The organism is Paraburkholderia sp. J7 (assembly GCF_905220155.1).
Lineage (GTDB): Bacteria > Pseudomonadota > Gammaproteobacteria > Burkholderiales > Burkholderiaceae > Paraburkholderia.
In genome coordinates this window covers 513840-571510 of sequence record NZ_CAJMYZ010000001.1, presented here as the reverse complement: position 1 = coordinate 571510, position 57671 = coordinate 513840, and the positions used below count along the sequence as shown (strand labels likewise).

Annotated in this window: 39 protein-coding genes, 1 tRNA gene and 2 riboswitches (2 of these 42 cut by a window edge); of the genes, 20 read left to right on the top strand and 20 right to left on the bottom strand. The window is 63.6% G+C overall.

Going from position 1 to position 57671, the window contains the following annotated elements:
* Positions 1 to 907: the 3' portion of a glycosyltransferase family 4 protein gene (locus U5A58_RS02520; RefSeq protein ID WP_321915363.1), read on the top strand. 158 nt of this gene lie to the left of the window's left edge; the window shows 907 of its 1065 coding nt (coding positions 159-1065); its start codon lies beyond the left edge, outside the window; the stop codon is at positions 905 to 907.
* A 196-nt stretch (positions 908 to 1103) separates the two neighbouring features.
* Here U5A58_RS02520 and U5A58_RS02515 read toward each other — a convergent pair whose 3' ends face one another.
* A complete protein-coding gene (locus U5A58_RS02515; RefSeq protein WP_321915364.1) occupies positions 1104 to 1400 on the bottom strand; it encodes an H-NS histone family protein in 297 nt (98 codons plus the stop codon).
* A 286-nt stretch (positions 1401 to 1686) separates the two neighbouring features.
* On the opposite strand from U5A58_RS02515, the gene aqpZ reads away from it, so the two are divergent.
* Positions 1687 to 2433, top strand: a complete 747-nt coding sequence (aqpZ, locus tag U5A58_RS02510) for an aquaporin Z (protein ID WP_321960155.1) — start codon at positions 1687 to 1689, stop codon at positions 2431 to 2433.
* 214 nt (positions 2434 to 2647) lie between these two features.
* Complete coding sequence (locus tag U5A58_RS02505; RefSeq protein ID WP_321960154.1) at positions 2648 to 3382, top strand: histidine phosphatase family protein; 735 nt, start codon at positions 2648 to 2650, stop codon at positions 3380 to 3382.
* An 82-nt stretch (positions 3383 to 3464) separates the two neighbouring features.
* Here U5A58_RS02505 and U5A58_RS02500 read toward each other — a convergent pair whose 3' ends face one another.
* A complete protein-coding gene (locus U5A58_RS02500) occupies positions 3465 to 4286 on the bottom strand; it encodes a Cof-type HAD-IIB family hydrolase (protein WP_321915367.1) in 822 nt (273 codons plus the stop codon).
* Positions 4287 to 4379: 93 nt separating this feature from the next.
* On the bottom strand, positions 4380 to 5276 hold the full coding sequence (locus U5A58_RS02495; RefSeq protein WP_321960153.1) for a BadF/BadG/BcrA/BcrD ATPase family protein: 897 nt from the start codon (positions 5274 to 5276) through the stop codon (positions 4380 to 4382).
* 179 nt (positions 5277 to 5455) lie between these two features.
* On the opposite strand from U5A58_RS02495, the gene U5A58_RS02490 reads away from it, so the two are divergent.
* Both U5A58_RS02490 and U5A58_RS02485 read left to right on the top strand, forming a co-directional pair.
* Entirely contained in the window at positions 5456 to 6052 is a 597-nt protein-coding gene (locus U5A58_RS02490; protein ID WP_321915369.1) for a DNA-3-methyladenine glycosylase I, read from the top strand.
* 311 nt (positions 6053 to 6363) lie between these two features.
* Positions 6364 to 6822: a hypothetical protein gene (locus tag U5A58_RS02485; RefSeq protein ID WP_321960152.1), complete on the top strand. Its 459-nt coding sequence runs from the start codon at positions 6364 to 6366 to the stop codon at positions 6820 to 6822.
* Positions 6823 to 6946: 124 nt separating this feature from the next.
* On the opposite strand, the gene rpsU is transcribed toward U5A58_RS02485, so the two are convergent.
* Both rpsU and U5A58_RS02475 read right to left on the bottom strand, forming a co-directional pair.
* Positions 6947 to 7159 (bottom strand): 30S ribosomal protein S21, encoded by a 213-nt coding sequence (gene rpsU / locus U5A58_RS02480; RefSeq protein ID WP_004198205.1) that lies wholly within the window; start codon positions 7157 to 7159, stop codon positions 6947 to 6949.
* Positions 7160 to 7540: 381 nt separating this feature from the next.
* On the bottom strand, positions 7541 to 8482 hold the full coding sequence (locus U5A58_RS02475) for an aldo/keto reductase (RefSeq protein WP_321937054.1): 942 nt from the start codon (positions 8480 to 8482) through the stop codon (positions 7541 to 7543).
* A 374-nt stretch (positions 8483 to 8856) separates the two neighbouring features.
* Between U5A58_RS02475 and U5A58_RS02470 the strand changes: the two genes are divergently transcribed.
* The 4 genes from U5A58_RS02470 (at position 8857) to U5A58_RS02455 (ending at position 15771) form a co-directional block, all read left to right on the top strand.
* Positions 8857 to 10200 carry a flagellin gene (locus tag U5A58_RS02470; protein WP_321960151.1) on the top strand — a complete coding sequence of 448 codons (1344 nt, stop codon included), beginning with the start codon at positions 8857 to 8859 and terminating at the stop codon, positions 10198 to 10200.
* Positions 10201 to 10374: 174 nt separating this feature from the next.
* Complete coding sequence (gene fliD, locus U5A58_RS02465; RefSeq protein ID WP_321960150.1) at positions 10375 to 11958, top strand: flagellar filament capping protein FliD; 1584 nt, start codon at positions 10375 to 10377, stop codon at positions 11956 to 11958.
* Positions 11959 to 11977: 19 nt separating this feature from the next.
* Positions 11978 to 12277, top strand: a complete 300-nt coding sequence (gene fliT, locus U5A58_RS02460) for a flagellar protein FliT (protein ID WP_321960149.1) — start codon at positions 11978 to 11980, stop codon at positions 12275 to 12277.
* A 335-nt stretch (positions 12278 to 12612) separates the two neighbouring features.
* On the top strand, positions 12613 to 15771 hold the full coding sequence (locus U5A58_RS02455) for a tetratricopeptide repeat protein (protein WP_321960148.1): 3159 nt from the start codon (positions 12613 to 12615) through the stop codon (positions 15769 to 15771).
* A gap of 715 nt (positions 15772 to 16486) precedes the next feature.
* Here U5A58_RS02455 and U5A58_RS02450 read toward each other — a convergent pair.
* Together U5A58_RS02450 and U5A58_RS02445 are read right to left on the bottom strand one after the other, a co-directional pair.
* Positions 16487 to 18292: an acetylglucosamine transferase gene (locus U5A58_RS02450; protein WP_321960147.1), complete on the bottom strand. Its 1806-nt coding sequence runs from the start codon at positions 18290 to 18292 to the stop codon at positions 16487 to 16489.
* A 184-nt stretch (positions 18293 to 18476) separates the two neighbouring features.
* A complete protein-coding gene (locus U5A58_RS02445; RefSeq protein WP_321960146.1) occupies positions 18477 to 21002 on the bottom strand; it encodes a hypothetical protein in 2526 nt (841 codons plus the stop codon).
* A gap of 746 nt (positions 21003 to 21748) precedes the next feature.
* Between U5A58_RS02445 and U5A58_RS02440 the strand changes: the two genes are divergently transcribed.
* Positions 21749 to 22552, top strand: a complete 804-nt coding sequence (locus U5A58_RS02440; RefSeq protein ID WP_321960145.1) for a glycosyltransferase family A protein — start codon at positions 21749 to 21751, stop codon at positions 22550 to 22552.
* A 106-nt stretch (positions 22553 to 22658) separates the two neighbouring features.
* Here U5A58_RS02440 and U5A58_RS02435 read toward each other — a convergent pair whose 3' ends face one another.
* Positions 22659 to 23624: a glycosyltransferase family 2 protein gene (locus U5A58_RS02435; protein WP_321960144.1), complete on the bottom strand. Its 966-nt coding sequence runs from the start codon at positions 23622 to 23624 to the stop codon at positions 22659 to 22661.
* Between the two features lie 458 nt (positions 23625 to 24082).
* Positions 24083 to 24158, bottom strand: a tRNA-Arg gene (locus U5A58_RS02430).
* A gap of 318 nt (positions 24159 to 24476) precedes the next feature.
* Here U5A58_RS02430 and U5A58_RS02425 point away from each other — a divergent pair.
* Complete coding sequence (locus U5A58_RS02425; protein WP_321934503.1) at positions 24477 to 25400, top strand: c-type cytochrome; 924 nt, start codon at positions 24477 to 24479, stop codon at positions 25398 to 25400.
* Between the two features lie 91 nt (positions 25401 to 25491).
* Here the strand turns inward: U5A58_RS02425 and U5A58_RS02420 are convergent, their stop codons facing one another.
* Together U5A58_RS02420 and U5A58_RS02415 are read right to left on the bottom strand one after the other, a co-directional pair.
* Positions 25492 to 26073: a hypothetical protein gene (locus U5A58_RS02420; RefSeq protein WP_321960143.1), complete on the bottom strand. Its 582-nt coding sequence runs from the start codon at positions 26071 to 26073 to the stop codon at positions 25492 to 25494.
* A gap of 84 nt (positions 26074 to 26157) precedes the next feature.
* Positions 26158 to 28248 carry a UvrD-helicase domain-containing protein gene (locus tag U5A58_RS02415; protein ID WP_321960142.1) on the bottom strand — a complete coding sequence of 697 codons (2091 nt, stop codon included), beginning with the start codon at positions 28246 to 28248 and terminating at the stop codon, positions 26158 to 26160.
* 308 nt (positions 28249 to 28556) lie between these two features.
* Here U5A58_RS02415 and U5A58_RS02410 point away from each other — a divergent pair, with 308 nt between their 5' ends.
* The 8 genes from U5A58_RS02410 to U5A58_RS02375 all read left to right on the top strand — a co-directional run bounded on the left by U5A58_RS02410 (position 28557) and on the right by U5A58_RS02375 (position 39978).
* Complete coding sequence (locus U5A58_RS02410; protein WP_321960141.1) at positions 28557 to 29606, top strand: oxidoreductase; 1050 nt, start codon at positions 28557 to 28559, stop codon at positions 29604 to 29606.
* Between the two features lie 177 nt (positions 29607 to 29783).
* A complete protein-coding gene (locus tag U5A58_RS02405) occupies positions 29784 to 30161 on the top strand; it encodes a hypothetical protein (RefSeq protein WP_321960140.1) in 378 nt (125 codons plus the stop codon).
* 222 nt (positions 30162 to 30383) lie between these two features.
* A riboswitch (glycine riboswitch) is annotated at positions 30384 to 30494 on the top strand.
* A gap of 58 nt (positions 30495 to 30552) precedes the next feature.
* A riboswitch (glycine riboswitch) is annotated at positions 30553 to 30689 on the top strand.
* An 89-nt stretch (positions 30690 to 30778) separates the two neighbouring features.
* Positions 30779 to 31897, top strand: a complete 1119-nt coding sequence (gcvT, locus tag U5A58_RS02400) for a glycine cleavage system aminomethyltransferase GcvT (protein ID WP_321960139.1) — start codon at positions 30779 to 30781, stop codon at positions 31895 to 31897.
* Positions 31898 to 31972: 75 nt separating this feature from the next.
* Positions 31973 to 32353 carry a glycine cleavage system protein GcvH gene (gene gcvH, locus U5A58_RS02395; RefSeq protein ID WP_321907153.1) on the top strand — a complete coding sequence of 127 codons (381 nt, stop codon included), beginning with the start codon at positions 31973 to 31975 and terminating at the stop codon, positions 32351 to 32353.
* A 72-nt stretch (positions 32354 to 32425) separates the two neighbouring features.
* The gene (gcvP, locus tag U5A58_RS02390) at positions 32426 to 35389 is read left to right on the top strand and encodes an aminomethyl-transferring glycine dehydrogenase (protein WP_321960138.1); all 2964 of its coding nucleotides are present in this window, start codon (positions 32426 to 32428) and stop codon (positions 35387 to 35389) included.
* A gap of 313 nt (positions 35390 to 35702) precedes the next feature.
* A complete protein-coding gene (locus U5A58_RS02385) occupies positions 35703 to 36704 on the top strand; it encodes an alginate lyase family protein (RefSeq protein WP_321960238.1) in 1002 nt (333 codons plus the stop codon).
* Between the two features lie 92 nt (positions 36705 to 36796).
* Positions 36797 to 38185, top strand: a complete 1389-nt coding sequence (locus tag U5A58_RS02380; RefSeq protein ID WP_321960137.1) for an L-serine ammonia-lyase — start codon at positions 36797 to 36799, stop codon at positions 38183 to 38185.
* 74 nt (positions 38186 to 38259) lie between these two features.
* The gene (locus U5A58_RS02375; protein WP_321960136.1) at positions 38260 to 39978 is read left to right on the top strand and encodes a thiamine pyrophosphate-binding protein; all 1719 of its coding nucleotides are present in this window, start codon (positions 38260 to 38262) and stop codon (positions 39976 to 39978) included.
* Between the two features lie 124 nt (positions 39979 to 40102).
* Here U5A58_RS02375 and U5A58_RS02370 read toward each other — a convergent pair whose 3' ends face one another.
* The 4 genes from U5A58_RS02370 to hemE all read right to left on the bottom strand — a co-directional run bounded on the left by U5A58_RS02370 (position 40103) and on the right by hemE (position 49571).
* Positions 40103 to 41251 carry a branched-chain amino acid ABC transporter substrate-binding protein gene (locus U5A58_RS02370; protein WP_158758924.1) on the bottom strand — a complete coding sequence of 383 codons (1149 nt, stop codon included), beginning with the start codon at positions 41249 to 41251 and terminating at the stop codon, positions 40103 to 40105.
* 95 nt (positions 41252 to 41346) lie between these two features.
* Positions 41347 to 45294, bottom strand: a complete 3948-nt coding sequence (putA, locus tag U5A58_RS02365) for a trifunctional transcriptional regulator/proline dehydrogenase/L-glutamate gamma-semialdehyde dehydrogenase (protein WP_321960135.1) — start codon at positions 45292 to 45294, stop codon at positions 41347 to 41349.
* A 513-nt stretch (positions 45295 to 45807) separates the two neighbouring features.
* Entirely contained in the window at positions 45808 to 48063 is a 2256-nt protein-coding gene (locus U5A58_RS02360; protein WP_321960134.1) for a primosomal protein N', read from the bottom strand.
* Between the two features lie 416 nt (positions 48064 to 48479).
* Positions 48480 to 49571 (bottom strand): uroporphyrinogen decarboxylase, encoded by a 1092-nt coding sequence (gene hemE, locus U5A58_RS02355; RefSeq protein ID WP_321907166.1) that lies wholly within the window; start codon positions 49569 to 49571, stop codon positions 48480 to 48482.
* 227 nt (positions 49572 to 49798) lie between these two features.
* On the opposite strand from hemE, the gene U5A58_RS02350 reads away from it, so the two are divergent.
* Positions 49799 to 50620, top strand: coding sequence for a transporter substrate-binding domain-containing protein (locus U5A58_RS02350; protein ID WP_321960133.1), 822 nt, complete (start codon positions 49799 to 49801; stop codon positions 50618 to 50620).
* A 745-nt stretch (positions 50621 to 51365) separates the two neighbouring features.
* Here the strand turns inward: U5A58_RS02350 and U5A58_RS02345 are convergent.
* The 5 genes from U5A58_RS02345 to atpA all read right to left on the bottom strand — a co-directional run.
* On the bottom strand, positions 51366 to 53126 hold the full coding sequence (locus U5A58_RS02345; RefSeq protein ID WP_321960132.1) for an AMP-binding protein: 1761 nt from the start codon (positions 53124 to 53126) through the stop codon (positions 51366 to 51368).
* A gap of 338 nt (positions 53127 to 53464) precedes the next feature.
* On the bottom strand, positions 53465 to 53890 hold the full coding sequence (locus tag U5A58_RS02340; protein WP_158758930.1) for a F0F1 ATP synthase subunit epsilon: 426 nt from the start codon (positions 53888 to 53890) through the stop codon (positions 53465 to 53467).
* A 77-nt stretch (positions 53891 to 53967) separates the two neighbouring features.
* Positions 53968 to 55362 carry a F0F1 ATP synthase subunit beta gene (gene atpD / locus U5A58_RS02335; RefSeq protein WP_321907171.1) on the bottom strand — a complete coding sequence of 465 codons (1395 nt, stop codon included), beginning with the start codon at positions 55360 to 55362 and terminating at the stop codon, positions 53968 to 53970.
* Positions 55363 to 55442: 80 nt separating this feature from the next.
* Positions 55443 to 56324 (bottom strand): F0F1 ATP synthase subunit gamma, encoded by an 882-nt coding sequence (gene atpG / locus U5A58_RS02330; RefSeq protein WP_233883441.1) that lies wholly within the window; start codon positions 56322 to 56324, stop codon positions 55443 to 55445.
* 84 nt (positions 56325 to 56408) lie between these two features.
* On the bottom strand, positions 56409 to 57671 hold the 3' portion of the coding sequence (atpA, locus tag U5A58_RS02325) for a F0F1 ATP synthase subunit alpha (protein WP_069264448.1). 279 nt of this gene lie beyond the right edge of the window; only the last 1263 of its 1542 coding nucleotides appear in the window; the start codon falls outside the window, past its right edge; it ends in the stop codon at positions 56409 to 56411.

Here is a 57671-nt window from a genome sequence, read left to right as displayed (position 1 = left end):
CGAGGCCGCGTGGCCGCGCGCACTGCGCCTCGACTCGACGATCCGCGACGCGCTGGCGCCGCACATGGTGCTGCTCGAGCGCGTGCGCCGCGTCGCGCACGAGTTCGACGTGCTGCACTTTCACCTCGACTACCTGCCCTTCCCGCTCTTCACGACCATGGACACGCCGTTTGTCACGACGCTCCATGGCCGCCTCGACCTGCCGGAGCTGCAGCCGGTTTTCGAGCAGTTCCCGAACGCCCCCGTGATCTCGATTTCGGACTCGCAGCGCCAGCCGTTGCCGCAGGCCGCATGGCAGAACACGATCTATCACGGACTGCCAAAGAACCTGCTCACGCCGCAGGCCGACCGCAAGCCCGAGTACCTGGCCTTCCTCGGCCGGATCTGCCCGGAAAAGCGCGTGGACACGGCAATCAAGATCGCCGCGCTCTCCGGCCTGCCGCTGAAGATCGCCGCCAAGGTCGACAAGGTCGACCAGGAGTACTTCAAGACCGAGATCGAGCCGCTGCTCTCGCAGGCCCATGTCGAATTCATCGGCGAGATCAACGAAGAGCAGAAGCCCGAGTTCCTTTCGGGTGCGAAGGCGCTGCTGTTCCCGATCGACTGGTCCGAGCCGTTCGGCCTCGTGATGATCGAAGCCATGGCGTGCGGCACGCCGGTGATCGCCTTCAATCGCGGTTCGGTGCCGGAAGTGATCGACCCGGGCGTGACGGGCTATGTCGTCGAGGACGTGCAAGGCGCCGTGGCAGCGCTTCAGAATATTGATTCGCTTTCGCGCGAAGCGATTCGCAACCAGTTCGAACGCCGCTTCACGTCGCACATCATGGCCGGCAATTACGTCGACACTTATACGTCGCTCATCGAAGCCGCACAGCGCCCGGTACTGCGACGTGTCGCCGCCGGCTGAGTGCGAAGCATTCCAGATTTCGTGATAAATCCAGACAAATGCAGGGCGTGAATCGTTTGCGAGTCGTCAAATAACGTCATTACACGCCGATTACGGATGACGCACAAAAAAGAGCCGCATGGATCATGCGGCTCTTTTATTGCATTTGCGGTTGTGGCGATATGGCGGCCCGGTCGTTCCTCGCCCGCCACGTGCCTCACGCGATCAGGTAGCGTTCGCGGTTCTTGCCTGCGATCCACTTGGGCGGCTTGCCGCGCCCGCTCCACGTCGCGCCGGACTTGGGGTCCTGATAACGCGCCGGCAGCGGCGCCTTTTTCGGCGGACGGCCGCGGCGCGCGGCCTCGGCAAAGCCGAGGTCCTGGGCCGAAAGGCCGTACTCGGCGATCTTTTCCCTGATCGTGGCGATGACGTCCGCGATCTCCGCGCGCCGCGCCTCTTCGGCCTGAGTCTGAAGCTTTGCGATCTGCGCCTTGAGTTCTGAGTATTGCGACATTTCTATTCCCCCTTCATTGCTCATGAAACCGGCTCGATCGGAGATTAGACGTAAATAACGGAATTCGCAATCGCTATTAATACTGCTTTATCACTCCATTTCCCATTTAACGATCGACCACTTCTGGCGCAATTGCGCACACATCGATCGCAATAATTCGATCAATTACGTCAAAATTGACAATCCTTGACAGCACCGAAAAAAGCGACTGCCTAGAATCTGGCATTTCCCGGTGCCGGTACTTTACGCGGCCCCTTCAAAAATCGACTTTTCGAGGTGTCACGCAATGCACTTATCCAAGCGACTCATTGCCGAACTGATTGGCACGTTCTGGCTCGTTCTGGGCGGCTGCGGCAGCGCCGTGCTCGCGGCCAACTTCGCCGGCCCGCTTCACGGGCTCGGCATCGGCTTCGTGGGTGTCTCGCTCGCGTTCGGCCTGACCGTCCTCACCATGGCCTTCGCCATTGGCCATATTTCGGGCTGCCATCTGAATCCCGCCGTGAGCGTGGGGCTGACCGTGGCGGGCCGCTTCCCGGCGCGCGACCTCGTGCCCTATATCGCCGCACAGGTGGTGGGCGCGGTGATCGGCGCGTTCGTGCTCGCGCTCATCGCCACGGGCAAGCCCGGCTTCGACCTCGTCGCGAGCGGCTTCGCGACCAACGGCTATGGCGAGCACTCGCCGGGTCATTACGCCATGGGTGCCGCGTTCGTGTGCGAGGTCGTCATGACGGCGTTCTTCCTCTTCGTCATTCTCGGCGCAACCGACAAGCGCGCGCCTGCAGGCTTCGCACCGATCGCCATCGGCCTGTGCCTCACGCTCATTCACCTGATCTCGATTCCCGTCACCAATACCTCGGTGAATCCGGCACGCTCGACCGGTCCCGCGCTCTTCGTGGGCGGCGAGGCCATCTCGCAGCTTTGGCTGTTCTGGGTCGCGCCGATCGTCGGCGCGGCGATCGCGGGTATCGTGTACCCGGCGGTGGCAGGGCGCCGCGAAGCGGTAGCGGCCGTCGCCGTGCGCGAAACGGCCTGACGCGTTCTTACACGCCTGCGCGGCTCGGAGCACGCCGAATCGCGCCACTTTGATCGTGCAGCAAGACAAACGGGCGCTTCGGCGCCCGTTTGTCTTGCTGGCCCGGGCGCTGCAGGTGCGCGCCCGGTGTGCGGCTGAGCAGGCCGACCGCGGCCGCGCTGCTAGAATCGGACGACTTTCCCACTGTCTTGTCACCTGGAGCATCACGCCCAGCATGAAGCGCTCATGCCCCTGGCCAATCCGGCTCGCCCCGACGCTCGCCGCAGGCCTGAGCGCACTGGTATGCGCCTGCGCGCCGCTGCCGCAGGCAAGCGGGACCGCCAACGGCGGCGAGGCTACACAAACGAACGCGAGCAGCGCGCCCGCCACGCGCAGCCCGCAGGACGCGCGCAACGTCGAGACGCTCATCTTCGTGAGGCATGGCGAAAAGCCGCCAGAGGGATTCGGCCAGCTCAACTGCAAAGGGCTGAACCGCGCGCTCGCGCTGCCGGCGGTGATCGCAGCCAAGTACGGCAAACCCGACGCCATCTACGCGCCCGACCCCGGCGAGCAGAAGGAAGACAACGGCCATTCCTACTATTATGTGCGTCCGCTCGCGACCATCGAGCCGACCGCGATTCAGTTCGGCATGCCGATCCAGACGCCGTACGGCTTTTCGAAGATCGACGCCCTGCAGACAACGCTCGTCGATCCGCGCTGGCGCGGCCGCACCGTGCTCGTCGCCTGGGAACACCGGGAAATCGAGACGCTCGTGCGCCGCGTCGTCGCCACGCATGGCGGCAGCGCGAGCGACGTACCGCGCTGGGAGAGTGCGGACTTCGACAGCATCTATGTCGTGCGCATCGACTGGAGCGGCGGCGCCGCACGCGCGCGTTTCTCGCACGAACGCGAAGGGCTGGACGGTCGCGCAGACGATTGCCCGTGCGCGCAACTGCCCGCCGCGCAATAACTGTCTGGATTCAATCGCGAGGGCCGTAAAGGCGCGACTGGCGCCGCGCCTTTACGCCATCTAACGCTTACGCCCGTGTGAATTACGACGCGAGTTCGTCGTTGAGCGCGAACAGCTTGCGCAGATGATGCGCGACACCGGCCTCGAAGTTATTGCCGATGCGCGGTACCGAAGGCAGCCGCTTGATGAGATCGGGATTGGCGTTGTTCATCATGAACGGATGACCCGCCGTTTCGAGCAGATCGATATCGTTCATGTTGTCGCCGAACGCGACGCAGCCCGCGGCGTCCATGCCGAGCCGCTCGAGCACGACGCGCAGCGCGCGTCCCTTCGAAACACCGGCCACCATCACTTCGAGACAATCAGGCAGGGAATAGGTGACGTAGAGCGCATCGCCGAATTCGCGCGCGAGATTCTGCGCCACGTGTGCGAGATCCGCCGGATCGCCGATATAAAGCGCCTTGGCAATGCCCGCGCCCGCGTAGTCGCGCAGATCCGCCACGCGGTACTCGAAGCCCGAGTCCTGGTGATACGCGAGTAGCTCAGGCGCATCGCGGTCGATGAGCCAGGCGTCGTCGGTATAGATACTCACGATCACGCGGCCATGCTCGCCCACGGTGTCGGCGGCAACGAGGCGCTCGACCATCGGGGCGCTCAGATTGCTCGCGTGAATGAGCGTGTCGTCGGGCGCGTGCACGCGCGCGCCGTTCGCGGTGATGAGATACGGCCGGATGCCGAGCACGTCGCGAATGCCGGCGACGTCGCAGTAATGGCGGCCGGTCGCGATCACGAACGGGAGCCCCTGCGCCTCGAGGGCGCCCAGCGTGGCAACCGTGAACGGATCGACCTGATGGTCGCTATTGAGCAGCGTTCCGTCGAGATCGGTTGCAATGACCTTGTACATGGTGAGCAGGCGGCTAGCGGAAAACGTTCAATCGTAGCATCTGTGGCCAGGCGCCGCCCTTGGCCTACGTTCCCGCCCCTTGCAACGCGCCGTTCAGTTGCCTGCGGCGGCGTGCGCGAGCCGCTGGGCTTCGAGTTGCGCAAGCCGAAGCGCGCCGGTCGTTGAGTCGGCGAGCGGGGCGCGCAGGCGCTCGCGCACAGCTTGCGGCACCCACTCGCGCAGCGGCTGCCCGAGGCCGCCCGAGAGCGCCGCAGGCAGGCTGCCCGACGGGTCGAGAGCGGTAATGAGCTTCGCGATCTCCACGCCGGCTTCGCCGAGAAGCCTCGCGACGAACGGATGTTCACGGTGCGCGAGAACGACCGGCGCGAGGCTCGCGTAGGCAGTCTGGTTGGCTGCGCACTGCCACACGATGAGGCTGTCGCGATCGGTCGCCCGCGCGTGTGCGAGCAGGGCCCGCGCGAAATCGTCCATGGGCCCCCGCGCGTCGAGCGCCTGCTGGGCCCAGACGATCGCGCGCAGGCCGAACCACGCACCGCTCGCTTCGTCGCCCGAGGGAAAGCCGAAACCGCCCGCAATGCGGCACTGGCCGTCCTCATCGAGCACCGCTGCAATGCTGCCCGTGCCCAGGGCAACCACGACGCCCGGCGCGCCGCCGTGCGCGCCCAGCAGCGTCGTGTAGGCGTCGCTTTCCACCGCGAGTCCGGCCACCGGCGGCGCGGTCGTGCGAAACGGCGCCAGCCAGTCGGGGTTGTTCACGCCTGCGAGCCCGCAGCCGAGCACGCATTGCGACCAGTCGAACGCAAGCCCTGCCTGCGCGAATGCAGCGCGGCACCCTTCCTCGATCGATTGCCAGGCGCGTTCGATACCGAGTCCGAGCCCCGACGGCCCCGCGGCGGCCCGCGCGAGTTCGACGCCATTCGTGTCGCCAAGCGCGATGCGCGTGCCCGTGCCGCCGCCATCCACGCCAATCAGCCAGGTGTATTTCTGCATGATGTCCGCCGCGCCTCGCGCGCCTGTGTGCTCGGCTCGAGAGCCAAAAATTTCGTCGTGCCGCAGAGACTAACGGCTTCCCTCGGTTCGCACAATCGGCCATCCGGCCAGGGTGGCGGCACGGCACCGTTCCGCTATGCTTGCGTGGCCTGAACGACGTCTCGCAAGGAGAACTTACCGTGACACACCGCTGCAACTGGGTATCGGCCGGCGCGTCGCCGCAGTATGTGCAATACCACGACGAAGAGTGGGGCGTGCCGTCGCGGGACGACCAGCATCTGTTCGAAATGATCGTGCTCGAGGGCGCGCAGGCCGGACTCTCGTGGTCCACGATCCTCAACAAGCGCGAAGGCTATCGCCGCGCCTTCGCCAACTTCGACATCGAGAAGGTTGCGCGCTTCACGCCCAGGCACGTCGAAACGCTCATGCAGGACGCCTCGATCGTGCGCAACCGCGCCAAGATCGAAGCCGCCATCGCCAATGCCCGCGCCGTGCAGCAAATCCAGGCCGAACACGGATCGCTCGCGAAGTTCGTCTGGTCGTTCGTGAACGACACGCCTGTCCAGAACGACCTGGCATCGTATCGGGACGCACCGGCCTCCACCGAAGTCTCGGACGCCCTTAGCAAGGCACTCAAAAAGTACGGCTGCAAATTCGTTGGCACGACGATCTGTTACGCGTTCATGCAGGCAGTCGGCATGGTCAACGACCACGAGCGAGATTGCATGCGCCGCGAGGCTTGCGCAGCACTTGGCAAGAAGAAGCGCCGTGCCTGAACGCAACGAAGCACGGGCGCAAGCACGTCACGCAGTGCGCACCCCGGGAATGTGCCGCGCGGGCCCCGCTTCGCCAATTATTGTTGGACACGGTTTTGCCAGATGCCAGAACGATTGAGTGCAACACCGGCTCGGGGAATTTCTCATCGCTATAGTGCGCAGCCCCACGGTTTTCCGCTGGCATGCCGTTATAACGGGAAGTGAATGCAGGCGCGTCAGGGGAACGGGTAGTGATGTCGGCCGGAAGGCCGGCGGCGCCGCATTAGAAGGGAATTAACCTGTGCCCGGCGCCTGGGCCGCAGGGGGCTGAAATGAAAAACGTCCACTTCCTGACCCATCAGGAGATCTTCGACCGCGCGGTGGCCCATCTCTTTGGCCAGGGGCGTGCGGCCCTTCTTCCACGCGGCGGCGGCGCCTACCGGGGCGGTGGCTGTGGGGGCGGCTACGGCAGCGCACACAGCTACGGCGGCTGCCCGGTCGGCAGCTTCATCCGGCCACGCGACTATATGAGCGCCATGGAAGGCATACCCGTGCGCTTCATTGGCCGCGAAACGAGCGAAGTGCCGCTCTATATGGACGTGGGCGTCGCCGCGTTGAAAAAAGCGCTGCTGCGGGCCCATATCAACATCTACGATCCCGCTACGATCAATCTGCTCAGTTGCCTGCAGAACGTGCACGACGTGTTTGGCGTGTGGGAATGGCGCGAGCGCCTTTGCTCGATTGCCGCGCAGTTCGGTCTCTCGCCCGGGCACCTCAAGGACGCCGCGTAGCGCCACCCGGCACGCACGATCGACACATAATCGACGCCAAATCGGACGCCCAAACGCAAACGGCGGCGCAGCTTCTTGCGAAGCATGCGCCGCCGTCTGGCGGAACACCGAAAAGCGAAAAAGCTTAGTGGAGCTTCTTCGGCAGCATCTGGCTGCGCAGGCGCTTGTGCAGGCGCTTAACAGCAGCTGCCTTCTTGCGCTTGCGAACGGCCGTCGGCTTTTCGTAAGCTTGACGCTCACGCAGCTCGGCGATCAGGCCGTTCTTTTCGATTGCACGGCGGAAGCGGCGAATCGCCACTTCGAACGGCTCGTTTTCCTTCAGAAGAATCGTCGTCATGTATTTCCTAACTCAAATCGCTTAATACGGTTCAAAGGCGTGAGCGTCAAAGCCGCTCACGCGCCGGCCCTCCGGTCGTTCGCCACGCTGGGGCTAAACGAGAGGCAAGGCGGCCACGGAGGCCGGAAAAGAGAAGTAGGGGGTTCACAGCGGAACGCGATCAGGTCGACCTTGCTGCAACACACCTGACCGCCGGTTTGCGGCCGCCAACAGTAACGAACACGGCAACAAAACAGGCAAAGATCTCAATTCACTCTCAATGATATCAGGAAACAATCCGCCCGACCAGGGTTTCTTGATTCTAGTCAGTCACTTGCGCAGCGAGCCGCAGCCGCCGCGCAAGTCCTGTCAATCAGGACACCTGGATAAATGCCCTGCTGGTCAGGCGCTCGCGTCATTGAGCGCCTGGATGTCCGCCGGATCGAGCTTCAGCCGCACGGCGGCGGCCAGGCTCTCCAGCTGATCCAGCGAGGTCGCGCTCGCGATCGGCGCGGTAATGCTCGGGCGCGCGATCAGCCACGCCAGCGCAACGGCCGCGAGCGTGCTGCCGTGACGCTCGGCCACGTAGTCGAGCGCCGCGAGGATCCGGATGCCACGGTGATCGAGATACTTCTCGACGCGCGAGCCGCGCGTGCTCTTCGCAAGATCCTCGCGCGAACGGTACTTGCCCGAGAGAAAACCACTTGCAAGGCTGTAATAGGGTACGACCGCGAGCTTCTGCGCCATCGCCACCGGTTCGAGATCGGCCTCGTAGTGGGCGCGGTCGTACAGGTTGTATTCGGGCTGGATGATCTGGTACGCGGGCAGGCCCGACTTCTTCGACACCGCGAGCGCTTCCTCGATGCGTGCGCCCGTATAGTTCGACGCGCCGATCACGCGCACCTTGCCGGCCTCGATGAGGCGCTGGTACGCGCCGAGCGTTTCCTCGAACGGGACCTTCTGGTCGTCCTCGTGCGAGAAGTACACGTCGATGTAATCGGTCTGAAGGCGGCGCAGCGAATCCTCCACGGCGGCCGTGATGTTCGCGGCGGAAAGACCCGGGCGGCGCGCATCTTTTGCGACCTTCGTCGCGATCACCACCTTGTCGCGCTTGCCGCTCTTGGCCATCCACTTGCCGATGATCGTCTCCGATTCACCGCCCTGGTTGCCGGGCACCCACGCGGAGTACACGTCGGCGGTATCGATGAAGTTCAGGCCGGCGTCGGTGAAGGCGTCGAGGATCGAGAACGAGGTGGCTTCATCAGCGGTCCAGCCGAAGACGTTGCCGCCGAACATGAGCGGGGCGACCTGCAATGAAGAAGTGCCGATCCTGCGTAGTTCCATGGGGCCTCCAGAAAAAGGGCGAAAGGGAAAGCGTTGAGGATACGCCGCCTCGCCAGGCGCTGCAGCCGGCACGGGCGCACGGCCAGGATCGCGCCGCCGGCGGCGTTCGCGCTAAACCACGCGCAATACCTGCCGTAAACACGCTTGCAAACGGCATTACGCAGTCGTAGGTGCGGGGCGGAGTGGCAAGCGTGCAGCGGCACAACAGCATTTTGTATGCGCCGCGCAAATGAGGTCTCGATTGTCGATGCTTCCCCTCAAGTTTTTTTTACCCACGCCGACAACCTTCACTGAGGCGGCCAGCAATGAGAGATTGCTTCCGCCGCGGCCATAGTGGCTTGTAACGGGCTTCCAGCCCGCTTAGGAGAATTTCCATGCTCGGAATTAACAGCAACATCAACTCGCTCGTCGCGCAACAAAACCTGACGGGCTCGGGCAGCGCGCTGTCGCAAGCAATCACGCGCCTGTCGTCGGGTAAGCGCATCAACAGCGCAGCTGACGATGCCGCAGGCCTCGCGATCTCGAACATCATGCAGACCCAGATCAACGGTCTGAATCAAGGCGTGTCGAACGCGAACGACGGTACGTCGATGACGCAAACGGCATCGAGCGGTCTGGCATCGCTCACGAGCAGCCTGCAGCGTATCCGCGAACTGGCCACGGAAGCATCGAACGGCTCGATGACCTCGGACGACCGCGCAGCACTGCAGCAGGAAGTGAACCAGCAGATCTCGGAAGTGAACCGTGTCGCGTCGCAAACGACGTACAACGGCATGAACCTGCTCGACGGTTCGCTGGGCAACGTGTCGTTCCAGGTCGGCGCAAACGTCGGTCAGACGATCAGCCTGAACCTGTCGCAAGACATGTCGGCTGCCAATCTGGGCACGGGCCTCGTGCAAGCTGGCAACACGCTCGGCACCTACAGCAACCTGGCCCTCGCTTCGGACGGCTCGCAAGCTTCGACGGGTACCGAAATCACCTCGGTCACGGCGTCGATGGACACGGCCGGTAACGTCAAGTACACGGACCAGAACGGCAACGACATCACATCCAACACCGCGCTCGTCACCGCTTCCGGCCTGACCACGACCGGTCTGACCGCTGGCGGCAGCATCAGCACGTCGGGTCTGGAACTGGCGACGGACGGTAACGCGTACACGGAAGCATCGATCACCTCGATCAACGTGATTTCCGACGGCAACGGCGGCTTCACGTACACCGACCAGAACAACGAAGCGCTCAGCAGCAGCGTTGTCACGACGCTCGGCCTCAGCGGTGCTACGGGTGCGGTGACTTCGGGCGCTGAATCCGCTGCCCAGACGCTCGCCGCCGTCTCGTTCACCGACGCAAACGGCAATTCGGAAGCTTCGGTCACGGCACAGATCAACACGCTCAACACGCCGAACAGCGTTGCGAACATCGATATTACGACTCAGAGTGGCGCGAACATGGCGATGGAGTCGATCGACAACGCACTGACCTCGCTGAACAACCTGCAAGCAACGATCGGTGCAGCACAGAACCGCTTCACGGCTATCGGCACGACGCAGCAAGCTCAATCGACCGACCTTGCGACCGCTCAATCGTCGATCCAGGACGCCAACTTCGCAGAAGAAACGGCTAACCTGAGCAAGGCGCAGGTTCTGCAGCAAGCGGGTATCTCGGTGCTGGCGCAAGCGAACTCGCAGCCGCAGCAGATCCTGAAGCTCCTCCAGTAACGAGCTTCCCGCAGCAGGCATCGGGCACGCAGCGCACCGCGCGCCCGCTGCAAACCAATCGGGAGGCTCGCCTCCCGATTGGCGTTTCCAGCACTAAGCCGCCTTTTACGCTTGCCAGTTCGTTAGTTAAGTTAAACCGTTTTAACCGGCCTAGCCGACGCACGGAGTCTATTCATGTCCACCGTAACCGGATCCACCACTGCCGCGATCTCGAGCGCAGTCGCGACCACGACCGCCGCCGCCCAAGCCTCTGTGGCGTCTGCCGCCCAGTCGATCATCAGCGGCTCGACCGGTTCGACGATGGACACGGGTTCGCTCGTCACTGCACTCGTCAACGCCAAAACCGCTGGCCAGGCCGCGACCATCGCCGCCGAACAGACCGCGGACAACACGCTGATCTCGGCTTACGGCACGATCTCCGCGGCACTGGCCGCGTTGCAGTCGGCTGTACTGCCACTCAGCGACGACGCCACGCTCAACACGTTCTCGACCACCCTGAGCGGCACCGGCGTCACGGCTTCGGCCGGCACCGGCGCCGTGACCGGTTCGTACTCGCTCAACGTGTCGCAGATCGCCCAGTCGCAAGTGCTCACCTCGGCGGGCTATACCGCGACCACGAACCTGGCTTCCGGCTCGTCTTCGATGACCCTGACGGTCAACGGCAAGAGCACCACGATTTCCCTGGACGGCACGAACAGCACGATCTCCGGCATCGCATCGGCGATCAATTCGGCCAACAACAACCCCGGCGTGACCGCAACCGTGGTGACCGGCTCGGACGGCGCCCACCTCGTGCTGCAATCGACTTCGACCGGCGCCTCGAACGGCATCAGCATCACGGTCAACGACTCGAATTCGAGCGATGCGCTGAACGCGCTCGCCGTGACGACTACCGCTGGCACGGCAGCGACCAGCACGAGCGGCCTTAGCGTCACCTCGACCAGTGGCGGCACGACCACGACGACCAACCCCACCCAGTCGACCATCTCGAGTTCGGGCTGGACCCAGACGCAGGCGGCGCAGGACGCCTACCTCACGCTCGGCGGCGTCCTCGTGACCAGCTCGTCGAACACCGTGACGACGGCGCTGTCCGGCGTGACGCTGAACCTGACGGCGGCTGCGGTTTCGAGCGGCACGCAGACATTCACGATTGCGCAGGACACCGATGCGGAGTCCTCGTCGATCAACAACTTCGTCACGCTCTACAACACGCTCGTCACGACGATGAACGCGATGACGGCGTTCAGCTCGACCTCGACCTCGCAAGGCGTGCTGCTCGGCGACGCCACCCTGAGCACCATCCAGAACACGCTGGCCAGCATCGTGGCGAGCGGCGTGGGCAAGGGCTCTTCGGCGAACACGCTCGGCACGCTCGGCATCGAGTTGCAGGCAGACGGCACGCTGTCGATCGACAGTACGACGCTCAATAACGCGCTGCAGAGCAACCAGTCGGCCGTGGCTTCGCTGTTCAATCCGACCAACGGCATCGCCGCGCAACTGGACGATCGCATTACGAGCTACACCTCCGCAGGCGGCCTCATCCAGAACCGCACGGATGGGATCAACGCCGACCTGACGAGCCTCACCAACCAGCAAACGCAGCTGACGTCGTGGCAATCGCAGCTCACCAGCATGTACACTGCGCAATTCACTGCGCTCGACACGCTGATGGCAACGATGAACAACAACGCGAATTACCTCACGCAACTGTTCGGTGGCACCAATAGCGCGGGTGCGCTCGCCACCGCCGCAAGCTGAGCACGGCTCGGAGTCCGTCATGCAGACCATTGCCCCCATCGAGCGTATCTGGCAAATCACGAAAGACCTCGAACTCGCGGCCGCCGTTGGCGAGTGGGAGCGGGCGGCACAGCTCGCGGACGAGCGCTCGCCTCTGTTGACGGCGCTCGTTGCGCCGCAGCCGCCGGCGATCATGGCGCGGCTTCAGGCTATCCGCGAGATCGACAACCGTATCGTCGAGACCGCGCAGGCTTCGCGGCAGGCGCTCGGGGCCGAGTATCAGGCCAGCATGCAGGCAAGCCGCAACGCCAGTCAGTATTTGAGCATCGCGAGGACTTGACTCGGGATTGCCCGTTCATTTCGCGCTTTGTACCGCATTCGCCTACCCAAACCCGCCTTGCGCGGGTTTTTTCTTGCCTTCGCTTCCTGCCCTCTTTTCGCAGCGGGCGACTGGATTTGCCCTGCGGCGGCAATGCGCGCAGACCACATGCTGCCAAATTGACGGCCGTTTTGACGTTAGCTCGGGCCATCGGAGCGACGGGCCGCCCCTCATAATCTGCGGGTCCCGACTTCCATTCGCGCACGCGCGCCTTCGTCATGACCGCTTTCCCCACATCAGACGACATCGTCACGCTCGCACCCGCGTCGCCGCGGACTCGCGACCTCGCGCTCGTCATGCAAACCGCGATCGAGCATCACCGAAAACAGGAATATGACGAAGCCACCGCGCTCTATGCGTCCGTCCTGGACTCGGAAAGCGATCATCCAGACGCGCACTACAACTTCGGCGTGCTGCTCATGCAGACGGGGAAGCCCAACGATGCGGTACAGCATTTCGAAGCCGTGCTCGGGCAAGCACCGAAAAACGGGCAAGTCTGGATTTATTACATCAACGCCCTCGTCGCCAGCCAGCAGACTGAAGCGGCACGGCTCGCACTCGAACTTGCACGGGGACAAGGGCTGTCCGACGCGATAGTAAAGACGCTGCGCGCGCGAATCGATGGCGTAGAGGAACCGGAGCCTGAAGCCAAACCGGAGCAAGCGGCAGCAATCGCTCCCCAGCCGGCCGCTGGCGACGACGCGGCGCCCCCCGCGAGCCCAGAGGCGGGCACGCGCACCAAACTCAATTTGCGCCGTGCCAGCCTCAAGGAGATGCGTCAGTTTCAGCACCTCTTCAACAACGGGAAAGTCGAGGCGGCACTGAAGGTCGCCCGCCGTTTGACGGAGCGATATCCCGCGCATGGGGAATGCTGGTTCGAGCTAGGTCGTACCCTCCATCGCCTGGGCTACCAGACGGAGGCCATCGAGGCTGCTCAAAACGCCGCCCGCCTGTTGCCCGACCATATCAGCGTCCATGTGCAGTTGACAAACTGGATGTACACGGCTCGCCGGTATCGCGAAGTCGAGGCACATTGCCTTCAGGCACTCGAAAGATTTCCCGAAAACGCTCAACTCCGCCGCAATCTGGGTATCGCCTTGCAGGAGTCGGGCCGATATGCGGACGCTATCGTCCATATCCGCCGTGCTGTCGAACTGGCTCCGAACAGCGCTCACGAGTGCGACGCACTGGCCAACGCGCTGCTCAAACAGGGATTGTTCGAGGAAGCCGATACTGCCTTTCGCCGCGCACTCGAACTGGAACCGATGCAGTCCATCACGCACAGCAATATGCTGTTCTGCCGGATGCATAAGTACGATCTCGATGCAGACGTCGCCTTCGCGGAACTCCGTGAATTCGCCGCACGCCACGAGGTGGAGTTCCGCGCCCACCCGCCCCGTCACACCAACGATCGCAACCCATCGCGATGCCTGAAGATCGGGTTCGTATCGGGCGATCTGGTCAACCACCCAGTCGCATACTTCTTCCTGTCAATACTGGAGCATCTGGCGCACGACCCTGGCCTGTCGGTGCATATCTATTCGAACTACGCGGTGACGGACTCGTTCACCGAGCGGGTTCGCGTCCATGCAAAAACGTGGAGCGAGGTTTCGGGAATGACCAACGATGCGGTTGCGCAGAGGATCCGCGACGACGGTATCGACATCCTCGTTGATCTGACCGGCCATACGGGCCGCAATCGCCTCGTCGCCTTCGCGCGCAAGCCCGCGCCAGTTCAGGCGAGCTGGATCGGCAATCCGTGCACGACGGGTCTCGACTCCGTTGACTATTACCTGACGGATCGCTTTGTCACGCCGCTCAAACAGTTCGAAAACCTGTTTTCGGAGAAACTTGTTTTCCTGCCCGCGCTCGCGCCGTTCAAGCCGCACCCGAAAGCCCCGAAGGTCAATGAGCTGCCCGCGCTCAAAAACGGCTTCATCACATTCGGCAGCTTCAGCCGCATCATCAAGATCGGGCCGGAAGTGGTCGCGCTCTGGGCGCGCGTGCTACGCGAGATACCGAATTCGCAGATGGTGATCGGTGCAATTACGTCGCAAGAACAGATGGCCAAGCTCACGGGGCTGCTCGTGAGCGAAGGCATCGACGTGAGCCGGATCAAATTCCTGATTCGCGGTAGCGTCGAGCACTACCTGCGCCAGCACCATCTCGTTGACGTGTGCCTCGATACCTTCCCCTTCGGTAATTCGACTACGACCATGCAGGCCTTGTGGATGGGAGTGCCCACCATGACGCTGCCCGGCGTGTCGATGGCAAGCCGCAGCAGCACGGGGTGGCTCTCGCACCTCGGGCTGGACTCGGCTTTCGTTGCGCAGGACAAGGACGACTTCGTGCGCAAGTGCATTGCTCTCGCCGCCGACCCGCACGCGCTCGCGGTCGTGCGACGCGAACTGCGCGAATATTGTCGGCAGTCGGTTCTGATCGACGCGCACGCAATCGCGGATTCCGCAGCACGCGCGTTTCGCATCATGTGGCAGCGCTGGTGCGATGGGCTCAAGCCCGAGCATTTCGAGGTGCTGGCGCAGCTCAGCGAGGCACCCGCAGCGGGCCTGGACCTGGAACAGGAGCAGCCCGATGCGGCAGCTAGCCTCGGCACCATCGCGAATCATATCTACCAGATCCATTACTCGGACGAGACCCGTGAGCAACTCGAACCGGGCTTCATTCCGCTCGACAACACCGGACTGCGGCCGGACTGGCGTGAATACTGGCCTATCCGGCGATTCCTGCTTGAAGAGCCGCTGGACCCCAACGCGCGCTATGGTTTTATGTCGCCAAGATTCGCGGCAAAAACCGGCTTGACTTCTGGCGACGTGCTCCCGTTCCTCAGCGAAGTGCCGGACGATGTTGACGTCGTGACTTTTTCGCCGTTTTGGGATCAAGCCGCGTTCACCCTCAATGTCTTCGAACACGCGTCACTCGTTCATCCGAGCATTGCCTCCGTTATCGACGAAGTCGCCAATATCGTTTCGCCAGGTGTACAGGTCGGCGACGTGATCATGAGTTCGGTAGAGACCGTCTTCTGTAATTACTTTGTCGCAAAACCCGCGTTCTGGGCGCGGTGGCTGGAACTGTGCGAGCAGATCTTCAAGATCGCCGAAGCGGGCGATACGCCGCTTGCCCAGCGGTTGAACGGCAACGTGGATTACGAGCGAGTCGACGTCGGGGCGGCACCGGCAAAGGTGTTCATCATCGAGCGCATTGCTTCACTGATTCTCTCGACAGAGCCGGGATGGAAAGTGCACCAGTACGACCCTGTCAAAGTGCACATGTCGAACGCATTCGTTGCCCGCTATCGCGACGAACTGCTCGCACTCGACGCACTGAAGCACATGGCGCGGACAACGGGCTTTTCTCACTACCTCTCGGCTTATCGCGAAAGGCGGACACAGCTTGAGATTTGCGTGCGTGGTCGACGGCTTGCTCCGAAAGCCTGAAACCGAGATGAACCAGGCAGCGAAAGTCCGTTCTTCTCCATCTTGGTCACGACGGGCACACCGATTTCCCCAAGACTAACAACGGCCTTGCAGTCGTCGTCGAGCAATCGATGCAGCTCAAACCGTTCGCGTGGGCAGTGTACGTGCCAGCAATCAGCGTCGTGATCGTGACAAAATGCCGCCGTGGGAGCACAACGGCTTCTGGGTATTTGGGCCGCCGAATTTGAACGCCAAATGGAAAAGCATGTACCGATTCGGGGTTCGCGCGTGTACGAAGTGCCGGAGGGCCCCCGACCGGCGTGGTTCGTCCGAGGCTGTAGATGACTTCAACGCGGCGCTCGACTATCTCTGCGGCTATCGCCGCCGTCGCGCGCCGAACCTCGCCTTGAAGGAAAAGTGTTCGGATTTTCAGCGGCGGAATACGACCTTGAGCTTTCCCGACAGTGCGCTGTGACACGTCGGCCAGCGTTGCTGATCGAGCACACTTGAGCGAGAGAACGTAAATCGAGGAGCAACAGGCTAGCTCAATGACTTTCTGAGGGCAAAGCCAAGAAAAGTGGGGGCAAATGGAGCCCCCGTTTTTATTTCAGCGCGAAGAAGTTCGCTTGCCGGGCTGGCGAAATAGAAACGTTGACCGGCGCTGCCCCATCGGTAGCCCGCGTCGCGTGCGCCGGCGTGGCGATTCAGGTCCGGTCAATTGCAACCGGCGCAGGTCCTAAGCGAGCGCCCCAACCAGGCCCTTGAACTTCTGCTCGAGCGCTGCCGTAAAGCGAGGCGTATCGAACAGCACGCCGTTTGCCTTGACCTCCTTGAGTACCACACGCATCTGCTGTAGCTGCTGCGGCTCCTCTGCCAAGGCCACGGCCTTATCTTCGTATGCCTGCAAATTGGCGGCGATCAATTCCGGCAAACCCGCCGCCGTCAACAGGGCGCCTGCCATACGCGAACCGAATGCACGTCCCGGTACGGTCAAGACCGGCAATTCGGACCACAGCGCGTCGTTAGCGGTCGTACCCGCGTTGAATGGGAACGTATCGAGGAACAAATCGGCCACTGAAAGCCGCGCAAGAAAATCCGACTGCTGCGCACGCGAGGCGAATACGAGCCGGCTTGCATCGACACCGCGCTCCGTTGCCTCACGACGCAAGTTCGCCTCGGCCCATTCGTTGTCGGCTAGCAACCAGAGCACGCTGTCCGGCACACGTTTCAGGATGTTCATCCACGTGTCGAACATCGCCGGGTTGATCTTGTAGTTGTTATTGAACGAGCAGAACACGGTGCCGTGCTCCGGAAGCCCACAAGCGGCGCGCGAGGGAGGCGCGCCGATGACACGCTGGCGATCGCTGACCTGATAAACGTCAGGCATATACAGCATGCGCTCGCTGTAATGGGACGCCAACGCTGGCGGAATCAGATATTCGTCGGCAATGACGTAATCAATAAACGGGTACGCGGTTGTCGCCGGCAGCCCGAGATAGGTGATCTGGATAGGCGCAGGACGCGCAGCCAGGACGGTCGGGCGAGCGCCCGCGGTTTGCCCCTGAAGATCGACGAGAATGTCGATTTCGTGCGCGCGAATCAGTTCGGCGGCCTGAGCGTCGTTGAGCCCATTGATGCGATGAAACTGATCGAATGCCTGAATGACGCGCTGCCTCAACGCCGATCCATCCTCGGGGGACCAGCAATACCCGTAGATTTCGAAATCGTCGCGATTGTGAAGCTCGAACAGCTCCACCATCAGCATTGAAACAGGGTGCTGACTATAGTCGGAAGACAGGTAGCCGATACGCAACTTCTTGTGCCCATACGCCCGGCCATTCGTCAGCGTGGGCACCGCGACATTCACTTTTCCGTCGACATATCGACGCGCCGCAAGCAGTTGTTCTGCTGGATCGTCGCTTTGCGAAATCATCGCCAGCGCGGATGTCGCCGAGCGCAGTTTGTCGACATTCACCGCATGCCATGGTGCATAAACCGGCCAGATGCACGTCTTGGCACGCAGAAATACCCAGTGCTGCATGACATCAGGCTGATCCGGCTGAATAGCCAGACTCTGCCCGAGCCAGTCGAGTGCCTCGGAAAACCTTCTCTGCAGCTCTGACAATCGCCCGAGGTTGTTCAGGGCTTGAATACGTTGCGGGCGAGCGGCCGCGTCGTGATCCGAGATCGTGCGCGCAACCCACATCCATTCTGCCAACGCCGCGTCGGGATTTCCCTCGCGCTCATACAACAATGCGAGACTCAGACGCGGATGCGCGAACGACGGTGCGAGTTCAATCGACTGCTTGAGTGCCGCTTTCTCGTCGGCAGCACGTCCGAGCCGGTTGTAAGTGACAGCAAGATTGAACCACACCAGATGCTTGAGCGGGTAGTGGGGATGGTCGAGCCACGCCTTGTAAATCACCATCGCAAGCTCAGGCAAACCAGCCGAATCAAGCTGATCTGCGTAGCCAATTAGGTCCGTGATTGGCAGCTGTCCGCGACTGGAAAGCAAGACTTTTGATGCGTATTCGTTTTCCACGGAAAGGTCTGTCGTTGATTGATGCGCGCGGCGCCCAAACTCGGCCCGGAAAATATAAGGCGCCCATTCTCGAGGCCGACGCAAAGAATGGGCAGGGGTGTGACTCTGCCGCCATCATGTTTCGATGGCAACAAAGTCACTCTGGACGACGTATGCCCGAAGGCATCCGGTTAGCTTGACGCAATCAAGGCAGAAGAACGTTGATTGTATCCGTCGTCAGTGCTTGAACCTGGGTCGTCGTCATCTTGGCGAGGTCTGCCGTGTTCAACAGCGTGGCAGTCGAAGCGGACAGGCTGTTCAGCTGGCTCGTGGTCAGACTTGCAACCTGCGAAGTCGACAACGTCACGCTATTGCCCGCCAGCGCAGCCAGCGAGTCAGTGCTGAGCGTGCCGACCTGGCTTGCCGTCAGGCCTGCGGCACCTGCCGTGCCCAAGGCCACGAGGCTATCGGTCGTAAGCGACGTCACCTGCGCCGTCGTCATCTTCGCCACCTCCGCTGCCGTCAGGCCTGCGGCTTGTGCCGTGCTCAGGTTCGCCACTTCGTCCGTCGTGAGACCTGCGACCTGCGACGACGTGAGCGAGCTCAGCGCGTTCACGCCGGCCGAGCCAATCGCGCCAATCTGCGCCGACGTCAGGCCCGTAGCGGCCGTGCCCATCGCCACCAGGTTAGCGGTCGTAAGCGCCGACGCCTGTGCCGTCGTCATCTTCGCCACTTCCGCTGCCGTCAGGCCAGCGGCTTGTGCCGTGCTCAGGTTCGACACTTCATCCGTCGTGAGACCTGCGACCTGCAACGACGTGAGCGAGCTCAATGCGTTCACGCCGGCCGAGCCGATCACGCCAATCTGCGCCGACGTCAGGCCCGTAGCGGCCGTACCCATGGCAACGAGGCTATCGGTCGTTAGCGCCGACGCCTGTGCCGTCGTCATCTTCGACACTTCCGCTGCCGTCAGGCCAGCGGCTTGTGCCGTGCTCAGGTTCGTCACCTCGTCAGTCGTGAGACCTGCGACCTGCGCCGACGTCAGCGAGCTCAGTGCGTTCACGCCGGCCGAGCCAATCACGCCAATCTGCGCCGACGTGAGGCCCGTAGCAGCCGAACCCATCGCCACCAGGTTGGCGGTCGACAGCGACGACACTTGTGCCGTCGTCATCTTCGATACTTCCGCCGACGTCAGGCCAGCGGCTTGTGCCGAGCTCAGGTTCGTCGCTTCATCCGTTGTGAGACCTGCGACCTGCGACGACGTGAGCGAGCTCAGCGCGTTCACGCCAGCCGAGCCGATCGCGCCAATCTGCGCCGACGTCAGGCCCGTAGCGGCCGTGCCCATCGCCACCAGGTTAGCGGTCGAGAGCGCCGACGCTTGCGCCGTCGTCATCTTCGACACTTCCGCTGCCGTCAGGCCAGCCGCCTGCGCCGTGCTCAGGTTCGTCACTTCATCCGTCGTGAGACCTGCAACCTGCGCCGACGTCAGCGAGCTCAGTGCGTTCACGCCAGCCGAGCCGATCACGCCAATTTGCGCCGACGTGAGGCCCGTAGCAGCCGAACCCATCGCCACCAGGTTATCGGTCGACAGCGACGACACCTGTGCCGTCGTCATCTTCGACACTTCCGTCGACGTCAGGCCGGCCGCCTGCGCGGTCGTGAGGTTCGTCACTTCATCCGTTGTGAGACCTGCGACCTGCGCCGACGTCAGCGAGCTCAGCGCGTTCACGCCAGCCGAGCCGATCGCGCCAATCTGCGCCGAAGTCAGGCCCGAAGCGGCCGTGCCCATCGCCACCAGGTTAGCGGTCGAGAGCGCCGACGCTTGCGCCGTCGTCATCTTCGCCACTTCCGCTGCCGTCAGACCAGCCGCCTGCGCGCTGGTGAGGTTCGACACTTCGTCCGTCGTCAGGCCTGCGACCTGTGCCGACGTCAGCGTGGTGGTCAGCACGCTCACGCCAGCCGAGCCAATCGCGCCGATCTGGCCGGACGTCAGGCCCGTAGCAGCCGAGCCCATCGCCACGAGGCTATCGGTCGTGAGCGCCGATGCTTGCGCCGTCGTCATCTTCGATACTTCCGCCGACGTCAAACCAGCCGCCTGCGCGGTGGTGAGATTCGCCACTTCATCCGTCGTGAGACCTGCGACCTGCGCCGACGTCAGCGTGGTGGTCAACGCGCTCACGCCAGCCGAGCCAATCGCGCCAATCTGGGCGGACGTCAGGCCAGTAGCAGCCGCGCCCATTGCAACGAGGTTATCGGTCGACAGCAACGACACTTGCATGGTCGTCATCTTCGACACTTCTGCCGACGTGAGGCCAGACGCTTGCGCCGTGCTCAGGTTCGCCACTTCATCCGTTGTGAGACCCGCAACCTGTGCCGATGTCAGCGAGCTCAGCGCGTTTACGCCGGCCGAGCCGATCGCTCCGATCTGAACGGCCGACAGCACCGCTTGAGCCATGGTGTTCAGATTGCTCACGTTTGCTGCAAGCGCCGAAAGCTGCGCGGTCGTCATGCTCTTGACCTGGCTGGTCGTCAGCACGCCGATGTCATTGCTGCTGAGGTTGACGATGCCAGCCGAGCCGATCGCAGCGATCTGCGACGCCGACAGGCTCACGACATCCGCAGTATTCAGGCCGGCAGCAAGGCCGTTGGCAGAACTAGTGAGCGCCTGCAGCGCTGCGGTACTGATGCCAACGATCGACGATGCCTGAATGGCACCAACCTGATTGCTGTTCATTGCCGCTATGTCGGCCGTGTTCAACGCTGCAACGTCGGCTGACGTCATGGACTGAAATTGCGACGTCGAAAGAGCCCCTATTTGCGTCGCACTCAGCGCGGAATAGATAGATGTCATCCATTTTCCTTACGTTTCGCTGGAAGTAAGATCCGCCAAGGTAGCGCCCCCCGCCACCTCGACGAACACCACGATCATTCCCTTAGTCCATACCCCCACCGAATCGGCCCGTTCCTTCCGCCAGGCCGCCATTAAACGCTACGGATACGGCTAGATGATCTCTTATGGATATCGGCCTGCGCTGCCTTAACTTTAAATACGCAATTACGCCGCTGGACTCCCGGAATAAAGAGCTTTGATCTGTGTCCACGTCACGCGATTGGTGTTACGGCGGGCAATCGTTTTCGGTCGAGCGGGCTCACTGTGTTGGCAATCTATCCAGCCTCGCGGTTGCAGCCGCAGGTCACGCCGGAAGCTCGACCCGTTCGGCTGTTGCGCGTTTGCCACGCTCTGCAGGTTGTCCACAAAAACCAACCATTCGGACGCCGTTTTGGCATTTCAAGCGTCGCGCCGAAATGATGCCTGTTTGCCCCGTTTCTTATCCGATCAGGCACTTACCGTAGTCCGTATGATCTAGTTTGGCCTGTCCATAAGCTCACAATAAGCTAATGCCGCAAACGTTTTACTGCCATTCGCCCTAACACGGCACGCATTTTCGAAGGAAAATCTGCTGAGGAATACTGCAAATAATGAAAAGGTCTCCATTCTTCTCCGTCGTCATTCCCACGCACAAGCGCGCATCCTTGCTTCGCCGCGCGCTTGAATCGGTCAAGGCGCAACTCTCTCCCGTTGCCTTCGAAGTCCTGGTGGTCTCCGATGCCAGCGACGCCGCAACCGACGTCGTTTGCCACGACTTGCTGGACGACACCGATCTCTATTTGAGGCGCAACGGCGAGGCTGGGCCGTCGGAAAGCCGCAACCTCGCACTTGACCAGGCCAAAGGTCGCTATGTGCTGTTTCTCGATGACGACGATGCCTGGCACCCCGGCTTGCTGGCGCAGTTGCACGCCCATCCGCTAGTGCAACAAGGCCAGCCGGTGTACTTCAATTGTTCGATTGTTCAGGAGCGACGCCTTCACGATCGCACCGAGATGCTCGAAGAAGTACAACTGGACCTAAAGACCCAGTTGAACGAGGATGTCTTCACCAAGAACCGGGTGCACATGTCGTGCTATGCGCTCCCGCGGGAGCTGCTTCGCGGACTGCGCTTCGATCCGTTCATGCGCAGCTACGAAGACTGGGAATTTCTGCTCGCCGTGCTTGAACGACAAATGCCGCAGCACGTACCGATCATGGGTTCACGCATACATGAGGTCCCGGATGCGACCAGCGACAGACGCGGCTCATCCACAGCGGCAAACGACTTCAACGCCGTGCTCGATTACCTCTACGTCTATCGACGCCGTCCAGCGCCGAGTCTGGAGCAACAGGAAAAGCGCGCAGCCCTCGTTGCGCTTGTGACCGGGTTAAACATCCCCGCGAGCATGCTTTAACACCCGGGCCTGCTCGCGCCGCTGCACTTCACAACCCGACGCGCCCCTACGGGCACACGCTGGCCGCTGAAATCGCGCCCAGCGTGTCGGCTCACCCGCCCAAGGCTCAACGTTCTTGAGCACTGGCCTTGATGAACTGCTTTTGAAAATCCGCCTCAATGTTCCGGAGAAGAACGCCAAATCCGCTTTTACGCAAATTCCGATAGGCCAGATCGTACGAAAACAGATTTCCCGAATCGGTAATCTCAAAGTCGAGCTCGAAATCCAGTGGATCTGTATATATTTTACTGAGCAGATGGGCCAGATTACGGTCTGCGGGAGCAAACTTGTCATCGCAAATTAGATTGAATATGTGTTTCCAGTGAGACGCGATCCGGGTATCGATGCCGAATCTCTGTACGTTCGAAAGCCAGCCACACACGAATTTTCGGTATGCTTGTTCCGACGATCGCACTGGGACATGAATATAGCCGAGCAAATCTTCGTTTGCTTTTTTCTCGACGACATTCCCATCCAGGATGACGTTATGATTTCCCTGACAGACAAGCAAGCGATCCACCAAGCTCGGATCGGTTATCTTTATCGCAACCTTCGAATACTGGTGATCCACGCTTCGCCAACGCTGAAGTCGATTCAACGATTTCGGCACGTCAGCTAACAGCGATTCCGCGCAGTCTGGAACAATCGGCATATTTAAATGCGGAACAGAAAATACCCAGTCCTCAGATTCTTCGACCATCTGACGAAACGCGTCCATATCTTTGCGTGGATGGAGAAATTCGTCCGCGTCAATCGGAAAATAAATTGCCGCACCATTGTCCGCAACCGCAAATTTTATCATGGTCGTCATGACTTCCATTTGCGCATGACCGATCAACGAATCAAGATGCGCACTGTATAACGGAATAACCGGAAGCCCCTCCTGATTGAGTGATCTTAGAATTTCGCCAGTGCAATCGACCGACCCGTGATCGAACACATATAGTTTTTTAAAAAATCGAATGTTGTGTCGAACGAATTGCTCAACGATATCCTCTTCATTGCGCATCATCGAAAAGCCGATCAAATCCATTCCAACTCCACTGACTCAATTAAGACGTCAAAATTGCTCGATATCTCGGGATATCGATACGATCAACACGATAGCCCCACCCTATTTTAGGCGAGCTATGTATTCCGCTTCGAACGGAACAGAACCGTGTTTCACTGCCAGTTCCAGATTTCACAAACAAACGGATTCCGGTGTGAACGTCTGCAAGCAAGCACAACGGTTGACTAGCTTCATCAGTCGGTGGAACGCATCATAGGGGCGACATTCCCTGCGGGTTTCCTTGCCGTGGCGCGGTGAATTTGAATAGGAAACCTGACGAGCAGGGCTGCGCAGGTGTTCGACACCGCCAAGGCGCTCAATCCATCGCTGGATGGTGAGTTTGCCCAGAAGCTCACAGCGTTCGTTGGGGAGGTGAGTGCGCGGTTTGGGACGTGCGGAAAACGAGTGGAAGTGTGGCTTATTGCTTTCGCCGGCGATTTTGGCGCGCCCGGCTGGGATCGAACCAGCAACCCCTGCCTTCGGAGGGCAGTACTCTATCCATTGAGCTACGGGCGCATTGACTTGCTGGCACCGCCGTCTGCCCGAAGAACTCGGGAAAAGCAGCGCCGAAGAGAGACCGAGAGAATAACCGGTTTCAGTTAAACCGTCCACCGCGCGGCCTTGGCGCCGGTTATTCGGGGCCACATTGAATTCTAGCGCGCCGCGTAGCCCCGCCAGCCCTCCCGCTTCGGGTAAACGCCCGCTGAACTACGCCCGCACACGCCCACCAGCCGGAAAACCTTCCGTTTATAATCGTCGGTGTTTGATCCGCCGCATGGCCATTGCCGTCCTGCTGTACCGCTCACCATAAAACCAACGGGAGTCGAGACAAGCATGAGCGAAGCACCCCACGGAGCCCCGATCAAAACGCCCGGCCAGCTGATCGCCGCTGTCATCGCCGGGTTTGCCGTCCCCATCGTCATCATCATTCTGCTCGCCTATTACGTCGACAATACGACGCGCACCGGCGCGGGCACCGACGAACTCTCGACCCAGCAGGTCGCCGCGCGCATCGCGCCCATCGCGCAGGTCAACGTGCGCGACGCCAACGCGCCGCGCGTCTACAAGACCGGCGAGCAGGTCTTCCAGGCTGTCTGTTCCGCATGTCACACGTCCGGAGCCGCTGGCGCACCGAAGTTCGGCAACTCGGGCGACTGGGCGCCGCGCATCGCGCAAGGCTTCGATACGCTGTGGAAAACGGCGCTTTCGGGCAAGGGCGCGATGCCCCCGCGCGGCGGCACGAATCCCGACGACTACAGCGACTACGAAATCGGTCTGGCTGTGGCCTATATGGCGAACCACGCCGGCGCGAACTTCCAGGACCCGCCCAAGCCCGCACCGGGCGCGGCCAATGCGGCCAATGCCGCTTCGGGCGCGCCTGCCGCTGCGCCGGCGGCAGAAGCATCGGGCGCCGATGCGAACGCGGCCCAGGCGCAAGCCGCCGCAGCGGCGATCGCGGCCATTCCGCAGGCGTCATCGGCGGCCGCGGCAGGCGGCGACTCGCAAAGCGCCGACGCCTCGCAAGCGGGCAAGGCGCTCTATCAGCAGGTCTGCCAGGCGTGTCACGCCGCGGGCGTGCTGGGCGCGCCGAAGTTCGGCAACAAGGCCGACTGGGCGCCGCGTCTGAAGGACTCGATGGACACCGTCTACAACTATGCGCTGCACGGCAAGGGCCAGATGCCGCCGAAGGGTGGCTCGACCGCGTCGGACGCCGACGTGAAGGCCGCCGTCGACTACATGGTCAGCTCGGTGAAATAAGCCGTCGCAGCGCCAGCGCGCGCAACGATCCCCGCCCGTAGCGATACGGCGCGGGGATTTTTATATCCATCGATAGAAAGGCCGTCGCGCGTCAGAGTACGGGATGCGCAAATGCGCGCGCGAATTCGAACGCACCCGACGCGTCCTGCGCAAGCGCACCGTAACGCGCGGCGAGCTCGCCAGGGGCGAGCCACGGATAGCTCAAGCCGTCTTGCAGGCGCTCAAGTCGCGCGCCGTCCGGATCGTCGATCACGTCCATCCGCGCAATGTGAATGTGGAATGCCGATACGCGCGGCGCGGCGTCGTTCGCATCGAATGTCCAGCGATAGGTGCCGTGACCGATGCGCAGCGCGCCTGCCGCGTCCTCGCGCATCACGACGAGCCAGGGCAGCGCATCGATCGTGCGCTCGCGAACAACGAGTGCATCGGCTTCGCAAAGGTAGTACGTGCGGCAGCGCGAATAACGCTCACCGAAATCGCTGACCAGCGTCGTTGCGATCGCCTCTGTGCCGACGCTACGCGCCGGGAACGTGATATTCGGTGTGGCCAGCGAGAACGTCAGCTCCGCATCCGGCGCAAACGCCTCGTGAATCCGTGCGGGCTTCGTGTTGTCCTTCGCGTCGATATACGTTTCAAGCGCGTGACGGTAGTGCGGCAATAGTGGGTTTTCCATCGGCGGCAGCGAGCGGAACAGGGGCGTTCACTCTACTGCCGCCCGCGTCCCAATAAACCAAACACCCGCTGCACGTCAGGGTCATCACCCCTTCTGCAACAACGCCTTCAAACTCGCCAACCGGTCCTTCGGCGTCATCGGCGCTTCTTCGGCGGTTGGCGGCGGCGCGTCGTCGAGGCCCATTTCCGGAATGAAGCGCGACGCCTCGCACACCACCGTCTCGCGCGCCCGCTTGCGCTTCTTGCACCAGTTCAGATGCAGGCTGCGCTGCGCACGCGTGATCGCCACGTACATGAGGCGGCGCTCTTCTTCGATGCGCCCTTCGTCGATCACGTCGTCTTCCGAGCCGCCACGGTGCGGCATGATGCCCTCTTCCACGCCTACGAGGAACACGTGCGGATACTCGAGCCCCTTTGACGCGTGCACGGTCGAAAGCCGCACGGCGTCCGGGTCCTCTTCCTTGCCTTCGAGCATCGACATCAGCGCGACGGTTTGAATGAGGCCCATGAGGTTCTTGCCGGTGTCGGCGAGACCGTCGGCGTTGTCGTAGCCGGTCGCCTCACTGTCTTCGCCAAGTTCCTGCTCGGGCTTCGTGCCCTTGCGCTTGAGCCACTCCATGAATTCGAGCACGTTCTGCCACTTCGACTGTGCCTGGCGCTCGTCGAAGGCGTCGTACAGATACGCTTCGTAATGGATCGCGTCCATGAGCTCGTCGAGCACGACGGTCGCCGGATCTTTATGCGCGCGCTCGGCGAGGCGCTGCATGAAGTCGCAGAACACGCGCATCGGCTCGACCTGGCGCGCCGAAAGCCGCGCCTCGATACCGCCCATGTACACGGCCTCGAACAGCGACACCTTCGCCTGCCCCGCGAACGAGCCGAGCGCTTCGAGCGTGGTGTTGCCCACGCCACGGCGCGGCGTGGTGATCGCGCGGATGAACGCGGGATCGTCGTCGTGATTGGCGATCAGGCGCAGGTAAGCGCAGATGTCCTTGATCTCGGCCTTGTCGAAGAACGACTGGCCGCCCGAGAGCACGTAGGGAATGCGCTCGCGGCGCAGCACCTGCTCGAAAATACGCGCCTGAAAGTTGCCGCGATAAAGAATGGCGTAGTCGCGAAACTGCGCGCGCCGCTCGAACTTGTGCGCCGAAAGCCGGAACACGACCGACTCGGCCTCGTGCTCTTCGTCGTTGCAGGGCGTGACGGTGATGGTGTCGCCCATGCCGTGCTCGGACCAAAGCTTCTTTTCGAAGAGCTTCGGGTTGTTCGCAATGACGTTGTTCGCTGCCGTGAGAATGCGCACCGTCGAGCGATAGTTCTGCTCGAGCTTGATGACGTGCAGCTTCGGAAAGTCCTTGCCGAGCTGCGCGAGGTTTTCGAGCGTAGCGCCGCGCCAGCCGTAGATCGCCTGGTCGTCGTCGCCCACGGCCGTAAACGCCGCGCGCGGGCCCGCCAGCAGTTTCAGCAGCTCGTACTGGCAGGCGTTGGTGTCCTGGTACTCGTCGACGAGCAAATAGCGCAGCTTGTTCTGCCACCGGTCGCGCACCTGCTCGTTCTTCGCGAACAACTCGGCAGGCAGGCGGATCAGGTCGTCGAAGTCCACCGCCTGGTAGGCATGCAACGTCGCCATGTAGTTGCGGTAGACGATGGCGGCCTGGTGCTCGTCCTCGTTCGAGGCCGTGGCCAGCGCCTGTTCGGGCATCACGAGACCGTTCTTCCAGAGCGAGACGATCGACTGGATCTTGCGGATGAAGCCTTTGTCCGTCGAGCCCACCTGTTCCTGGATCATGGCGAAGCAGTCGTCGGAATCCATGATCGAGAACTGCGGCTTCAGGCCCAGGTGTTCGGCTTCCTGGCGCAGGATCTGCACGCCCAGCGAGTGGAACGTGCAGACGGTGAGCTGGTTGGCCGGCACCTTGCGGCCTTCCTTGCCGGGCGTGGTGAGCGTCTTGCCTTCGAGCAGCTTGCCCACGCGCTCGCGCATTTCGGCGGCGGCCTTGTTGGTGAAGGTGACGGCGGCGATATGGCGCGGCTCGAAGCCTTTCGCTTCGATGAGGTGCGCGATCTTCTGCGTGATCACACGCGTCTTGCCACTGCCCGCGCCGGCGAGCACGAGACAGGGACCGTCGAGGTAGCGCACCGCTTCGTTCTGGGCGGAATTGAGGCCTGCGGACATCGTTGCTGGATTGGAAAAACGGGTGGTACGGCTGGGATGCGGGAATTCGTGGCGCCAAGGCTTCGGGTAATAACCGCCGAAGCGCGGCGCACCGCACGGCGCGAGGCGTGCGAACGTCGCAGCGGCCTCTCACGCGGGAGGTGCGATGTTAACACGGCCGGCGTTACGCCGATGCCGCCCCTCATGCTGTGTCGCCTGCTCCCTTGCTTCGCCCCCATCCGTCCCTCGCCGCGTTCCGCACGCTCTGCGCGCCGTGCCACAATAACGGGCTCCCGCCACCCGCACTCGCTGGAAAAAGGAAGCGCTAAATGACTGCACCGCTGCAAATCGGCCTGATGGGCTACGGCTTCGCCGGCCAGACCTTCCACGCCCCCGTGATCGCGCATAGCGGCGCCGCGCAGCTCGCGGCCATCGCAACGAGCCAGGGCGAGCGCGCCCAGGCCGATTATCCCGACGCCGCGATCGTGCCCGACCTCGACGCGCTGCTCTCGATCGACGCGATCGAATGCGTCGTGATCGCCACGCCCAACGACACGCACTACGACCTCGCGCGCCGCACGCTCGAGCGCGGCAAGCACGTGCTGGTCGACAAGCCGGTCACGCTCACTGCCGAGGAAGCGCACACGCTCGCGTCTATCGCGAAGCAACGCGGCCTCGTGTTCGCGCCGTTCCACAACCGCCGCTGGGACGGCGATTTCCTGACCGTGCGCGAGCTGATCGCGGGCGGCGAACTCGGCCGCGTCACGCACTACGAATCGCATTTCGACCGCTTCCGCCCGCAAGTGAAGCAGCGCTGGCGCGAAGACGCCACGCGCGGCGGCGGCCTGCTCTACGATCTCGGCCCGCATTTGATCGACCAGACGCTCGCGCTCTTCGGCGCGCCCGAGTCGATCACCGCGTTCGTCCACACGCGCCGCGAAAACGCGAGTGCGCCGGACTACGTCCACCTCGTGCTGCGCTATCCGAGCCACGACGCCGTGCTGCACGCCAGCGCGCTCGCCGCGTACGCACCGCGTTTTGCGATTCATGGCACGCGCGGCAGCTATTTGAAGAACGGGCTCGACACCCAGGAAGATCAGCTCAAGGACGGCCTGCGTCCGGGCCAGCCCGGATTCGGCGCGGGCAACGAGGCCGGCCGCCTGCATGTGCTTCGCGACGACGGCCAGGAAGCCGATATCGAAGTGCCCAACGCAGCCGGCAATTACGCCGACCTGTACCGCGCGCTCGCTGCCGCGATCCGTGAGGGCAAGCCGTTCCCGGTGAGTCCGCAGGACGCCATTGACGTCATGGCGCTCATCGAGCTCGCCATGCAAAGCGCGCAGGAAGGCCGCACGCTGGCGTTCGCGCGCCGGTCCTGATCGCCCTGGCTTGCGCCTTCGGCGGCAGCGTCGACCTTGCATGGCGCCGACGCTGCTGAAAGGTCCACACAAATGGTTACATCTGGTTGCCGCTGCCGGGTCATCACGCGGCAATAGCCAGACGTTTGTAGACGTGCAGGCAAAAAAGCTGCAACGACAAGACAAAGGAGAGTCTGAATGACCCGCTACACCCACGCGCTACGTCTTATCGCCGCTGGCGCGCTCGTCTCGACCCTCGCCGCGTGCGTGGTGAACCAGCCAGCGCCGCGCCCCGCACCGCCTGGCCCCGCTGCGGGCCCAAGCGCGCACGAAGTCGCCGTCGATCGCCTGCATCAGGTCGATGGCCGTATCGACAACCTGGGCCATCGCATCGACATGCGCGTGAATCAGGGCTACTACCCGCCGCCGCAGGGCAACGCACTCCATCACCGCCTCGAAACGATCCGCGGTGAGGCGCACGACATGGCCGCCCAGCATGGCGGAGGCATTTCGCCCGACGAGCAGCGCGTGCTGAACGAAGAACTCGACACGGCCGCCCGCGCCATCGGCGAGTAAGCATTACACGCGTTGGCGCGCCGGCCACGCAGGCACGGACCGCGCTCGCGGTTCGTGCACCGCTTGCGGCCCTATCCGAACCGCCCCCGTTTTTAATCTGCGACGCACAACGCGTGCTGCCGCCGGGCGCAAGCCAATACCAACACGGCTCACGGCCCGCTACCCGCGCTGCACGCAGAATTTTTCCGCATTGACATAGCCCCGAGGCGTCGCGCACAATCGCTGCGCGCGCCGGGAGAGCGCGCCGCTTGTCTTAGCTTGTTTTCGCTAGTGCAATCGGCGCCGCCGAAGGGGCAACCCACAAACTCTCAGGCAAAAGGACCGTGCGCGCCGGACCGCTGATTCGCCTTCTTTGCGCTTTTTGCGCGACATAACGCGAAGCAGCTAATCAGTCCGCAACTCTGGAGAGCGGCAGTAGAACGAACGGTGGCGGAAAAGTCCCCACCACGCGTTCAGGCTGCCCACCGAAGGGGCGCGCGCCAGCATCAACGGCGCAATCTCTCAGGTACCGAGGACAGAGGGGCCATGCAAGAACCGACCACGGGCATCGTGCCTGCGGCGCTTCCTGCATGGCCTTTTTCGTTTTCGCGCGACTATTCGCGACCGCCTGAGGCCCCATGACCGAACTCAAACGCACCCCGCTGAACGACACGCACCGCGCGCTGAACGCCCGCATGGTCGACTTCGGCGGCTGGGACATGCCCGTCAACTACGGCTCGCAGATCGACGAGCATCGCGCCGTGCGCACCGACGCCGGCATGTTCGACGTCTCGCATATGTGTGTCGTCGACTTTTCGGGCCCGAAGGCGCGCGAGTTCTTCTCGCGCGCGCTCGCCAACAACGTCGCCAAGCTCACCACGCCGGGTAAGGCGCTGTACTCGTGCATGCTGAACCCCGAAGGCGGCGTGATCGACGACCTGATCGTCTACTTCTTCGCCGACGACCAGTTCCGCACCGTCGTCAACGCCGGCACGGCCGAAAAAGACATCGCCTGGTTCGAAAAGCTCAACGCCGAAGGCGGCTTCGGCCTCGCCATCACGCCGCGCCGCGATCTCGCGATCGTCGCCGTGCAAGGCCCGAACGCACGCGAAAAGGTCTGGCAGGTCGCGCCCTCGTCGCGCAGCGCCACCGAAGTGCTCAAACCCTTCAACGCCGCGAAGATCGAAGCGACGCCGTTTGGCGAGCTGATGATCGCGCGCACCGGCTACACCGGCGAAGACGGCTTCGAAATCGTGCTGCCCGACGCCGCCGTGTGCGAATTCTGGGACGCCCTGCAGCGCCAGGGCGTGAAGCCGTGCGGCCTCGGCGCGCGCGACACGCTGCGCCTCGAAGCGGGCATGAACCTCTACGGCCAGGACATGGACGACGGCGTCTCGCCGCTCGACGCCGGCCTCGCCTGGACCGTCGACATGAAGGAGCCGCGCGACTTCGTCGGCCGTCCGGCGCTGGAAGCGAACGGCTCGCGCTCGGCCTTCGTCGGCCTGATCCTGCAGAAGGAAAACGGCAAGGCCGGCGGCGTGCTGCGCGCGCATCAGAAAGTGCTCACGCCGCATGGCGAGGGCGAGATCACGAGCGGCACGTTCTCGCCGAGCATGCAGGAATCGATCGCCTTCGCGCGCGTGCCGCAAGGCGTGCAGCCGGGCGATGTCGTGCAGGTACAGATCCGTGACAAAGCCCTTCCCGCAAGCGTGGTAAAACTGCCGTTCGTGCGCAACGGCAAGGTGCTCGCCGCCTGATCCGCGAGGATCCTGCCGCCGCGCACGCCCTCCCCCTTTCAAGCAACAAAAACCGAACCACGCACTGGAGCAACCATGAGCATCCCGGCCGATCTGAAATACACCGAATCGCACGAGTGGATCCGCACCGAAGCCGACGGCACGCTGACCATCGGCATCACTGACCACGCGCAGGAAGCGCTCGGCGACATCGTCTTCCTCGAGCTGCCGGAAGCCGGCCGCGCGGTCGCCGCTGGCGACGCCGTTGCCGTGATCGAGTCGGTCAAGGCCGCCTCGGACATCTACGCGCCGGTCGCTGGCGAGATCATCGAAGCCAACACGTCGCTCGTCGACACGCCCGACCAGGTGAACGGCGCGCCGTACGAGTCGTGGCTCTTCAAGATCAAGCCCGCCGCCGACGCCAAGCTCGACTCGCTGATTGACGCCGCCGCCTACGAAAAGGCGATCGGCGCTTAAATCGCAACTTCGCCTCAACCGCCACGGCGCGGCGGCGCGCTCAGAACGCCGCCCGCGCCCGCAGGAATTCCTATGAAGCTCGAACACCCGGATCGTCTGATGAACTCCCCGCTCTCGCTTGCTGCGCTCGAAGCGCACGACGCTTTCGCCGCCCGCCACATTGGCCCCGACACGGCCGACCAGCAGGCGATGCTCGACGCGCTCGGCTTCGCCTCGCGCGCCGCGCTGATCGATGCGGTGATTCCGGCGAAGATCCGCCGCACCGAGACGCTGCCGCTCGGGCCGTTCTCGCAGCCGCGCTCGGAAGCCGAGGCGCTTGCCGCCCTGCGCGCGCTCGCGGACAAGAACCAGGTGTTCCGCTCGTATATCGGGCAGGGCTACTACGACACGCACACGCCGGCCGTCATCCTGCGCAACGTGCTCGAAAACCCGGCGTGGTACACCGCGTACACGCCGTACCAGCCGGAAATCTCGCAGGGCCGCCTCGAAGCCCTGCTGAACTTCCAGCAAATGATCACCGACCTGACAGGCCTCGCGATCTCGAACGCGTCGCTGCTCGACGAGGCCACCGCCGCCGCCGAAGCGATGACGCTCGTGCAGCGCGTGGGCAAGTCGAAGTCGAACGTGTTCTTTGTCGCCGACGACGTGCTCGCGCAGACCATCGAAGTCGTGAAGACGCGTGCGAAGCCGATCGGCATCGAGGTAAAGGTCGGTCCGGCCGCTGAGGCGGTCAATGCGGGCGCGTTCGGCGTGCTGCTGCAGTATCCGGGCGTGAACGGCGACGTGCGCGACTACCGCGCGCTCGCGCAAGCCGTGCACGCTGCCGGCGGCGCGGTGATCGCCGCCGCCGACCTGCTCGCGCTCACCGTGCTCACGCCTCCGGGCGAATGGGGCGCGGACGTGGCCGTGGGCAACTCGCAACGCTTTGGCGTGCCGATGGGCTTCGGCGGTCCGCACGCCGCGTATCTCGCGGTGAAGGACGAATTCAAGCGCCAGATGCCGGGCCGTCTCGTCGGCGTGACCATTGACGCACAGGGCAACCCGGCGCTGCGCCTCGCGCTGCAAACGCGCGAACAGCACATCCGTCGCGAGAAGGCCACCTCAAATGTGTGCACGGCGCAAGCGCTGCTCGCGATCATGGCGAGCATGTACGCCGTCTACCATGGCCCGCAAGGCTTGAAGCGCATTGCGCAGCGCGTGAACCGCGTCGCCGCGATCCTCGCCGCGGGCGCGAAGCAACTGGGCTACACGCTCGTCAACGAAGCATTCTTCGACACGCTCACGTTCGAAGCCGGCCCGCGCACCCAGGCGCTGCACGACGCAGCACTCGCGCGCGGCATGAACCTGCGCCACGTGAGCGAGACGCGTGTGGGCGTGTCCGTCGACGAAACGACCTCGCGCGCCGATCTGGCCGACCTGCTCGCCGTGTTCGCGCAAGCCGCATTTGCCGGCGAAGTGCCTTCGCTCGACAAGCTCGACGCCGAACTCACACAGAGCGCCGCTCTGACGTTCCCGGCCGCGCTGGCGCGCGAAAGCGCTTACCTCACGCACCCGGTGTTCAACCGTCACCATTCGGAAACGGAAATGCTGCGCTACCTGCGCAGCCTGTCGGACAAGGACCTCGCGCTCGACCGCTCGATGATTCCGCTCGGCTCGTGCACGATGAAGCTGAACGCGACCTCGGAAATGCTGCCGGTCACGTGGCCCGAGTTCGGCCGCATCCACCCGTTCGCGCCGGCTGAGCAAACCGTTGGCTATCGCGAGATGGTCGATCAGCTCGAACAAATGCTCGTGGCCGCTACCGGCTACGCCGCCGTCTCGCTGCAGCCGAACGCGGGCTCGCAGGGCGAGTACGCGGGCCTGCTCATCATCCAGGCGTACCACGCCTCGCGCGGCGAAGCGCATCGCAACGTCTGCCTGATTCCCGCTTCGGCGCACGGCACGAACCCCGCATCGGCGCAGATGGCCGGCATGCAGGTGGTCGTGGTCGCCTGCGACGCGCAAGGCAACATCGATCTCGCCGACCTGAAGGCCAAGGCCGAGCAGCACGCGGCGAAGCTCGCGGCGATCATGATCACGTACCCCTCGACGCACGGCGTGTTCGAAGAGAACGTGCGCGAAGTCTGCGAAATCGTGCACGCGGCGGGCGGCCAGGTGTACGTGGACGGCGCGAACATGAACGCGATGGTCGGTCTCGCGGCGCCCGGCCAGTTCGGCGGCGACGTCTCGCACCTGAACCTGCACAAGACCTTCTGCATTCCGCACGGCGGCGGCGGCCCGGGCGTCGGTCCGGTCGCGGTCGGCGCACACCTCGCGCAATTCCTGCCGAACCAGCTTTCGTCGGGCTACAAGCGCGACGATCACGGTATCGGCGCGGTGAGCGCGGCGCCCTACGGCTCGGCTTCGATCCTGCCGATCTCGTGGATGTACATCGCCATGATGGGCGCGGCCAACCTGACCGCCGCGACCGAAAACGCGATCCTCAACGCGAACTACGTGGCAAACAAGCTCGCGCCGCACTTCCCGGTGCTCTACAGTGGCCCGGGCGGCCTGGTCGCGCACGAGTGCATTCTGGACCTGCGCCCCATCAAGGACGCGAGCGGCATCACCGTGGACGACGTGGCCAAGCGCCTGATGGACTACGGCTTCCACGCGCCGACCATGAGCTTCCCGGTGCCGGGCACGCTGATGGTCGAGCCGACCGAGTCGGAGTCGAAGGAAGAACTGGACCGCTTCATCGACGCGATGGTTGCCATCCGCGAAGAAATCCGCGCCGTGGAAGACGGCCGCGCGGACAAGGAGGACAACCCGCTGCGCCACGCGCCGCACACGGCCGCCGTCGTGGTCGCCGACGACTGGAAACACGCCTACTCGCGCGAGCAGGCCGCGTACCCGGTCGCGTCGCTCGTCGCGCGCAAGTACTGGCCGCCGGTTGGCCGCGCCGACAACGCGTATGGCGACCGCAACCTGTTCTGCTCGTGCGTGCCCGTTAGTGAATACGCGGGCGAATATGCCGATGAAACGGCGGGCGAATAAGCCTGGTCCCGGCCGCTGCGTTATCCCCGGATAACGCAGCGGCAGTCATCCCTCTCACATTTGCCGCCGCAAACCGCTAACATCACACACCTGTCAGCCTTGAATCAGGGAGTCGCGCATGGCGCGGAAGGTGGGAACGGATCTACTGCGGGTTCCACTGCGGGACTTGCCGCATACCGCAACGCGCAACTCGGTCCGGCAGACCCGGCACGCGCGCGGCACGTTGCAACGCCACCCGCAACGCGCTGCCGCCGCGCTGGCGTTCGCCTGCGCAACGCTTACCGCCACGTTCGCCGGCACGGCCCACGCGGCCATGAACTTCTGCGCGGCACCCGCGCTGCAATCGAGCGAGCGCACCAACGCCGACCCGGGCGTGAAGGCGCTCGTCGCCGAGGTGCTGACGCACGTGAACGACACGCCGCGTCCGCTGGCGCGCCTTCACACCGAGGGCACGCTGCCGCACGAGGACATCTACGATCAGAGCGTCGAGGCCGCGAAGGAACTCGACCTCATGCGCAACGCCGCGCTCGCGTGGCGCGCAACGAGCGACGAACGCTTTCTGAGGCTCGTGGACCGCTTTCTGCTCGCGTGGGTCACCACGTACAAGCCGAGCTTCAATCCGATCGACGAAACGCGTTTCGAAGGGCTGATACTCGCCTACGACATGACCGCGAGCGCGCTGCCCGTGAAAACGCGCAACGCGACCATGCAGTTCCTGAACAGCTTCGCGAACGGCTACATCGCGCAGATCGACGCGCAGCCTCGCCCGCTCAAGGGAACCTTCGCGAACAACTGGCAGAGTCATCGGGTCAAACTGGTCGCGATGATCGCGTTCACGCTCGACAACCGCAAGATGATCGCGACGGCGCAGCGGCTTTTCGTGGAGCATCTTGGCGACAACGTCGCGCCCGACGGCTCGACACTCGACTTCACAGAGCGCGACGCGCTGCACTACGTAACCTACGATCTGCAGCCGCTCGTGACGGCCGCGCTCGCCGCGCGACGCCACAACCGCAACTGGCTGACCGAGCGCGCGGCCAACGGCGCCACGCTCGCAGCCGCGCTCGACTGGCTTACGCCCTATGCGCTCGGCCAGAAAACGCACGAAGAATTCGTACATTCGAACGTACCGTTCGACGCGAAGCGGCGCGAAGCGGGCCTGCCCGGCTACACCGGACAGTGGGACCCGAAGAACGCTGCGGAACTGTTTCACCTGGCCGCGCGGCTCGACGGCCGCTTTGCGCCAGTCGCGCTGAAACTCGCGCCCACGCCACCCGCGTGGCTCGCCGTCTGTCTGCCGTTGCCGGCGCGCTAACAAGCGCGCGGGTTGCGGCGGCGGCACGGAACTAACGATGCCGCCAAAAGCGTCGCATCCCCACAAACGTCAGACAAGCAGGAGCAGTACCCATGGCAGTAAGCGTTTTCGATCTCTTCAAAGTCGGCATCGGGCCTTCCAGCTCGCACACGGTCGGGCCGATGCGCGCGGCGCTGATGTTCGCCGAAGGACTCGAGCGCGACGACCTGCTCGCGCGCACCGCCGCCGTGAAGGTCGAGCTGTACGGCTCGCTCGGCGCAACCGGCAAGGGGCACGGCACCGACCGCGGCGTCATGCTGGGCCTCATGGGCGATGCGCCCGACACCGTCGATCCCGACACCATCAACGCGCGCCTCGAAGCGGTGCGCACCTCGCGCCTGCTCGCGCTGCTCGGCCGCCATACGATCGGCTTCGTGCCCAAGGAGCACGTGGCGTTTTATCGCCAGGCGCTGCCCGAGCACCCGAACGGCATGAAGCTGCGCGCGCTCGACGCGACCGGCGAAACGCTGCGCGAAAGCACGTATCTCTCGGTGGGCGGCGGTTTCGTCGTCACGGCCGGCGCGCCGAACACGAAGGTGCTCGCCGCCGCGCAGCAATTGCCGCATCCGTTCACCACGGGCGCGCAGCTGCTCGCGCTGTGCGCCTCGACGGGCAAGAGCGTCGCGCAGTTGATGCTCGAAAACGAGCGTGTCTGGCATAGCGACGAGCAGATTCGCTCAGGTCTCCTGCGCATTTGGGACGTGATGCAGTCGTGCGTCTCGCGCGGTTGCGGCATCAACAATCCCGACGCCGACGGCACACTGCCCGGCCCCTTCGCCGTGAAGCGCCGCGCGCCGCAGCTGTATCGCGCGCTGACCAGCAACCCCGAACGCGCGCTGCAAGACCCGCTCTCGATGATCGACTGGATCAACCTGTACGCGATCGCCGTGAACGAGGAAAACGCCGCGGGGGCTCGCGTGGTGACCGCACCGACCAACGGCGCAGCGGGCATCATCCCTGCCGTGCTGCACTACTACGTGCGCTTTACGCCTGGCGCGAACGAGCAAGGCGTGATCGACTTCCTGCTCACCGCAGCCGCCATCGGCATTCTCTACAAGCTCAACGCGTCGATCTCCGGCGCGGAAGTGGGCTGCCAGGGCGAAGTGGGCGTGGCCTGCTCGATGGCCGCGGGCGCGCTCGCAGCCGTCCTGGGCGGCACGCCACTGCAAGTGGAGAACGCCGCCGAAATCGGCATGGAACACAACCTCGGCCTCACCTGCGATCCCGTTGGCGGCATGGTGCAGATTCCCTGCATCGAACGCAACGCCATGGCTTCGGTAAAGGCCGTAAACGCCGCGCGCATGGCGCTGCGCGGCGACGGCGCGCACTATGTCTCGCTCGACTCCGTCATCAAGACGATGCGCGAGACCGGCGCCGACATGAAAACGAAGTACAAGGAGACCTCGCGCGGCGGCCTCGCGGTGAATATCGTCGAGTGCTGATGCGTTAAAGCGCTGTCGCCTTGCCTGAGCTATCCAGACGTAATCACGTAACGATTGAAGGAGACTTGACCGCCATGCAGCAGCCGAACGCGTTCGCCACCACTGAAGCCACCACCACCGGGGCTCGCCTCGTCGTCGATGCCCTCGTCGCCAATGGCGTCGAGCGCGTGTTCTGCGTACCGGGCGAGAGCTATCTCGCGGTGCTCGATTCGTTATCCGACGAAACCGCGAAGATCGAAACCGTGGTGTGTCGTCACGAGGCGGCGGCGGCGAACATGGCGGAAGCGATCGGCAAGCTCACGGGCAAGCCGGGCGTTGCGCTCGTCACGCGCGGGCCGGGCGCCACGCACGCCTCGATCGGCGTGCACACGGCGTTCCAGGACTCCACGCCGATGATCCTGCTGATCGGCCAGGTCGCGCGCGAGCAGATGGACCGCGAGGCGTTCCAGGAAATCGACTATCGACGCATGTTCGGCCAGATGGCCAAGTGGGTCACGCAGATCGACGACGCGCGCCGCGTGCCCGAATATCTGAGCCACGCGTTCCATATCGCGATGTCGGGCCGGCCGGGCCCGGTCGTGCTCGCGCTGCCCGAAGACATGTTGAGCGGCGCCATTCCCGCATCCGAAGCGCAACCCATCGCGCCGCCCGCGCAACGCGTGCAGGCCTCGCCTTCGGCCGCGCAGATGGAGCGCGTGCGCGAACTGCTCGCGGGTGCGAAGAAGCCATTCGTGATCGCGGGCGGACATGGCTGGAACACCCAGGCGTGTGCTGATTTCCAGCGCTTCGTCGAAAACTGGCAATTGCCGGTCGGCCTCGCGTTCCGTTTCCAGGACACGCTCAACAACGAGCATCCGAACTACGCGGGCGACGTGGGCCTCGGCGTGAATCCGGCGCTGGCCAAACGCATTCGCGAAGCGGACGTGCTGCTCGCGCTCGGTCCGCGTCTGGGCGAATCGACGACGGGCGGCTACACGCTCTTCGACATTCCGAAGACGAAGCAAACGCTCATTCACGTGCACCAGGGCGCGGAAGAACTCGGCCGCGTGTATGCAGCGGATCTGCCGATCGTCTCCGGCCTCGCCGAAATTGCGGCGCTGCTCGCCGAACTGCCCGCACCGGCTCAACCCGCGTGGGCCGGCAGCGCCGCCGAAGCACACGAGGCATGGCACGCATGGCGCAAGCCGCTGCCGATGCCAGGCGACGTGCAACTCGGCGAAATCATGCAGCAACTGCGCGCACGCCTGCCCGACGACGCGATCGTCACGAACGGCGCGGGCAACTACGCGACATGGCTGCATCGCCACTTCGCGTATCGCCACTTCCGCTCGCAACTCGCGCCCACGAGCGGCGCGATGGGCTACGGCGTGCCGGCCGCGATCGCCGCGAAGTCGCTCTATCCTTCGCGCACCGTGGTCGCGCTCGCGGGCGATGGCTGCTTCATGATGGCTTCGTCGGAACTCGCCACGGCGATGCAGTACGGGCTCAATGTCGTGTTCATCGTCGTGAACAACTCGCACTACGGCACGATCCGCATGCACCAGGAGCGCCACTATCCGAATCGCGTGCACGGCACTCAGCTCACGAACCCCGACTTCGCTGCGTTTGCGCAGTCGTTCGGCGCACACGGCGAAGTCGTGACGACCACGGCGCAATTTGCGCCCGCGCTCGAGCGCGCGCTCACGGCCGGCAAACCTGCGCTGATCGAGATCCGTGTGACGAAGGAAGCGAGCACGCCTGCGGCGACGCTCGAACAGATTCGCGAAGCGGGTAAGAAAATGCGCGGAGAGTGACTGAAAAGGAATCCTGAATAAGCTCACCTTTCGAGCCGGACGGGTAGTCCTGAGCGCGCAAACAAAAGCCCCGCGGATCTTTCGAATCCGCGGGGCTTTTTTACTTCAGCCGAACGTCAGGCGCTTACTTGCCGCCCACGCTTTGCAGCGTCGTCCACTTGCCGTCGACAACCTTGTACAGCGTGATGCCGCCGTTCTTCAGGTCGCCGCGCTGGTCGTACGCGAGGTCCGACGTCGTGACAGCCGGCATGCTCGTCTTCGCGAGGAACGGCAGGTACTTCGCCGGGTCCGTCGAGTTGGCCTTCTTCATTGCCGCGAACATGGCCATTGCGCCGTCATAGGCGTACGGCGAGTACGTCTGGACGTCTTCGCCGAAGCGCTTCTTGTACTTCGCGACGTAGTCCTTGCCACCCGGCATCTGGTCGAGCGGCAGGCCGGCGAGCGATGCCACCGTGCCGTTCGCCGCGTCACCCGCGATCTGCAGGAAGGTCGGCGTGTGCACCATTTCGCCGCCCATCAGCGGAGCCTTGATGCCGAGCGACTTCATCTGCTTGACCATCGGAGCCGCTTGCGAATCCGCGCCGCCGAAGTAGACCAGGTCGGGGTTCATCGCCTTCGCCTTCGTCAGGACCGACTTGAAGTCGACGGCCTTGTCGTTGGTGTACTCGCGGTCGATGATCGTGCCGCCCGCAGCCTTCGCCGCCTTCGAGAACTCGTCGGCGAGACCCTGGCCGTAAGCCGTGCGGTCGTCGATCACGACGATCTTCTTCATGCCCAGGCTCTTCACTGCGAACGCGCCCGCGACCGAACCTTGCTGCGTGTCCGAGGTCATCATGCGGAACGTCGTGTTGAAGCCTTGCTGCGTGTACTCAGGCGCCGTCGCCATGGCGATCTGCGGGATGCCCGCGTTCGCGTAGATGCGCGAAGCCGGGATCGTCGTGCCCGAGTTGAAGTGACCGAGCATGCCCTTGATGCCGTCGTCGACGAGCTTCTGTGCGACCGTCGTGCCCGTGCGCGGGTCGGCCTGATCGTCGGCCGAGTCGAGCACGAAATGAACCGGCTTGCCGCCGATCACGGGCTTCGTCGCGTTGATGTCTTCGACTGCGAGCGTGATGCCGTTCTGGAAGTCCTTGCCATAGTGCGCCTGCGCACCCGTCATCGGACCGGCGAAACCGATCTTCACGTCTTCGGCTTGTTGTGCGTGCGCAGTCCCCGCCAGCGACAGGGCGGCGACAAGCGTCGCGCCTGCCAGCTGCTTCATCGTGTGTTGCATTGCTTCTCCTTGGTACCAGGTATCGAACGAGCGGCTTCGGATTCGTGAGCCTTGCCGCTTCCTTGTCTTGAGACGACCGACAGTATGGCTTGTGGTTAACCGATCGTCATCAAATTTGCATTACCGCCTGCTGCTGCCGTATTCACGCTGACCGAACGTTCCGCGAGCAGTCGTTCGAGCGCGTAATCTTCATCGCCATTGGCCAGCGCGTGTGCTGCCACGCCTTGCACCGAGACGATCGGGCCAGGACGCTTGGCCACTTCCTTCACGAGTGCGAGCAACTCGTCGCTGTCGCCTTCGAAGAGGACCGCATCGAAGTCGGCGTCGGCCGTCTTCTTGATTGCGACGTGCGCCTTCAGCGCTGCCGGGAGCGCGTTCACCAGCGCTTCGCCCGCCGCGCCCTGGAACAGCGCGCGGTTGCCCGTTGCCAATGCAACGGCGAGTTGTGCGCGTGCGCCGGTCGCCGTGGAAGGCACGCACAGCACCGTGCCGCGCGCCGAAAGCGTGTACGTGTTGCGCTCGCCCGTCGGGCCCGGCAGAACCGCCGTGGCGCCCGCGAGCACGTATTCGAGGTAGCCGTCGCAGCGTGCCGCGAGTGCGGGCTCGCGCTCGGCGATGAGCCAGTCGCGCAGCGTCGTGAGCGCAGTCTGCGCCGATTGCGGCGCGCCGTTGTTGCCTTCGGCAGCTTGCGGCGCATCGACGACGAGCACATCGGCGAGCGACTTCGGCAGACCGGCCGGACGCTTCGCGAGCAAACGCGAGAGATACAGCGCGCCACCCGCCTTCGGACCCGTGCCCGACAGGCCCTCACCGCCGAACGGCTGCACGCCCACCACCGCGCCGATCACGTTGCGGTTCACGTAGATATTGCCCACATGCGCACGACCGATCACGTGCGCGATCGTTTCGTCGATACGCGTGTGGATGCCGAGCGTGAGGCCGTAGCCCGTCGCGCGGATCTGCTCGAGCAGCTTGTCGAGCTGGCTGCGGCGGTAGCGCACCACATGCAGCACCGGACCGAACACTTCGCGCTTGAGTTCGTCGAGGCTGTCGAGCTCGATTAGCGTGGGCGGAACGAACGTGCCTTGTGCGCAGGTCTCGGGCGTCGGCATCTGCTGGACCTTGCGGCCCTTCTCACGCATGCCGGTAACGTGCGTGTCGATGCCGCGCTTCGCGTCGATGTCGATCACGGGGCCAACGTCGGTCGAGAGGCGGTCGGGGTTGCCCACCGCGAGTTCCTTCATGGCGCCCGTGAGCATTTCGAGCGTGCGGTCCGCCACGTCGTCCTGCAGGCACAGCACGCGCAGCGCGGAACAGCGCTGGCCAGCCGAGTCGAACGCGCTTTGCAGCACGTCGGCCACGACCTGCTCCGCAAGCGCCGACGAATCGACGATCATCGCGTTCTGGCCGCCGGTTTCGGCGATCAGCGGGATCGGGCGGCCTTCGGAGTCGAGGCGCTCGGACAGCGTCTTGTTGATGAGGCGCGCCACTTCGGTCGAGCCCGTGAACATCACGGCACGCGTGCGGTGATCGGCGACGAGCGCCGCGCCCACGGTTTCGCCGTTGCCCGGCAGCAGTTGCACCGCGCCCGCCGGCACGCCGGCTTCGCGCAGGATGCGCACGGCTTGCGCGGCGATCAGCGGCGTTTGTTCAGCGGGCTTCGCGAGCACCGTGTTGCCGGCTGCGAGCGCGGCGGCCACCTGGCCCATGAAGATCGCGAGCGGGAAGTTCCACGGGCTGATACACACCACGGGGCCGAGCGGACGATGCGTGTCGTTCGAGAACTCGTCGCGGATCTGCGTGGAGTAGTAGCGCAGGAAGTCGATCGCTTCACGAATTTCGGCCACGGCGTTCGGCAGCGACTTGCCCGCTTCGCGCACGATCAGGCCCATCAGCGTGTGCATCTGCGCTTCGAGCAGATCGGCGGCGCGCGCGAGGCAATCGGCGCGCGCTTCGACGGGCGTGGCCTGCCAGATCGGCGCGGCGGCCACCGCGTGCGAAAGTGCGGCGCTCACATGCTCGCTCGTGGCTTCCACGACGGTCCCGACGAGATCGCGATGATCGGCCGGATTACGCACGTCGCGTGCGGCGCTGTCTGCGATGTCATTGTCGGCGAGCATCGGGGCGGCGCGCCACGGGTGATGGGCGCTCGCCAGCAGCGCCGATGAAAGCGACGCAAGGCGATGCTCGTTCGAGAGATCGAGACCCATCGAATTGGAGCGCTCGTTGCCGTACAACTCGCGCGGCAGCGCAATCTTCGCGTGCGGCGCGCCGAGCGGCACGACCTTCGCGGCTTCGTCGATCGGGTTCGCGACCAGTTCGCTCACCGGCACCGTCTCGTCGGCGATGCGGTTCACGAACGACGTGTTCGCGCCGTTTTCGAGCAGGCGGCGCACGAGATACGCGAGCAGCGTTTCATGCGTGCCGACCGGCGCGTAGACGCGGCACGGACGGTTGAGCTTGCCTTGCGCGAGCGGGCCCGTGACTTCTTCGTACAGCGGCTCGCCCATGCCGTGCAGGCACTGGAATTCGTACTGGCCGGGATAGTAGTTCTGGCCCGCGAGGTGATAGATCGCCGAGAGCGTGTACGCGTTGTGCGTGGCGAACTGCGGATACACGGCATCCGGCGCGCCGAGCAGCTTCTTCGCGCAGGCGAGGTACGACACGTCCGTGTAGATCTTGCGCGTGTACACCGGGTAGCCTTCGAGGCCATCCACCTGCGCGCGCTTGATTTCCGTATCCCAGTACGCGCCCTTCACGAGGCGCACCATGATGCGGTGACGGCTGCGGCGCGCGAGATCAACGATGTAGTCGATCACGAACGGGCAGCGCTTCTGGTAAGCCTGCACCACGAAACCAATGCCGTTCCAGCCCGCCAGTTCCGGGTCGAAGCACAGCGCTTCGAGCAGATCGAGCGAAAGCTCGAGACGGTCGGCTTCTTCGGCGTCGATATTGAGGCCGATGTCATAGCGGCGAGCCAGCACGGCGAGCGCGCGCACGCGCGGCAGCAGTTCGCCCATCGTGCGCTCCTGCTGCGCGCGCGAGTAGCGCGGGTGCAGCGCGGAGAGCTTGATCGAGATGCCCGGGCCTTCGTAGATCCCGCGCCCGCCCGCAGCCTTGCCGATGGCGTGGATCGCCTGCTCGTACGATGCGTAGTAGCGCTGAGCATCGGCTTCCGTCGTTGCGGCTTCGCCGAGCATGTCGTACGAGTAGCGGAAACCGCGCGCTTCGAACTTGCGGCTGTTGGCCAGCGCTTCGGAGATGTTCTCGCCCGTCACGAACTGCTCGCCCATCAGGCGCATGGCCATGTCCACGCCCTTGCGGATCAGCGGCTCGCCGCCCTTGCCGATCATGCGCGTGAGCGCCGACGACAGGCCGGTTTCGCTGTTCGTAGTCACGAGCTTGCCCGTGATCATGAGGCCCCACGTGGCGGCGTTCACGAACAGCGACGGCGCGTGGCCCACGTGCGACTTCCAGTCGCCCTTGCTGATCTTGTCGCGAATGAGCGCGTCGCGCGTGGCGCGGTCGGGAATGCGCAGCAGCGCTTCGGCGAGGCACATCAGCGCCACGCCTTCCTGGCTGGACAGCGAAAACTCGTGGATCAGGCCTTCCACACCGCCGCCGGTGCCCTTCGCGCGCAGCGTTTCCACGAGCTTGGTGGCGAGCTTCGTCACGTCGCCGGTGAGGTTGGCCGGCAGGCGCGCCTCGCCGATCAGGAACGGCACGCACTCCGGCTCCGGGCGGCGGTACGCAGCCGTGATGGCCGCGCGCAGCACCGACTGCGGTTGCACGTTCTGCGCGAATTCGAGGAACGGGTGCGAGGCTGCGTCGTCGTCCTCGGCGGTAGCACCTTCCGCGAGATCGGTCGCACTGACATGCCCATTGAGTTCGGGAGGCAGCTGGCCGTGCTCGATTTTCTCGAGGTAGGCAAAGATGGCTTGCTTGATGAGCCAATGCGGCGTGCGCTCGAGCCGCGTGGCGGCGTCCTTGAGGCGGGAGCGGAGGAGATCGTCGACTTTGACGCCAAGTGTGGTGCTAGCCATGTTTCCTTCGTATGCCGGTAGATCCGCACCGGCGGTGACTAAAAAGTTGGCGAATCGTAACCCTACAAATAAAAAGGTGCAACCACTCCCTCAATATGGTTGCACCACTGCAGAAACCTTGTGCAGCCTGGCTTTGCGGCCGATGCCCGCCCACCGGGCCGCGCGGGTTGCGCTCGGTATTTTCCCTGGTCCAGCAACACGCAGGACAACCCTAATCGATTCCGCGGCCGTGCCGTTATACAAACAAAGCGGGGGTTGTTCACAAGAAAGAGCGAAGGGACCGGAAAATGGAAAAGCTGCTTGTAATCGCTGGAATCTGGACGATGTGCGCCATGTGCGCCGTATTTTTCATGCGCGGTGCGACGGCGCCGGATGAACGCCGCATGAGCTTGAAGCGCGCGGCGCATAGGGACGCGGCCGATACGGTCGGCCAGTAAGGAAGGAAACGGGAAGTCGATGCCGGGTGGCGCCGCTGTTGCCTTAGGGTGCACGTCAGCGGGGCCACGTCCGCGGCTAGATGTCGAGCGGATCGACTTCGAGATTCCAGCGCAGCACGCCGCGCAACGCGCGCAGCGCGGGCTGCCACGCGCGCAGCGTCGCCTGCAGCGCGGCGCGCGACTGGCTTTCCACGAGCAGTTGCGCGCGATGCACGTTCATCACCTTCACGATGGTGAGCGGCACCGCGTCGTAGGCCATGACGCGCTCGGCGCCCGGAATCGCGGCGAGCGCTTCTGCGGCTTGGGCAAGAAACGCCAGCGCGGCGTCCAGCGTGCGCCCTTCGGCGCGCAATAACGCCTGATAGACGAACGGCGGCAGGTGCGCATCGCGCCGCTCCGCGATCTGCGTATTCGCAAAACCCACATAGTCCTGGCGCGCCAGCGCGTGATAGAGCGCATGGCGCGGATAGCGCGTCTGCACGAGCACCTCGCCGGGCAGTCCGGCGCGACCCGCACGCCCGCTCACCTGCATCAGCTGCGCGAACAGGCGCTCGCTCGCCCGGAAATCGTGCGAGAAGAGCGCATTGTCGGCGTTCAGCACGCCAACTAGCGACACGCGCTGGAAGTCGTGCCCTTTGGCGATCATCTGCGTGCCCACCAGGATGTCGACTTCGCCCGCGTGCACGTCGGAGAAAAGCGCCTGCGCGCTGCCCTTGCGGCGCGTGCTGTCGGCGTCGATGCGCAGCACCCGCGCGCCCGGCACCGCACTCGCGAGCGCCTCCTCGATACGCTGCGTGCCGCGCCCCATGGGCGCGATGTCGACGTTGCCGCACTCGGGGCACGAATGCGGAATGCGCGATTCCCAGCCGCAGTGATGGCAGCGCAGCGCGCGCTCGGGCTTGTGCAGCACGACGTAGGCGCTGCAGCGCGGGCAACCCGCCACCCAGCCGCAGGCATCGCACGCGAGCGTGGGCGCGTAGCCGCGACGGTTCAGGAACACGAGGCTTTGTTCGCCGCGTTCGAGACGCGCCTTCATCGCCGCGACCAAAGGCCCGGAAAGCCCCTCGAACGAGGCTCGGCCGCGCCGGCGTTCCTCTTCGAGGTCGATCAGCTTGACGGTGGGCAGCACCGCGTCGGCAATGGCGCGGCGCGTGAGCGTGAGGCGCGTGTAGCGCCCCTGCTCGGCCTGCCACCAGCTTTCGAGCGACGGCGTGGCCGAGCCCAGCACGACCGGCACGCCGAGCTGCTTGGCGCGCCATACCGCAAGATCGCGCGCCGAGTAGCGCAGCCCTTCCTGCTGTTTGTAGGCGGGGTCGTGCTCCTCGTCGACCACGAGCATCCTGAGACGCGGCAGCGAGGCGAGCACCGCGAGCCGGGTGCCGAGCACGATGCGCGCGCGGCCCGTGTGCGCCGCAAGCCAGTTGCGGGCGCGCTCGCCTTCGGCCAGCCCACTGTGAAGCGTCACGATGGCGTCGCTCGCGAGCGTGGCCGCGAAGCGCGTGCGAAAGGCCGCCTCGAACTGCGGCGTGAGATTGATTTCGGGAACGAGCACGAGCGCCTGAGCGCCCGGATCGCGCTCGAGCAGCGCCGCGAGCGCGCGCAGATAGACTTCGGTCTTGCCGCTGCCCGTCACGCCATGCAACAGGAACGGTGCGAACCCGCTCGCCGCGCCGATCGCCTCCACGGCGTCGGCTTGCTCGTCGCTCAGGCGCGGGATCTCGACAGCGGCGGTAGCGTCTGCGGCGCTGCTAACCATGCTTGTGGCCGAGCCGAACTCGATGCATTCATGCTCGACCCAGCCAGCGTCGCACCAGGCTTCGAGTGTCGCGATCGCCTTGGGATGCAGCGCGCGCGCCGCGGCTGCGTCGAGTTCGCCCGCATCGGTTAGCGCCTGCGCGAGACGGCGCAGCGCCTGGGCGCGCGCCGGCAACGCGTCGGGCAGCGCGGCGCGCCCTTGCGGCAACAGCCGGTAGCGCTCCTCCGGGGCGAGGAGACGCGCCCAGCGCGACGGATCGCGCAACGCCTGAGGCAGCGCAGGCAACGCGACCTCGCCCAGGCCCCGCTGATAGTAGTCGGCGGCAAAGCCTGCCAGCGCGAGCCATTGCGCCGAAAGCGGCGGGCAGGCGGCGCACACCGCGCTCGCGTCACGGAGCTTGTTCGCGGGCACATCGCTGTGAGCGTTCACTTCGAAAATGAGGCCGACCACATCGCGGCGTCCAAACGGCACACGCACCAGCATGCCGGGTTCGGGCGCGGTATCGAGGCTATAGCGATAGTCGTAGAGCGCGTCCAGAGGATGGTCCAGCGCCACGCGCACGAACGGCCCTGTCATGCTGCGCTCCCAGGGAAGTTCCGTACGCTAGCGCACAGACACGCAAACCTAAAGTAATACTTGAGATTTCGCGCTAAGTTTTGGATTCCGCAGAACAATCGCGCCCCCGAATCTGCGCCTGTGGATAACTTTGTTGAGAACTCGCCGGGCGTCGTCGCAGGGCGCCCGCGCAGGCTCGTTATGTGGGATACCGCACAGAGCGCCGTGGAGCGGCGAAAGCCTTGTCTGTCAAGGGTCTGATTGATTCTGCTCAGACTTAAGCGGGCGCCTGCGACAACCTTTCCCTCTTGCGCGCCGCAACGAGGCAAGTGTGCATAAGTCAAGTCTTGACAGGACCGCAATGGCGTCTGGGTGGCCTCTTGAGCCCGGTCATACCCTGATGCCCGGAGCCCAGCTTGATGCGGCGCACCAAAATGTCACGCACCGGCTGCGCGAATCGCGCGGCTGTGACGATGCACTTCGTCCACGAGTTCAGCCACGCTTTCGGGCGGCGTGAACTGCGAAATGCCGTGACCGAGGTTGAACACGTGCCCCGGGTGCGCGCCAAAGCTGTCCAGTACCGCGCGCGCCTGCTCGCGAATCGCGGCAGGCGACGCGAACAGCACCGTGGGGTCGAGGTTGCCCTGCAGCGCCACGCGATCGCCCACGCGTTCGCGCGCGCGGCCAAGATTGACGGTCCAGTCGAGACCCACTGCGTCCACGCCCGTGTTGGCGATTTCATCGAGCCAGAGGCCGCCGCCCTTCGTGAACGTGATTACCGGCACGCGCTCGCCGTCGTGCTCGCGCTTGAGCTGCGCCACGACCTGCGCGATGTACGCGAGCGAAAAACGCTGATAGACGCCGTCCGCGAGCGCGCCGCCCCAGGTGTCGAAAATCATCACGGCCTGCGCGCCTGCTTCGATCTGCGCGTTCAGGTAAGCCGCCACGGCCTGCGCGTTGACTTCGAGAATGCGCTGCATGAGGTCCGGGCGCGCGTACAGCATCGACTTCACCGTGCGGAAGTCGTCCGAGCCGCCGCCCTCGACCATGTAGCACGCGAGCGTCCACGGGCTGCCTGAGAAGCCGATGAGCGGCACGCGCTGGCGCCCTTGCGCATTGGTGAGCGCGCGGCGAATTTCGCGCACGGCGTCGGTCACATAGCCGAGCGTCGCGCCGATGTCCGGCACGGCGAGGCGCGCCACGTCTTCTTCGGTGCGCACGGGGTGCGCAAACTTCGGCCCTTCGCCCGCCTGAAACGAGAGGCCTAGGCCCATTGCATCCGGGATCGTCAGGATGTCGGAAAACAGGATCGCGGCATCGAGCGGATAGCGCTCGAGCGGCTGCAGCGTGACCTCGGTCGCGTAATCGGGATTCTTCGCGAGGCCGAGGAAGCTGCCCGCGCGGCTGCGCGTGGCGTTGTACTCCGGCAGATAGCGGCCTGCCTGGCGCATCAGCCAGATTGGCGTGTACTCGGTCGGCTGGCGCAGCAGCGCGCGCAGGAAGGTGTCGTTCAGGAGAGTGTGGGCCACGTGCTGGATGCGCGAAGTCGCGCCAAGGTTCGAAAGCGAGCGCCCATTTTACCGGAGCGGCCGCCGTGCCATACCGCTGATGGGCGGCATCAGAAAGCGCAATAACACCGAAGTATAGGTCCTTGCATACCCAGGTAAGTCCGCGCTTATCTGTCAGGGCAAGCGAGGACTATGATCAGACGGCTTTCTAAAAAATTACATCGATCAAAACCATAGAAGGAGACACGATGAAAAAAGTCGCCCTCGGCCTGACGATCGTTAGCGCCGTTTTGTTGAGCGCATGCGCCACGAGCCAATCGGCCGGCACGCCAACCAACGGTACGCAGGCCGCCGCTCCTGCCGCTAACGCTTCACGCCTCGATGAAATCCTCGCGCGCGGCACGCTGCGCGCCTGCACGACTGGCGACTACAAGCCCTACTCGTTCTACAGGCAGGACGGTACATTCGAAGGCATCGATATCGACATGACGGAGTCGCTCGCGAAGTCGCTCGGCGTGAAGGCCGAGTTCGTGAAGACGTCGTGGTCGAACCTCATGACCGACTTCCTCGCGAAGTGCGACATTGCGGTGGGTGGCGTCTCCACGACGCTCGATCGCCAGAAACGTGCGTTCTTCACCGATGCATATCAAGTCGACGGCAAGACACCAATCGTGCGCTGCGACGACGTCAAGAAGTACCAGACCGTTGCGCAGATCAATCAGCCTTCCGTGCGCGTGATCGTGAATCCGGGCGGCACGAACGAGCGCTTTGCGAAGCAGTTCTTGCCGCATGCGAACCTCATCATGTATCCGGACAACGTGACGATCTTCAAGCAGATCCTCGCAGGCAAGGCCGACGTGATGGTGACCGACGCTTCCGAGACGATGCTGCAGCAAAAGCTCAACCCGGGCCTGTGCTCCGTGCATCCCGACAAGCCGTTCCAGTATGGCGAGAAAGCGTGGATGGTGCCGCGCGGCGACGTGGTGTTCCAGCAGTATGTGGATCAGTGGCTGCATCTTGCGCGCGCGAGCGGCGAATATCAGGCAATCTCCGACAAGTGGCTGAAGTGACGTGTTGACCCGCGCCACGTTGTTATGGCCCTTCGAATTGCTACGATGAGTTGCAAGACGATGCCGTAACACGAGGCGCGCAAAGTTTGCATTTCGCGCATGCGAGCGATGTCGACGCATTGCGCATGTGCGCAACCGGTAATTCCGTACGAAGCGCGTCACGCGCAAAAGGCCCATGCTGTGGGCCTTTCTTCATGCGATACGAATCCTCTTGCGCGAACGGCGATTCGGGCTGTCAAACCGCCTCGGAAAATAGCGGTAAAAATGACTTCCGTAAAACGCTCAGGATGGCAAAAAGAGGCTCTAAGCCTTATCTGGCGGGCGTTACAACCTGAAACACTTTGTTACCGCGAAGCCATCTTAATTCGCCCACAATGGCCTTCAACGGTTTCAACACGGATGTGGCTCGGTGCCAGTGTGAGCGGACACAAAACACCTGCCGGTCGGCACTACGCCGAAGCCCTCTCGAGGGGCATCCTTGTTGGAGCCGTGACCGGCGTCGAAGACGTTTCATGACCCGGCTCCTCCTTTGGTCTCCTCGCGCTAACCCCGTAGCGTGTGGTTTTTAGCGGGCTCCAGGCCCGCTTTTTTTTCGCCTGTATGTTTCGTTATTCAACAGGCATCGTTACGCACCCACTCCCTCCACCGCCAGATAATCGTTCGGTTTCCCGATTATTTTTGCGCGCTCGCGCATCGCGCCGCGACGGGGTGATCTGTCCGCCGCGGCATGGCATCAAATCAGGCGTCAAGCCGTCTTCTGCTCGCTGATCTTGAGTTCGTCGATCATGCGCGCGCGCATCACGAACTTCTGCACCTTGCCTGTCACGGTCATCGGCAGCTCTTCGACGAAGCGGATGTACTTCGGGATCTTGTAGTGCGCAATTTGCCCCTGGCAGAACGCCTGAATGTCTTCCGCCGTTGCCACCTCGCCCGGCCGCAGCACGATCCACGCGCACACTTCCTCGCCGTACTTCGCATCGGGCACGCCGAATACCTGCGCCGATTGCACCTTCGGATGGCGGAACAGAAACTCCTCGATCTCGCGCGGATAGATGTTCTCTCCGCCGCGAATGAGCATGTCCTTCAAGCGGCCGACGATGTTGCAGTAGCCTTCGGCGTCGATCGTGGCGAGATCGCCCGTATGCATCCAGCCGTCGACGATCGACTCCGCCGTCTTCTCCTCATCGCCCCAGTAGCCCTGCATCACCGAATAACCCTTCGTACACAACTCGCCCGTTTCGCCCACAGGCACGGTGTTGCCGAGCGCATCGACGATCTTGACTTCGAGATGCGGCTGAATGCGGCCCACGGTGGTCGTGCGCTTGTCGAGCGGGTCGGTTGTCGAGCTTTGGAACGACACCGGGCTCGTTTCCGTCATGCCGTAGGCAATCGTGATTTCGGCGAGATGCATCTTCGACACTACGCGCTTCATCGTCTCGATCGGACAAGGCGAGCCGGCCATGATGCCCGTGCGCAGCTTCGAAAGATCGAAGCTCGCGAACTCCGGATGATCGAGTTCCGCGATGAACATGGTGGGTACGCCATGCAGTGCCGTGCAGCCCTCTTCCGAGACGGCTGCGAGCGTCGCGCGCGGATCGAAGGCCTCGCCAGGGAACACCATGTTCGCGCCCACCGAAACGCACGCGAGCACCGCGAGCACCATGCCGAAGCAGTGATAAAGCGGCACCGGAATGCAGAGCGAGTCTTCCTCCGTGAGGCGCATTGCCTGGGCGATGAAGCGCCCGTTGTTGAGCACGTTGCGGTGCGTGAGCGTCGCGCCCTTCGGATTGCCGGTCGTGCCGCTCGTGAACTGGATGTTGATCGCGTCGTCGGGCAATAGCGCCGCATCGATCGCGTCGAGCCACGCCGTGCCGTCGCGGGCAATGCGCTCGCGGCCCATCTCCACGAGTTCGCTGAAGCAGAGCATGCCGGGCGTGGCCGTGTCGCACATGCGCACGACCGCACGCAGCTCGGGCAGGCGCGCGGCCTGCAGCTGGCCGGGGGCAGCGGTCGCAAGCTCCGGCGCAAGTGTCTGCAGCATCTCCAGATACTTCGAGGTCTTGAAGCTCTCCGCAGAAACAATGGCCTTGCAACTCACCTTGTTCAGCGCGTATTCGAGTTCGGCGAGGCGATACGCGGGATTGATGTTGACGAGCACCGCGCCGATACGCGCGGTCGCAAACTGGGTGAGCAACCACTCGACGCGATTGGGCGACCAGATGCCAACGCGATCCCCCTTGACGATGCCGAGCTCGGCGAAACCTGCGGCGAGCACGTCCACTTCGGCGGCAAACTCACGCCAGTTCCAGCGAATGCCCTGCTCGCGGAACACCACGGCGGGCCGCTCGGGAAACCGCTTCGCCGTCTCCTGCAGGAAGGTGCCTAGGGTCGCGTCGCTGAGCGGCACGTCGATCGTGCCTCGCACGTATGAAAGCCCGTCTTTCGGCGCGATGAGCGGCTCATGTACACCGGGCGCTGCGGGCGCGCCTGCTGCGTCGATTGCCATGATGGCTGTCTCCTGGGGAGCATCACTCCCGCGTTTGAAATGAATTTGAAATCCATTGTGCCACCGGCTTTCCCGGGGGCGGCATCAAGTCTTACCCGCGGAGCACGCATCTGGGCCGGCCGCGAACGCATGATTTGGCATTACCTTTCCGTAAACGTCAAGTATGTCAGAGCGTTTTTGTCGACCACCGTGGCTCAGGGCATTTATGCCGCGTTTTTCATCGCGATACCATCGGGCCGTGCCCGTTCAGCTGCGCGCAAATGCAAAAAGGGCTCCCCGATTGGGGAGCCCTTTTTGCTTCGGACTACGCGCCGCAAAGGCGCGTGTACGAGAACCAATTAATGCTGGTTCATCTTGCGCAGGCGCTGGATCGCCGCGAGCTGCGCGACCGCGTAGGCCAGTTCGGCCTGGGCAGTGGCGTACTCGAGGTTCGAGCCGGCGTTCTGCAGCGTCTCTTCAGCGCGCTTGCGCGCTTCCGTGGCCTTCGCCTCGTCGAGGTCCTTGCCGCGGATCGCCGTGTCAGCGAGCACCGTGACGGCGCCCGGCTGCACTTCGAGAATGCCGCCTGCGACGAACACGAACTCTTCACCGCCATCTTCCGCCACGATGCGCACGGCACCCGGACGAATACGCGTGATGAGCGGCGTGTGGCCCGGCAGAATGCCCAGCTCGCCCGCCTCGCCCGGAAGCGCGACGAACTTCGCCTGGCCGTCGAAGATGTTCTCTTCGGCGCTGACGACGTCTACCTTGATGGTTGCTGCCATATGTGTCGACTCCTGTGAATTGGTTGCGGCGGCGGATAAGTCACACGTGACTTATCCGCCCGTTGGCAACTCAACCCTTACTGGATCTTCTTGGCCTTTTCGAAGGCTTCGTCGATCGTGCCGACCATGTAGAACGCCTGCTCCGGCAGGTGATCGCACTCGCCGCCGACGATCATCTTGAAGCCGCGGATCGTTTCCTTCAGCGGCACGTACTTGCCCGGCGAGCCCGTGAAGACTTCCGCGACGTGGAACGGCTGCGAGAGGAAACGCTGGATCTTGCGTGCGCGGGCGACCGACAGCTTGTCTTCCGGCGACAGTTCGTCCATGCCCAGAATTGCGATGATGTCGCGCAGTTCCTTGTAGCGCTGCAGCGTTTGCTGCACGCCACGCGTGATCGAGTAGTGCTCTTCGCCAATCACGTTCGGGTCGATCTGACGCGAGGTCGAGTCGAGCGGATCGACTGCCGGGTAGATACCCAGCGAAGCGATGTCACGCGACAGCACGACGGTTGCGTCAAGGTGGCCGAAGGTCGTAGCCGGCGACGGGTCGGTCAAGTCGTCCGCAGGGACGTACACGGCCTGAACCGACGTAATCGAGCCCTTCTTGGTCGACGTGATGCGCTCTTGCAGCTTGCCCATTTCTTCAGCCAGCGTCGGCTGATAGCCCACTGCCGAAGGCATACGGCCAAGCAGTGCCGACACTTCGGTACCGGCCAGCGTGAAACGGTAGATGTTGTCGACGAAGAACAGGACGTCGAGGCCTTCGTCACGGAAGTACTCGGCCATCGTGAGGCCCGTCAGCGCGACGCGCAGACGGTTGCCCGGCGGCTCGTTCATCTGGCCGTACACCAGCGCGACCTTGTCGAGAACGTTCGAGTCCTTCATTTCGTGGTAGAAGTCGTTGCCCTCACGGGTACGCTCGCCCACGCCCGCGAACACGGAGAAACCGCCGTGTTCCTTAGCGATGTTGTTGATGAGCTCCATCATGTTGACGGTCTTGCCCACACCTGCACCACCGAACAGACCGACCTTGCCGCCCTTTGCGAACGGGCAGATCAGGTCGATAACCTTGATGCCGGTTTCGAGCAGTTCCGCCGAAGGCGACAGATCTTCGAACGCCGGAGCCTTCTGGTGGATCGCGCGCGTGTTTTCGCTAACGATCGGACCGGCTTCGTCGATCGGACGGCCCAGCACGTCCATGATGCGGCCAAGCGTCGGCTTGCCGACCGGCACGCTGATGGGCTTGCCCGTGTTCTTCACCACGGTGCCGCGGCGCAGACCGTCCGAAGCACCCAGACAGATGGTACGGACAACGCCGTCACCCAGCTGCTGCTGCACTTCGAGGGTCAGGTCCGACCCTTCGAGAATCAGCGCGTCGTAGATCTTCGGCATGGTCTCGCGCGGGAATTCCACGTCGATCACCGCGCCGATGCACTGTACGATCTTGCCTTCTACCAAAGCAGTTGTACTCATCGATTTTCCTTTAGATACCTGAATTCTTCACTCGCTCACCGGTTCAACACCGGCGCGGTTTCGCAATCGGTTCGCGACTATCAGACGGCTGCTGCGCCGCCGACGATTTCCGAAAGTTCCTTCGTAATCGCGGCCTGGCGGCTCTTGTTGTACGAGAGCTGCAGTTCGTTGATGACCGTCTTCGCGTTGTCCGACGCCGCCTTCATCGCCACCATACGGGCCGACTGCTCCGAAGCCATGTTTTCCGCCACGGCCTGATAGACCAGGGCTTCGACATAGCGCACCAGCAGTTCGTCCACGACGGTTTGCGCGTCCGGCTCGTAGATGTAGTCCCACGCCGACTTCGGCGTCGTGCCGTCGTCGTTCGCTTCGAGACGCTCGGCCGACAGCGGCAGCAGTTGCTCGATCACAGGCTCCTGCTTCATCGTGTTGACGAAGCGCGTGTACGCGAGGTACACGGCGGAAAGCTTGCCTTCCGAGTACTGGTCGAGCTGCACCTTGATCGCGCCGATCAGCTTTTCGAGGTGCGGCGTGTCGCCGAGTTGCACAACGTTCGAGACGACCTTCGCGCGCAGACGGTTCAGGAAACCGAGGCCCTTGCTGCCGATCGCAGTTGCTTCGATCGACGTGCCGGATGCTTCCAGATCCTTGATCTTCTGCAGCGTCGCGCGCAGCACGTTAGTGTTCATCCCGCCGCACAGACCCTTGTCGGTCGTGACGAGAATCACGCCTGCGACCTTCGCACCGGTGTTTTCCACCATGAACGGGTGGCGGTACTCGGGGTTCGCACGGCTCATGTGCGCAGCGATGTCGCGGACCTTGTCGGCATACGGGCGGGCGGCGCGCATGCGCTCCTGGGCACGGCGCATTTTCGACGCCGCGACCATTTCCATCGCCTTGGTGATCTTGCGCGTGTTTTGCACGCTCTTGATCTTGCCGCGAATTTCCTTCATTCCAGCCATTGCTTGCTCCTTTGTCGACCCGAGTCAGCGCTTGCACGCTTACCCGGGTCCCAGTCCGATTATCTAGATTGATTCCCGGACGGATCAGTATGCGCCGGACTTCTTGAAGTCCTTGAGAGCCGCGTGGAGCGCGTTCTCGTCGTCCTTCGAAAGGTCCTTCTTGTCCTCGATGCGCGCGACGAGGTCAGCGTGCTTCGACTTCAGGTATTCGCGCAGGCCCTTTTCGAACGGCAGGACGTCCTTGACGTCGATGTCGTCGAGGTAGCCGTTGTTCGCCGAGAACAGCGCAACAGCCAGTTCCCACACTTGCAGCGGCTGATACTGCGGCTGCTTGAGCAGTTCCGTCACGCGGCGGCCGCGCTCGAGCTGCTTGCGGGTCGCTTCGTCGAGGTCCGATGCGAACTGGGCGAATGCAGCCAGTTCACGGTACTGCGCGAGGTCGGTACGGATACCGCCCGACAGCTTCTTCACGACCTTCGTTTGAGCCGCGCCACCCACACGCGACACCGAAACGCCGGCGTTGATTGCCGGGCGGATGCCTGCGTTGAAGAGGTCGGTTTCCAGGAAGATCTGACCGTCGGTAATCGAGATCACGTTCGTCGGAACGAATGCGGTCACGTCGCCGGCTTGCGTTTCGATGATCGGCAGTGCGGTGAGCGAACCCGTCTTGCCCTTCACTTCGCCGTTCGTGAACTTCTCGACGTAGTCGGCCGACACGCGTGCAGCGCGCTCGAGCAGACGCGAGTGGAGATAGAACACGTCGCCGGGGTAAGCTTCACGGCCCGGCGGGCGGCGCAGCAGCAGCGAGATCTGACGGTATGCCCAGGCTTGCTTGGTCAAGTCGTCATAAATGATCAGGGCGTCTTGACCGCGGTCGCGGAAGTATTCGCCCATCGTGCAGCCGGCGTACGGCGCGAGGTACTGCAGCGCGGCCGATTCCGAAGCCGAAGCGGCGACGACGATCGTGTACTCGATCGCGCCCGTTTCTTCGAGCTTGCGCAGCACGTTCTGGATCGACGAAGCCTTCTGACCGATGGCAACGTAGATACAGATCAGGTCCTTGCCCTTCTGGTTGATGATCGTGTCGACGGCCACTGCGGTCTTGCCGCACTGACGGTCGCCGATGATCAGCTCACGCTGGCCACGGCCGATCGGCACCATCGAGTCGATCGACTTCAGACCCGTTTGCACCGGCTGCGACACGCCTTCACGCCAGATCACGCCCGGAGCGATCTTTTCGATCGCGTCGGTCATCTTGGCGTTGACCGGGCCCTTGCCGTCGATCGGGTTGCCGAGGGGATCGACCACGCGGCCGATCAGTTCCGGGCCCACCGGCACTTCGAGAAT

Bases quoted from the DNA above. Each gene is read 5' to 3' on its own strand.
- U5A58_RS02435 (WP_321960144.1), bottom strand. From the start codon at position 23,624: ATGGATTTGATCGGCTTTTCGATGATGCGCAATGAAGAGGATATCGTT.
- U5A58_RS02350 (WP_321960133.1), top strand. From the start codon at position 49,799: ATGAAAAAAGTCGCCCTCGGCCTGACGATCGTTAGCGCCGTTTTGTTG.
- U5A58_RS02440 (WP_321960145.1), top strand. From the start codon at position 21,749: ATGAAAAGGTCTCCATTCTTCTCCGTCGTCATTCCCACGCACAAGCGC.
- U5A58_RS02445 (WP_321960146.1), bottom strand. From the start codon at position 21,002: ATGAACAGCAATCAGGTTGGTGCCATTCAGGCATCGTCGATCGTTGGC.
- U5A58_RS02375 (WP_321960136.1), top strand. From the start codon at position 38,260: ATGCAGCAGCCGAACGCGTTCGCCACCACTGAAGCCACCACCACCGGG.
- U5A58_RS02410 (WP_321960141.1), top strand. From the start codon at position 28,557: ATGACTGCACCGCTGCAAATCGGCCTGATGGGCTACGGCTTCGCCGGC.
- U5A58_RS02500 (WP_321915367.1), bottom strand. From the start codon at position 4,286: ATGTACAAGGTCATTGCAACCGATCTCGACGGAACGCTGCTCAATAGC.
- atpG (WP_233883441.1), bottom strand. From the start codon at position 56,324: ATGGCTGGAATGAAGGAAATTCGCGGCAAGATCAAGAGCGTGCAAAAC.
- U5A58_RS02425 (WP_321934503.1), top strand. From the start codon at position 24,477: ATGAGCGAAGCACCCCACGGAGCCCCGATCAAAACGCCCGGCCAGCTG.
- U5A58_RS02345 (WP_321960132.1), bottom strand. From the start codon at position 53,126: ATGGCAATCGACGCAGCAGGCGCGCCCGCAGCGCCCGGTGTACATGAG.
- rpsU (WP_004198205.1), bottom strand. From the start codon at position 7,159: ATGACGACGATTCTTCTGAAGGAAAACGAGCCGTTCGAAGTGGCGATT.
- gcvH (WP_321907153.1), top strand. From the start codon at position 31,973: ATGAGCATCCCGGCCGATCTGAAATACACCGAATCGCACGAGTGGATC.
- U5A58_RS02505 (WP_321960154.1), top strand. From the start codon at position 2,648: ATGAAGCGCTCATGCCCCTGGCCAATCCGGCTCGCCCCGACGCTCGCC.
- U5A58_RS02485 (WP_321960152.1), top strand. From the start codon at position 6,364: ATGAAAAACGTCCACTTCCTGACCCATCAGGAGATCTTCGACCGCGCG.
- U5A58_RS02385 (WP_321960238.1), top strand. From the start codon at position 35,703: ATGAACTTCTGCGCGGCACCCGCGCTGCAATCGAGCGAGCGCACCAAC.
- aqpZ (WP_321960155.1), top strand. From the start codon at position 1,687: ATGCACTTATCCAAGCGACTCATTGCCGAACTGATTGGCACGTTCTGG.
- U5A58_RS02420 (WP_321960143.1), bottom strand. From the start codon at position 26,073: ATGGAAAACCCACTATTGCCGCACTACCGTCACGCGCTTGAAACGTAT.
- U5A58_RS02515 (WP_321915364.1), bottom strand. From the start codon at position 1,400: ATGTCGCAATACTCAGAACTCAAGGCGCAGATCGCAAAGCTTCAGACT.
- U5A58_RS02415 (WP_321960142.1), bottom strand. From the start codon at position 28,248: ATGTCCGCAGGCCTCAATTCCGCCCAGAACGAAGCGGTGCGCTACCTC.
- U5A58_RS02475 (WP_321937054.1), bottom strand. From the start codon at position 8,482: ATGGAACTACGCAGGATCGGCACTTCTTCATTGCAGGTCGCCCCGCTC.
- U5A58_RS02470 (WP_321960151.1), top strand. From the start codon at position 8,857: ATGCTCGGAATTAACAGCAACATCAACTCGCTCGTCGCGCAACAAAAC.
- atpD (WP_321907171.1), bottom strand. From the start codon at position 55,362: ATGAGTACAACTGCTTTGGTAGAAGGCAAGATCGTACAGTGCATCGGC.
- U5A58_RS02370 (WP_158758924.1), bottom strand. From the start codon at position 41,251: ATGCAACACACGATGAAGCAGCTGGCAGGCGCGACGCTTGTCGCCGCC.
- fliT (WP_321960149.1), top strand. From the start codon at position 11,978: ATGCAGACCATTGCCCCCATCGAGCGTATCTGGCAAATCACGAAAGAC.
- gcvP (WP_321960138.1), top strand. From the start codon at position 32,426: ATGAAGCTCGAACACCCGGATCGTCTGATGAACTCCCCGCTCTCGCTT.
- gcvT (WP_321960139.1), top strand. From the start codon at position 30,779: ATGACCGAACTCAAACGCACCCCGCTGAACGACACGCACCGCGCGCTG.
- putA (WP_321960135.1), bottom strand. From the start codon at position 45,294: ATGGCTAGCACCACACTTGGCGTCAAAGTCGACGATCTCCTCCGCTCC.
- U5A58_RS02340 (WP_158758930.1), bottom strand. From the start codon at position 53,890: ATGGCAGCAACCATCAAGGTAGACGTCGTCAGCGCCGAAGAGAACATC.
- U5A58_RS02455 (WP_321960148.1), top strand. From the start codon at position 12,613: ATGCAAACCGCGATCGAGCATCACCGAAAACAGGAATATGACGAAGCC.
- U5A58_RS02380 (WP_321960137.1), top strand. From the start codon at position 36,797: ATGGCAGTAAGCGTTTTCGATCTCTTCAAAGTCGGCATCGGGCCTTCC.
- U5A58_RS02405 (WP_321960140.1), top strand. From the start codon at position 29,784: ATGACCCGCTACACCCACGCGCTACGTCTTATCGCCGCTGGCGCGCTC.
- fliD (WP_321960150.1), top strand. From the start codon at position 10,375: ATGTCCACCGTAACCGGATCCACCACTGCCGCGATCTCGAGCGCAGTC.
- U5A58_RS02360 (WP_321960134.1), bottom strand. From the start codon at position 48,063: ATGACAGGGCCGTTCGTGCGCGTGGCGCTGGACCATCCTCTGGACGCG.
- U5A58_RS02495 (WP_321960153.1), bottom strand. From the start codon at position 5,276: ATGCAGAAATACACCTGGCTGATTGGCGTGGATGGCGGCGGCACGGGC.